Origin of the sequence: Pseudomonas peli, from assembly GCF_900099645.1 — a bacterium.
Taxonomy (GTDB): Bacteria; Pseudomonadota; Gammaproteobacteria; order Pseudomonadales; family Pseudomonadaceae; genus Aquipseudomonas; species Aquipseudomonas peli.
Map to the genome: position 1 here is coordinate 805202 of NZ_FMTL01000002.1, position 57226 is coordinate 862427.

Sequence of the window (57226 nt, forward strand, 5' to 3'; positions counted from 1 at the left end):
GCGCCGCGAATGCGTAATTGAAGTCAGCGATAACGGCGATGGCATGAGCGAGGAGGTGCTGGGCAAGATCTTCGACCCGTTCTTTACCACCCGGCGCGGACGCGGAGGCGCCGGGCTTGGCTTGCATATCACCCACCAGCTGGCTGTGGATATTCTCGGCGCTGATCTACAGGTACGCAGCGCGCCAGGGCAGGGCACGCAGTTTCGTCTGCGTTTACCACTCGCCTGAATCTATGGATGAACGGCTGCCAAGCCGTCTGCACCCACGTAGAATCGCCGGCCTATGCCCTGTGCTGTGATGTTGAGGTCTTCCTGTCATGAATTGCCGTGCCGGCTGCGGCGCCTGCTGCATCGCTCCATCGATCAGTTCCCCTATCCCAGGTATGCCTGATGGCAAGCCGGCTGGTGTGCGCTGCGTGCAGCTGGATGCGAACAACTACTGCCTGATATTTGGCCGGCCTGAGCGACCTGCGGTGTGTTCTGCATTTCATGCTGCCGAGTATGTATGCGGCAGCACCACGGCAGAGGCGCTGCAGTTGATTGGCTGGCTGGAGCAAAGCACGGCCGTTGCAGTCTGATACTGTGGCACAACGTTATTGGCTGCTGGAGGCGTGATGGTGCGGTTTAAAGGGCTGCTCTTGGGTATTGCCGCGTTGCTGGCGGTGAGCGGGGCGCAGGCGGCGCAATGGCGTCTGGTTAAGGATGAAGCGGGTATTCAGGTCTATTTGCAGCAGATCCCAGGCTCAAGTTTTCAGGCGTTTCGCGGTGTCACTCGTATACGAGTGGATATGCCACGCTTGTTGGCCCTGCAGGATGATGTCAGCGCGGCCTGCGCCTGGATTCATGCGTGCAGCGAGCAGAAACTGCTCAAGCATGAGGGTGATCTGAGCTGGGCCTACAGCCGCTTCCACACGCCTTGGCCAGTGCAACCGCGTGATTCCATCCTGCAGGTGACTACCACGCGTGATGCTGATGGTCGGGTAACCCGCACCTTGCATGGCGTTGCCGACTTTTTACCGCCGCAGCAAGGCTTTGTGCGGGTGAGCAAGGTGGAGGGCTTCTGGAGCCTTACGCCGCGCGAGGGCGAAATCGAGGTGATCTACGAGGTTCATTCCGAACCGGGTGGAAGCGTGCCGGCCTGGTTGGCCAACAGCTTTGTCGTGGATGCGCCGTTCAATACTTTGCAGGGGCTGCGTCAGTTGGCTGAACAGCCATAAAGCTGGCTTATTCAGCGCAATAAAAAAGGCTGCCCGAGGGCAGCCTTTTGTGCGCCGAGAACTGAATTACTTCTTCAGATCGCGCTGCGGGTAGCCGGTGTACAGCTGGCGCGGACGGCCAATCTTGTAAGGGCTGGAGAGCATTTCTTTCCAGTGCGAGATCCAGCCGACGGTCCGCGCCAGGGCGAAGATCACGGTGAACATGCTGGTCGGAATACCGATAGCTTTGAGGATGATGCCCGAGTAGAAGTCGACGTTCGGGTACAGGTTGCGCTCTCTGAAGTACGGGTCGGTCAGGGCGATTTCTTCCAGACGCATCGCCAGTTCCAGCTGTGGATCGTTCTTGATACCCAGCTCTTTCAGTACTTCGTCGCAAGTCTGCTTCATCACGGTGGCGCGCGGATCGCGGTTTTTGTAAACGCGATGACCGAAGCCCATGAGTTTGAACGGATCGTTCTTGTCCTTGGCCTTGGCGATGAACTTGTCGATGTTCGAAACATCGCCAATCTCATCAAGCATGCTCAGCACTGCCTCGTTGGCACCGCCGTGCGCCGGGCCCCAGAGGGCGGCGATACCGGCTGCGATACAGGCGAACGGGTTGGCACCCGAGGAGCCGGCCAGACGTACAGTGGAGGTGGAGGCGTTCTGCTCATGGTCGGCGTGCAGGATAAAGATCTTATCCATGGCCTTGGCCAGCACCGGGCTGATCGGTTTGATCTCGCACGGGGTGTTGAACATCATGTGCAGGAAGTTTTCCGCGTAGTTCAGGTCATTACGCGGGTACATCATCGGCTGACCCATGGAGTACTTGTAGGTCATGGCGGCGATGGTTGGCATCTTGGCGATCAGGCGCATGGCCGATACTTCGCGGTGATGCGGGTTATTGATGTCCAGTGAGTCATGGTAGAAGGCCGAGAGTGCACCGACTACACCGCACATGATGGCCATCGGGTGAGCGTCACGGCGGAAGCCGTTGAAGAAGGTCTTCAGTTGCTCGTGAACCATGGTGTGGTTCTTGATGGTGCTGACGAACTTGGCTTTTTCTTCTGCGCTCGGCAGTTCGCCGTTCAGCAGCAGGTAGCAGGTTTCCAGGTAATCGGATTGCTCTGCAAGCTGTTCGATGGGGTAGCCGCGATGCAGCAGAATGCCCTGGTCGCCGTCGATGTAGGTGATCTTCGACTCGCACGAGGCGGTGGACATAAAGCCAGGATCAAATGTGAAACGGCCCGTGGCGGTTAAGCCCCGCACGTCAATTACATCGGGACCAACGGTGCCGGTTAAAATGGGCAGCTCGACGGGGGCTGCGCCCTCGATGATCAACTGCGCTTTTTTGTCAGCCATGTGTGGCCTCCTAGTTATGCTTGAAATCATCTGACTGCCCCCCACGCAGGGCCCGCACCACTATAGTGAGATAAATTCGAATGTCAATTTGCGAAAACCCAGGCGGCAGAAGGGTTTGCGGGTGGTTTTCGGGCTTTTAAAGTGGTTCTTTACGCCATTTATAAAAGGTACGCAATGCGCTTTTAGGTAGGGGGCTTTGCGTTGTCATTAGTAACCTAACTGTCTATACTCTGCGCCCAGCTACCAAGGGCTTTAGCCTGTCTTTTGGTAGTTGTCACTCCTTGGGTGATGGGTACCTGACCAGTGCACCTCCCGACAACTTTGCCCTGATAGTTAGGGGCTCTCAGTGTGATAAAAAGCCGTGAATAGCCAAAGACCTGTAAACCTAGACCTTAGGACTATCAAACTCCCGATCACTGCTTACACGTCCATTCTTCACCGTATCTCCGGTGTCATCCTCTTTGTCGGTATCGCCATTCTGCTTTATGGCCTCGACAAGTCGCTGGCGTCCGAAGAGGGCTTTGCCCAGGTGCAGGAATGCCTGACCAGCCCGCTGGCCAAGTTCGTGATTTGGGGTCTGCTGTCCGCTCTGCTGTACCACCTGGTGGCCGGTGTTCGCCACTTGATCATGGACATGGGCATCGGTGAGACGCTGGAAGGCGGCAAGCTGGGTTCGAAAATCGTTCTCGTCGTCTCGACGATCGTGATCGTGCTGCTGGGGGTGTGGATATGGTAACCAACGTCACGAATTTCTCGCGTTCGGGTCTTTATGACTGGATGGCACAGCGTGTATCTGCTGTCGTCCTCGCGGCTTATGTGCTGTTTTTGCTTGGCTTTGTCGTGTGTAACCCGGGTCTGGGTTATGCCGAATGGCAGGCGCTGTTCTCCAATAACGCAATGCGTATCTTCAGCCTGTTGACCCTGGTGGCGCTCAGCGTTCACGCCTGGGTTGGCATGTGGACAATTTCCACCGACTACCTGACGCCGATGGCCCTGGGTAAGTGGGCTACTGTCGTGCGTTTTCTGTTCCAGGCCGCGTGTGGCGTTGCCATGTTCGCGTTATTCGTCTGGGGCGTGCAGATTTTTTGGGGTAACTGATCCATGACAAGCATTCGCACTCTTTCTTATGACGCCATCATTATTGGTGGCGGCGGCGCGGGTATGCGCGCTGCACTGCAGTTGGCTCAGGGTGGTCACAAAACCGCAGTCGTGACCAAGGTCTTCCCGACGCGCTCGCACACTGTTTCCGCTCAGGGCGGTATCACCTGCGCCATCGCTTCGGCCGACCCGAACGACGACTGGCGCTGGCACATGTACGACACCGTCAAGGGCTCCGACTATATCGGTGACCAGGACGCTATCGAATACATGTGTTCCGTGGGTCCGGAGGCCGTATTTGAACTGGAACACATGGGGCTGCCGTTCTCCCGTACCGAGCAGGGCCGCATCTATCAGCGTCCGTTCGGCGGTCAATCCAAAGGCCCGAATAACCCGACTCAGGCTGCGCGCACCTGTGCTGCTGCTGACCGTACCGGTCACGCCCTGCTGCACACCCTGTACCAGGCCAACCTGAAAGCTGGTACCTCGTTCCTCAACGAGTGGTACGCGGTCGATCTGGTGAAGAACCAGGACGGCGCCGTAGTTGGCACCATCGCCATCTGCATCGAAACCGGCGAAACCGTTTATATCCGTTCCAAAGCCACAGTATTGGCTACCGGTGGTGCTGGTCGCATTTATGCTTCCACCACCAATGCCCTGATCAATACGGGTGACGGTGTTGGTATGGCTCTGCGTGCTGGCGTTCCGGTGCAGGACATCGAAATGTGGCAGTTCCACCCAACCGGTATCGCAGGTGCCGGTACGCTGGTAACCGAAGGCTGCCGTGGTGAAGGTGGTTACCTGATCAACAAGCACGGCGAGCGTTTCATGGAGCGTTATGCTCCGAACGCCAAAGACCTGGCAGGTCGCGACGTTGTTGCACGCTCGATGGTTAAGGAAATCATTGCTGGCAACGGTTGTGGTCCAGAAGGCGATCACGTGATGCTCAAACTCGATCACCTCGGTGAAGAGGTGCTTCACAGCCGTCTTCCGGGTATCTGCGAGCTGTCGAAGACCTTCGCACACGTTGATCCGGTTGTTGCACCTATCCCGGTTGTGCCGACTTGCCACTATATGATGGGCGGCGTACCGACCAACATCCATGGTCAGGCCATCACCCAGGATGCCAACGGTAACGACAAGATCATCGACGGTCTGTTCGCTGTGGGCGAAGTGGCTTGCGTATCGGTTCATGGTGCAAACCGCCTTGGCGGCAACTCGTTGCTTGACCTCGTGGTGTTCGGCCGTGCCGCCGGTATCCACCTGGAAAAAGCGCTTAAAGAAGGCGTAGATGCGCGTGGCGCGTCCGAGACGGACATTGAGCTGTCGCTCAAGCGTTTGGCTGGCGTCAACGAGCGCACCACAGGTGAAGACGTAGCGCCGCTGCGTAAAGAACTGCAGAACTGCATGCAAAACTACTTCGGTGTGTTCCGCACCGGCGAATACATGCAAAAAGGCATCAAACAACTGACCGACCTGCGTGAGCGCATCGCGAACGTCAAGATCGCGGATAAGAGTCAGGCATTTAATACTGCGCGTATCGAGGCGCTGGAACTGCAAAACCTTCTCGAAGTTGCTGAGGCCACTGCGATCGCTGCGGAGGCTCGTAAAGAGTCCCGTGGTGCTCATGCTCGCGAAGACTTTGAAGAGCGTGATGACGAAAACTGGTTGTGCCACTCCCTCTATCTTCCAGAGGATAAGCGCGTCAGTAAGCGTGCCGTCAATTTCGCGCCGAAGACAGTACCGGCGTTTGAACCCAAGGTCCGGACTTATTAAGGGTGACTGATATGTTGCAAGTCAGTGTTTATCGCTACAACCCGGAAAAAGATGCAGCGCCGTTTATGCAGGACTTCCAGGTCGATACCGGTGGCAAGGATGTAATGGTTCTCGACGTGCTGGCTTTGATCAAAGAGCAGGATCAAGGCTTTTCTTACCGTCGTTCCTGCCGTGAGGGTGTATGTGGCTCCGACGGCATGAACATCAACGGCAAGAATGGTCTGGCGTGCATCACGCCGCTTTCGGTTGCCGGCCTTAAAGGCGGCAAGCTTGTGATCCGGCCGCTGCCTGGCTTACCAGTCATTCGTGACCTCGTTGTTGATATGAGCATCTTCTACAAGCAGTACGAGAAGGTGCAGCCATATTTGCAGAACGACACGCCTGCTCCGGCCATCGAGCGTCTGCAGTCGCCGGAAGAGCGTGAGAAGTTGGATGGTCTGTACGAGTGCATTCTGTGCGCGTGCTGCTCCACCAGCTGCCCGTCGTTCTGGTGGAACCCTGACAAGTTCCTCGGCCCAGCTGCACTGCTGCAGGCTTATCGTTTCCTGGCGGACAGCCGTGATACTCAGACCGAACAGCGTCTGGCGTCGTTGGATGATCCGTTCAGCGTGTTTCGTTGCCGCGGCATCATGAACTGCGTGAACGTCTGCCCTAAGGGTCTTAACCCGACCAAGGCAATCGGCCACGTACGTAACATGTTGCTGCAAAGCGGTACCTGATTCACGGTTGTTTGCTAGACCTGTAACACCTGCGGCGCTGCTTTCAACCCAGCGCCGTAGTTTTAGCCAGGGCTGCTGCTCACAAAGCGGTGGCCCTAATTTGAAAAATATGACGACCAGCAGGGGCATCCGGGCTGGTGCCCGGACTATCTGCGGGATCCGTAGTGGCTTACCAGTCGCTGCTTCAGGACTGACAGCCATGCGGTTTCTTCGCCGGTGGTGTCCCCTTACCGAGGGTGACCAAGCATGCAAGAAAGCGTGATGCAGCGCATGTGGGACAGTGCCCACCTATCCGGTGGTAACGCTGCCTATGTGGAAGAGCTCTATGAGCTTTACCTGCACGATCCCAACGCTGTGCCAGAAGAGTGGCGCACTTACTTCCAGAAGTTGCCGACTGACGGCAGCGCCGCCACAGACGTATCGCATTCAACGATTCGCGATCATTTCGTCCTGCTCGCCAAAAACCAGCGCCGCGCCCAACCGGTGTCTGCTGGTAGCGTCAGCAGTGAGCACGAAAAGAAGCAAGTCGAGGTGCTGCGCCTGATTCAGGCTTATCGCATGCGCGGCCATCAGGCTGCCCAGCTCGATCCGCTTGGCCTCTGGAAGCGTCCTGTCCCGGCTGATCTGGCAATCAATCACTACGGTCTGACCGATGCTGACCTGGACACCACCTTCCGTACCGGTGGTCTGTTCATTGGCAAGGAAGAGGCTACTCTGCGCGAAATTCGCGATGCGTTGCAGCAGACATATTGCCGCACCATTGGCGCCGAGTTCACTCACATCGTTGATTCCGAGCAGCGCAGCTGGTTCCAGCAGCGCCTGGAAAGCGTGCGCGGTCGTCCACAATTCTCGGTTGACGTGCAGAGCCACTTGCTCGAACGTCTGACTGCGGCTGAAGGTCTGGAAAAATACCTGGGTACCAAATACCCCGGCACCAAGCGTTTCGGTCTTGAAGGCGGCGAGAGCCTGATTCCGCTGCTCGATGAAGTGATCCAGCGTTCCGGCTCCTACGGCACCAAGGAAATCGTTATCGGCATGGCCCACCGTGGCCGTCTTAACGTGCTGGTCAACACCTTCGGCAAGAACCCACGCGACTTGTTCGACGAGTTCGAAGGCAAGAAAACCGAAGGCTTGTCCTCCGGTGACGTGAAATACCACCAGGGTTTCTCCTCCAACGTGATGACCGCTGGCGGCGAAGTGCACCTGGCGATGGCGTTCAACCCGTCTCACCTGGAGATCGTTTCGCCGGTGGTCGAAGGTTCGGTACGTGCCCGTCAGGACCGTCGTAACGACGCGATTGGCGAGAAAGTGCTGCCGGTTTCCCTACACGGTGACGCAGCATTTGCCGGTCAGGGTGTGGTCATGGAAACCTTCCAGATGTCGCAGACTCGCGGCTTCAAGACGGGCGGCACCATCCACATCGTGATCAACAACCAGGTCGGCTTTACCATCAGCAACCCGCTGGACTCGCGTTCCACTGAGTACTGCACGGACGTTGCCAAGATGATTCAGGCGCCGATCCTGCACGTTAACGGCGATGATCCGGAAGCGGTGCTGTTCGTGACCCAGCTGGCTGTCGATTACCGCATGCAGTACAAGCGTGACGTGGTCATCGACTTGGTCTGCTACCGCCGTCGCGGCCACAACGAGGCCGACGAGCCGAGCGGCACCCAGCCGATCATGTATCAGCAAATCACCAAGCAGCGCACCACCCGTGAGCTGTATGCCGAAGTGCTGACCGCTGCGGCGCGTCAGTCGGTAGATGAGGTGCAGGCCAAGATCGACGAGTACCGTACCGCGCTGGATAATGGTCAGCATGTGGTCAAAAGCCTGGTCAAAGAGCCGAACAAGGAACTCTTCGTCGATTGGCGTCCGTACCTGGGCCATGCCTGGACCGCGCGTCACGACACGCGTTTCGAGCTGAAAACCCTGCAGGAGCTGTCCAACAAGCTGCTGGAAATTCCGGAAGGCTTCGTTGTGCAGCGCCAGGTCGCGAAAATTCTCGAAGACCGCCAGAAGATGAGCGCAGGTGCACTGCCGATCAACTGGGGCTACGCCGAAACCATGGCCTACGCCACCTTGTTGTTCGAAGGCCACCCAATCCGTATGACCGGCCAGGACATCGGCCGCGGTACCTTCTCGCACCGTCACGCGGTGCTGCACAACCAGAAGGATGCCGGCACTCATCTGCCGCTGCAGAACCTCTACCAGGGTCAGCCGCGTTTCGACCTGTACGACTCTTTCCTCTCGGAAGAAGCCGTGCTTGCCTTCGAATACGGCTATGCCACCACCCAGCCGCAGTCGCTGGTGATCTGGGAAGCGCAGTTCGGCGACTTCGCCAACGGTGCTCAGGTAGTGTTCGACCAGTTCATTTCCAGTGGCGAGCACAAGTGGGGCCGTCTGTGCGGTCTGACCATGCTGCTGCCGCACGGTTATGAAGGGCAGGGGCCTGAGCACAGCTCGGCGCGTCTAGAGCGTTATCTGCAACTGTGTGCCGAGCACAACATGCAGGTTGCCGTACCGACCACCCCGGCGCAGATCTACCACTTGCTGCGTCGTCAGGTGATTCGCCCGCTGCGCAAGCCATTGGTCGTATTGACGCCGAAGTCGCTGCTGCGCCACAAATTGGCCATCTCGACTTTGGAAGATCTGGCCGAAGGCTCGTTCCAGACCGTGATTCCGGAGATCGATGCAATCGATCCGAAGAAAGTCGAGCGTCTGATTCTGTGCAGCGGCAAGGTTTACTACGACTTGCTGGAGAAGCGCCGCAACGAAGGCCGCGAAGACATCGCCATCGTGCGTATCGAGCAGCTCTATCCGTTCCCGGAAGATGATCTGGCCGAGGCAATTGCTCCGTACAAGAACCTCAAGCACATCGTCTGGTGTCAGGAAGAGCCGATGAACCAGGGCGCCTGGTACTGCAGCCAGCATCACATGCGTCGCGTGGCGACAGCGCACAAGAAAGCGCTGTTCCTCGAGTACGCCGGTCGTGATGCGTCTGCTGCACCTGCCTGTGGTTATGCATCGATGCACGCCGAACAGCAGGAAAAACTCCTGCAAGACGCCTTTACTGTTTAACGCCTTCGCGCAACAGGCGGCCAACTGGGTCGCCTGCTAGAAGAAACCGAATTTAAGGAACCACACACAATGGCTATCGAGATCAAAGCCCCTACTTTCCCGGAATCGGTTGCCGACGGCACCGTGGCCACTTGGCACAAGAAGCCGGGCGATGCGGTCAAGCGCGACGAGCTGATCGTTGACATCGAAACCGACAAGGTAGTGATTGAAGTGCTGGCCGAGGCCGATGGTGTCCTCGCGCAAATCATCAAGAATGAAGGCGACACCGTTCTGTCCAACGAACTGCTAGGTACCCTGGGCGAGGGCGGCGCGGCTGCTCCTGCACCGGCTGTTGCAGCTCAATCTGCTGCACCTGCTGCCGCTGCTCCTGCCGCTGCTGCGGGCGACGATCAGATCCTGTCCCCAGCTGCGCGCAAGATTGCTGAAGAAAACGGTATCGATCCGAACAGCATTGCCGGCACCGGTAAAGGCGGTCGTGTCACCAAGGAAGACGTGGTGGCTGCCGTTGAAGCGAAGAAGAACGCGCCTGCTGCTGCACCTGCCGCCAAGCCTGCCGCGCCAGCCGCTGCCGCCCCGGTATTCGCCACCGGCGACCGCACCGAGAAGCGTGTACCGATGACTCGCCTGCGCGCCAAGATCGCCGAGCGTCTGGTTGAGGCTCAGTCCTCCATGGCCATGCTGACCACCTTCAACGAAGTCGACATGACCGAAGTCATGGCCCTGCGTTCGAAGTACAAAGACCTATTCGAGAAGAGCCACAACGGCGTGCGCCTGGGCTTTATGTCGTTCTTCGTCAAGGCTGCCACTGAAGCGCTGAAGCGTTTCCCAGCAGTCAACGCCTCGATCGATGGGACCGACATCGTTTACCACGGCTACGCCGACATCGGCGTTGCCGTGTCCAGCGACCGTGGTCTGGTTGTTCCGGTGCTGCGTAACGCCGAGCTGATGAGCCTGGCTGAAATCGAGAACGGCATTGTCACCTTTGGCAAGAAAGCCAAAGACGGCAAGCTGTCGATCGAAGAAATGACTGGCGGCACCTTCACCATCACTAACGGCGGCACCTTCGGTTCGATGATGTCGACGCCGATCGTCAACCCGCCGCAAGCCGCGATTCTGGGTATGCACAACATTATCCAGCGTCCGATGGCCGTGAATGGCCAGGTGGTAATCCGTCCAATGATGTACCTGGCGTTGTCCTACGATCACCGCCTGATTGATGGTAAGGAAGCCGTGACCTTCCTGGTGACCATCAAGAACTTGCTGGAAGACCCGGCGCGTCTGCTGCTGGACATCTAAAAGCCAGTTTCTCCCTCGGCGGCTCTCTAACCAGGGCCGTCCGGTTTATTCGAGAAGGAATACGTTATGACCCAGAAATTCGACGTGGTAGTCATCGGTGCCGGCCCTGGTGGCTATGTAGCGGCCATCAAAGCAGCGCAGCTCGGTTTGAAGACTGCCTGCATCGAGAAGTACCAGGATAAAGAGGGCAAGGTTGCACTCGGTGGTACGTGCCTGAACGTCGGTTGCATCCCGTCCAAAGCGCTGCTGGACAGCTCCTGGAAATACTATGAGGCGAAGGATCACTTCGCAATTCACGGTATTGAAGCCAAGGGCGTGACCATCGATGTGCCTGCGATGATCGGTCGTAAGGCCAATATCGTGAAAAACCTAACTGGCGGCGTTGCCACGCTGTTCAAAGCCAATGGTGTGACCCTGCTCGAAGGTCACGGCAAGCTGCTGGCGAACAAGCAGGTTGAAGTCACTGGCTCCGACGGCAAGACGCAGATCGTCGAAGCAGAGAACGTTATTCTTGCCTCCGGCTCCAAGCCGATCGACATTCCGCCTGCCCCGGTTGACCAGGACGTGATCGTTGATTCCACTGGCGCCCTTGAATTCCAGAGCGTGCCGAAGAAGCTGGGCGTGATCGGCGCTGGCGTAATCGGTCTGGAACTGGGTTCGGTGTGGGCGCGTCTGGGCGCTGAAGTGACTGTGCTGGAAGCGCTGGACAAGTTCCTCCCGGCTGCCGATGAGCAGATCGCCAAGGAAGCGCTGAAAACCTTCACCAAGCAAGGCCTTAGCATCCGTCTGGGTGCTCGCGTTACTGGGTCGGAAGTGAAGAAGAAGCAGGTCACTGTCAACTTCACCGACGCCGAAGGCGAGCAGAAGATCGTATTCGACAAGCTGATTGTTGCAGTTGGTCGTCGTCCGGTGACCACCGACCTGTTGGCGGCCGACAGCGGCGTCGACATGGACGAGCGTGGTTTCATCTTCGTTGACGACCAGTGCGCCACCAGCGTACCGGGCGTTTACGCCATTGGTGACGTGGTGCGCGGCGCGATGCTGGCCCACAAAGCCTCGGAAGAGGGCATCATGGTTGCCGAGCGCATCGCCGGCCACAAAGCCCAGATGAACTACGACCTGATCCCGTCGGTTATCTACACCCACCCGGAAATCGCATGGGTTGGTAAAACCGAGCAGCAGCTGAAGACCGAAGGCGTTGCCGTTAACGTCGGCACCTTCCCGTTCGCTGCCAGCGGTCGCGCCATGGCGGCCAACGACACCGGCGGTATGGTTAAGGTGATCGCCGATGCCAGCACCGACCGCGTTCTGGGTGTACACGTGATTGGCCCAAGCGCTGCCGAACTGGTTCAGCAGGGTGCAATTGGTATGGAATTCGGCACCAGCGCCGAGGATCTGGGGATGATGGTGTTCTCCCACCCGACGCTGTCCGAGGCGCTGCATGAAGCTGCTCTGGCAGTGAATGGCCACGCCATCCACATCGCCAACCGCAAGAAGCGTTAAGTCGTTGTTTGTTTGAGCGGATGCCTTCACCGGCGTTGTGTACCGGTGAAGGTGCAGCTCAACAGGAAGAACCACGGCCGACTGCCCGCGTACACCTCAGGTTCTGCGCGGAACGTTAGCCGGATTGCTCCAGAAGCAGTCACAGGTGGTGCGGCATCACAAGTGCAGCACCGTATGCGCAATACCTAAACGAAGACGGTAGACAAGCATGAATCTCCACGAGTATCAGGGTAAGCAGCTGTTCGCTGAATACGGCCTGCCCGTATCCAAGGGCTTCGCGGTAGACACCCCGGAAGAAGCCGCAGCAGCCTGCGAAAAAATCGGTGGCACCGAGTGGGTCGTCAAAGCTCAAGTCCACGCTGGTGGCCGCGGTAAAGCGGGCGGCGTGAAGCTGGTTAAGAACAAAGAAGACGCCAAAGCCTTCGCCGCCAACTGGCTGGGCAAGCGTCTGGTGACTTACCAGACAGATGCCAACGGTCAGCCAGTGACCAAGATCCTGGTCGAGTCCTGCACCGACATCGCCAAGGAACTCTACCTGGGCGCAGTCGTTGACCGCTCCAGCCGTCGCATCGTGTTCATGGCTTCCACCGAAGGTGGCGTGGACATCGAGAAAGTAGCCCACGATACCCCTGAGAAGATCCTCAAGGCGACCATCGACCCGCTGGTCGGCGCTCAGCCGTTCCAGGGCCGCGAGCTGGCATTCCAGCTGGGCCTGGAAGGTGATCAGATCAAGCAGTTCACTCAGATCTTCGTTGGCCTGGCCAAGCTGTTCCAGGACTATGACCTGGCTCTGCTGGAAGTGAACCCGCTGGTGATCAAGGCTGACGGCAATCTGCATTGCCTCGACGCCAAGATCAACATCGACAGCAACGCCATGTACCGTCAGCCGAAGCTGCGCGCCATGCACGATCCGTCCCAGGACGATCCGCGTGAAGCCCACGCTGCCAAGTTCGAACTGAACTACGTAGCGCTGGAAGGCAACATCGGTTGCATGGTCAACGGTGCTGGCCTGGCCATGGGCACCATGGACATCGTCAACCTGCACGGCGGCAAGCCAGCCAACTTCCTCGACGTAGGTGGCGGCGCAACCAAAGAGCGCGTGACCGAAGCCTTCAAGATCATCCTGTCCGACAGCAACGTTGCTGCCGTACTGGTAAACATCTTCGGCGGTATCGTTCGTTGCGACATGATTGCCGAAGGCATCATCGGCGCAGTGAAAGAAGTCGGCGTGAAAATCCCGGTTGTTGTCCGTCTGGAAGGCAACAACGCTGAACTGGGCGCTAAAGTCCTGGCAGAAAGCGGCCTGAACATCATCGCGGCAACCAGCCTGACCGACGCTGCTCAGCAAGTCGTCAAAGCTGCGGAGGGCAAGTAATGAGCGTCCTGATCAATAAAGACACCAAAGTTATCTGCCAGGGCTTCACCGGCTCGCAGGGTACTTTCCACTCCGAACAAGCCATCGCCTACGGCACCAAGATGGTTGGCGGCGTGACTCCGGGCAAAGGCGGCACCACTCACCTGAATCTGCCGGTGTTCAACACCGTGCGTGAAGCAGTTGAACAAACTGGCGCCACCGCCAGCGTGATCTACGTTCCGGCTCCGTTCTGCAAGGACTCGATCCTTGAAGCGGCCATGGGCGGCATCAAGCTGATCGTCTGCATCACCGAAGGCATCGCGACCATCGACATGCTCGAAGCCAAGGTCAAGTGTGACGAGCTGGGCGTGGTCCTGATCGGCCCGAACTGCCCAGGCGTGATCACTCCGGGCGAGTGCAAAATCGGCATCATGCCCGGCCACATCCACTTGCCAGGCAAAGTCGGCATCGTGTCGCGTTCCGGCACCCTGACTTACGAAGCTGTTAAGCAGACCACTGACGCCGGTTTCGGTCAGTCCACCTGCGTCGGCATCGGTGGTGACCCGATCCCAGGTTCCAACTTCATCGACATCCTGAAGCTGTTCCAGGAAGACCCGAAGACCGAAGCGATCGTGATGATCGGTGAGATCGGCGGTTCGGCTGAAGAAGAAGCTGCTGCTTACATCAAGGCCAACGTGACCAAGCCAGTAGTGTCCTACATCGCTGGTGTAACCGCTCCTGCGGGCAAGCGTATGGGCCATGCCGGCGCAATCATCTCCGGCGGCAAGGGTACTGCAGACGAGAAGTTCGCAGCCCTGCAAGACGCTGGCGTGAAAACCGTGCGTTCCCTGGCTGACATCGGCAAGGCCCTGGCCGAGCTGACCGGTTGGGAAGTGAAAAAAGCCTAAGGCTTTTTGACCTGAGAAAAGGCCACCTTCGGGTGGCCTTTTTTATTGCGGCCAGGGACGAACTGTTGTCGATGCGACAGCTTTTTTCACCAGTCCGACAGCCTGACCTGTGCCAGTGCCGCTGGCGTGCCAATTTCGTTAGGCTTGCAACTATTAGCGCCTGCTCCGCCACAAGCGGCTCAGGGTGCTGCAGTGGCCCCGCTTAACCGGCTGGGTGACGTTTCCCCCGATCCATCGGGAAACCCTCGGAACTTTCGGTTTTCAACTTCCAACTTTCTGCCTGTGGTATTCCCTTCTATGACTCGTTTGAAAGGCTCGGATCTCCTGGCCCTCGGCTTTATGACGTTTGCGCTGTTCCTGGGCGCCGGCAACATCATCTTTCCGCCCAGCGCCGGTATGGCGGCGGGCGAGAACATCGGCCTGGCAGCGCTGGGCTTTCTGCTCACTGGCGTTGGTTTGCCGCTGTTGACCATTGTCGCCCTGGCGCGCGTCGGTGGCGGCATGGCACTGCTTACCGCGCCGTTAGGTAAGCGTGCAGGCGTAATGTTTGCGGTCGCGGTGTACCTGGCCATTGGCCCGTTATTCGCTACGCCGCGCACCGCTGTGGTGTCGTTCGAGATGGGCGTCGCCCCGTTCAGCGGCAATAGCAGTACTGCGCTATTGCTCTATACCTTGGCCTACTTTGCTGCGGTGCTGTTCCTGTCCCTCAATCCAGGGCAGCTGGTGGATCGCATCGGCAAGTACATCACCCCGGTGCTGCTGGCGGCGCTGCTGGTGTTGGGCGGCGCTGCGCTGCTGATTCCGGCGGGGGAGATCGGCCAGGTCTCGCCTGATTACCAGAGCACGCCCTTTGTGCAGGGTTTTCTGCAGGGCTACCTGACCATGGATACCCTCGGTGCGCTGGTATTCGGCATCGTGATCGCCACCGCGATTCGCGACCATGGCGTGACTGACAGCAAGCTGATTACCCGCTACTCGGTGATTGCCGGCCTGATCGCTGCAGTCGGCCTGTCGCTGGTATATCTGGCGCTGTTCTACCTCGGTGCGACTAGCCAGGGCATTGCCGGTGAAGCGCAGAATGGCGTGCAGATTCTTACCGCCTATGTGCAGCACACCTTCGGTACTGCAGGCAGCTTGCTGCTGGCCGTAGTGATTACCCTGGCCTGCCTGACCACAGCTGTGGGTTTATTGACGGCGTGTGGCGAGTTCTTCAGCGGCCTGTTGCCGGTTTCCTATCGCACGGTGGTGATCGCGTTTGGCGTGTTCAGCCTGCTGGTGGCTAATCAGGGCTTGACCCAGCTGATCAGCTTCTCGATTCCGGTATTGGTCGGCTTGTATCCACTGGCCATCGTGTTGGTGGCGCTGAGCCTGCTGGATGACCTGTGGTGTTCACCGGCGCGTGTGTTCCGTCCGGTGATGGCGGTCACCTTGGTGTTTGGCCTGGTTGACGGGATTGCCGCAGCCGGCGGCAAGGCGCTGATCCCGAACTTCTTCAGCCAACTGCCTTTGGCGGACCAGAGCCTCGGCTGGCTGTTGCCGGTGCTGCTGACCCTGGTCCTGGCTGTTGTGGTGGATCGCGCGCTAGGTGCGCCGAAGACCGCTGTAGCCTAAGTTCTGTTGGTTACAAAAGGCCGCTCACTGAGCGGCCTTTTTGTTGGCCAGCTGAAAGCTAGGCCTGTCTATAATCGGCGCAGGTTAACAAGGAGTTTGCATGCCAATCAGTGACTACTACCTACCGCACCTGCTTGCCGTTCTTTGGTTCGTCGTCTGCTGGGCCGGTTATACCCGCTATGCCCAGGCCAAGGGCCGCACCACGCCATGCCTGGCCAGCGTGCTGCACCTGTACCGCGAAGACTGGATGCGCCGCATGCTGCTACGCGACAACCGCATCGCCGATGCCAACGTGATCGGCAACCTGGAGCGTAACGCTTCGTTCTTTGCTTCCAGTACGTTGATCATTCTCGCCGGTATTCTGACCGTGCTCGGCGCCTCTGATCGCGCAGTATCGCTGCTGGCCGATCTGCCGTTTGTCCAGGCCGCTAGCCGCGAGCTGTCCGAAGTCAAACTGCTGTGTCTGGGAGTGGTGTTCGTCTACGCCTTCTTTACCTTCAGCTGGTGCATGCGCCAGTACAACTTCGCCGCCGTACTGGTGGGTTCTGCGCCGATGGTGGGGGAGCGACATGTCACTGAGCAGGAGCGCAAAGCCTTCGCCGAACGCACCGCGCGGGTGATCTCGATGGCCGCCAACCAGTTCAACCAGGGGTTGCGTGCCTATTACTTCGGTATGGCAACCCTGGCCTGGTTTATCAACCCATGGTTTTTCATGCTGGTCAGCGCAGGTGTGGTATTGGTGTTGTACCGCCGCGAGTTTCACTCCGATGTGCTGGAAGTGATGGTCTACACCCAGACCCCGGCATTCGAATCGCCCAAGGAGAAAAGCGAATGAGCATTCCATTCTGGTGCATTTTTATCAGCGCATTACTGATCTTTATTGCCAAGGCCCCGGTGGCCAAGGCCATGGCGAAGGAGGGTGACGGTCATTACGACAACCACCATCCGCGCGCCCAGCAAGCGCGTCTGACCGGTTTTGGCGCGCGTGCTTTGGCGGCGCACTTGAATAACTTCGAGGCGTTTCCGCTGTTTGCCGTCGGCGTGCTGATGGCCCATGTGACCAATAACCACGGCGTTCTGGTGGATGTCTTGGCGGTGACCTTCGTTGTGGCGCGAGTGCTTTATCTGCTTTTCTACTGGGCCGACCTGCACTGGCAGCGCAGTCTGGTCTGGGTGGTTGGGCTGCTGTGCAGCCTGCTGCTCATGCTTACCCCGGCGCTTTGATTGCGCCATAAACAAACAGGCCCGCATTAAGCGGGCCTGTTTGTTTCAGCTGGAAGGCTTATTGGCCGTCAACAGTATCTTTGACTTCATCGCCAGCATCTTCGATAGCGTCAGCTGCATCATTGGCAGCGTCTTCGATTTTCTCGCCAGTGGTTGGCTCGGTGCCCATCACTTCATCAGCTTTCTGCTCAATGGCTTCGCCGGTTTCTTCAACGGCATCACCCATGGATTCAATGGCTTCAGCAGCGGACTCCTTGGCTGACTCTACTTTGTCTTCCGGGGTTTTCTCGCAAGCTGCCAGGCCGAGCATGGCGGCGAGAAGCAGGGCATAGGTGAATGGCTTTTGCACGGTTAGTACTCCTTGTAGTGTAGAAATCAATGCCGGGTCGCCCGGGCATAGCCATTAAACAACGCAGTTTCGCCGAAGTTCCCTATTAATTTACTGGCAGTTCTCGTCAGCAGGTCGGCTCCGTGGTGCCGGGCCTGGTGTCTGCGAGTATCATGCTCACCCTTTGTACAGTTGTCCTGAGTCTGAAGTCATGAGCGATTCTCCTATTGTTGCGCGGGCGCAGCGTTTTCTATCGGTCCTGCGTCATTGCCAGGTGCTCGGCATCAGTGTGCACAGCGCTGATGCACAGGGGCTGATCCTGCGTTTGCCCTACAGCCCACAGATCGTTGGTAACCCGGAAACCGGTGTGATCCACGGTGGTGCCATCACCACGCTGATGGACACCACCTGCGGTATTTCCACTGTGTGTGTGCTGCCAGAGTTCGAAATCTGCCCAACCCTCGACCTGCGCATTGATTACATGCGCCCGGCTGAGCCGAACAAGGATGTATTTGGTTTCGCTGAATGCTACCGGGTAACCGAGAACATCATCTTCACCCGCGGCTATGCCTATCAGGACAATCCCGATGAGCCGATTGCCCATGTGGTCGGCGCCTTCATGCGCATGGGTAAACCTGCTGATCTGCAACGCACTGCCAAGGGAGCTGGCCAATGAGCACGCTGAACCTCAACCAGCTGGTGCGCGAAGCCCACGAGCAGAATAACTATGACTCGTTGATCAGTCTGATTCCCTACGCCAAATTGCTTGGCATCGAGTGTCTGCGCCTGGGTGATGACATGGTGTTTCGCCTACCGGCCAACCAGGACAATATCGGTAATCCGACCTTGCCCGCATTGCATGGCGGGGTGATCGCCGGTTTTATGGAGCATTCGGCAATGCTTCATCTGCTGATGTTTATGGGTATTCCACATTTGCCGAAAATCATCGACTTCTCGATAGATTACCTTCGTGCCGGCCATTATCGTGACACCTTCGTGCAATGCCAGGTTTGGCGCCAGGGTCGCCGGGTCGCCAACGTGGCCATCACCGCCTGGCAAACCAACCAGACCGAGCCGATTGCTACGGCGCGGGCGCACTTTAAGGTCGATGAACCTTGAGGGATGCCGGCCAGGCGGATAACCCCTCGTTTAACCATCGCTAAGGATTACTGAATGGATGCGCTGCTGATTCTGGGTGGCTTGCTGCTGATACTCGCCGGGTTGGTCTGGCTGGTCATGCGCGCCTTTGCTACCGGCCTGCTGTGGGGCTGGGCCAGTTTCCTGCCGCCGTTCACCTTGCTGTATGTGTTGCGCCATTGGCGTTCGGCGCGGCCAGCGCTGGCCTTGGCCAGTTTGGGGATTATTCCGCTGGTGGTCGGCCTGACCATGCTGGCCAGCCATGATGCGCAACGTCTGGAAGCCATCTTCAGCCTCAAGTGGCTTGAGCCTGAAGTGCAAGCACCCGCCGAATTAGCGATTGTGCTAAGTGGCCAGTTGAATGGCCGCCCCTTTTCGCCGCAACAGGCTGAGCTGATTGATGGCGTGTTGAGTTTGCGTGAGGGGCAGGATTTCTTTGCCCAAAGCGAACTGGTAATTCGTCTACCCAGCGTCGCTTCGGGCCCAGTGCGGTTCGATGTGTTGCCGGCCGATGAAGGCATACTGCCGGAAGTGGAAATCAGCTGGTTATTGCCTGAGCAGGAGTTGCCCGAAGCGCGGCGCTTGAGCCGAGGCTACACCTTGCACCTGGATTTGCAGCCGGTGCCGCCGAACAAGCTGGCCGGTGATTTCCATCTGGTACTACCGCCGCAGTTCAAAACGACCCTGAGCGGCAAGCTTGAGCTGTTCCGCAATGGCCTGCGTTATCAGGGCGATAAAGTCGATCGCCAGTTCGACTCGGTGGATACCGTCAGCCATGTGATTCAGGACTACTTGGAGCGCCGCTTTGCCACTCGCCGGGTGGAATTGCTGCCAATCGGTAACCTGAACTTTCCACTGCAGAGGGTTGATCTGAACGTCCAGGCGCGGATCAACGGTGAGCTGCAGCAGTTGCCGATCCTGCTGCAGAAGCAGGATAAGCGTGGCTGGCAAGTCGCTGCCGATAGTTTTCCGCCGTTACCTAGCGCCGTTGCACCGCCGGTTGCCGAGGCCAAACCGGTTGCAGTGGCGGCAGTCGTCCCAGAGCGCGTCAGTCGGCCTCTGGATCGGCGTGTACGTTTCAGCCTTGATGGCTTGCTGCGCAACCCCAACCGCTATGAAAACCTCAGCATGCGAGCCACCACTGAGCGCGGTAACAGTGCTGAAGGTCGCTTTCAGGGTATCGATCAGGACGGTCGGATCACTTTGCGCCAGCGCATGAGCGGGCAGGGTGAAGTCAGTTTCAGCCTGCAGCCGGAAGAGATTACCCGTATCGAGTTGCTTGAGCCCTGAGAACCTATTTACGACCTGCTGCGCGTCGGCCCTGCGGCGTTAAAAACAGCCTCAGAAGCCGCTTGCGGCTAACGCGCTTTAGCGCGACCCGAAGGGCGAGTGACGCGAGTAATGCTCATGTACAACAGTACACTCGTGTGCGAGCCCAGTCCGCTTCCTTGCCGCTTTGACCAGCCGGAGGCTGTTACTAACGTAGCGCCTTGCAGGTCTCTAGCTCGCTTGATCCTAAACAGGTTCTGCAGCAAACACTTGAAATCCCACAACATGCCCCCACCTGTATGACATCCGCCGCATTACGGCTTCGTCAACAACGTGGAGTAAGAGAGCATGAGTGTGGAAACTCAAAAAGAAACCCTGGGCTTCCAGACCGAGGTGAAGCAACTGCTTCACCTGATGATCCATTCGCTGTATTCGAACAAGGAAATCTTTCTTCGTGAGCTGATTTCCAACGCATCGGATGCCACCGACAAGCTGCGTTTCGAAGCGCTGGCCAAGCCTGAGCTGCTCGAAGGCGGCGCTGAGCTGAAAATTCGCGTCAGCTTCGACAAAGACGCCAAGACCGTCACCCTCGAAGACAACGGTATCGGCATGAGCCGTGAAGATGCGATCACCCACTTGGGTACCATCGCCAAGTCGGGCACCGCCGACTTTATGAAGAACCTCTCCGGCGACCAAAAGAAGGACTCGCACCTGATCGGTCAGTTCGGTGTGGGCTTCTACTCGGCCTTTATCGTTGCCGACAAGGTTGAAGTGTTCAGCCGTCGCGCCGGCAGCCCGGCCAGCGAAGGTGTGCATTGGTCGAGCAAGGGCGAGGGCGAGTTCGAAGTTGCCACCGTTGAAAAAGCCGAGCGCGGTACCCGCATCGTGCTGCACCTGAAAGCGGCTGAAGACGAGTTCGCCGATGGCTGGCGTCTGCGCAACATCATCAAGAAGTACTCCGACCATATCGCCTTGCCGATCGAGCTGCCGAAGGAGTTCCACGGCGAAGAGAAGGACAAGCCTGCCGAAGTTGAGTGGGAAACCGTCAACCGCGCCAGTGCCCTGTGGACCCGTCCGCGTACCGAGATCAAGGACGAGGAATACCAGGAGTTCTACAAGCACATTGGTCACGATTTCGAGAACCCGCTGAGCTGGAGCCACAACAAGGTCGAAGGCAAGCTGGAATACACCTCGCTGCTGTACACCCCGGCGCGTGCACCATTCGATCTGTATCAGCGTGAAGCACCGCGTGGTCTGAAACTCTACGTGCAGCGCGTATTCGTTATGGACCAGGCTGAGTCCTTCCTGCCGCTGTACCTGCGCTTTATCAAGGGTGTGGTCGACTCCAACGACCTGTCGCTGAACGTCTCCCGCGAGATCCTGCAGAAAGACCCGATCATCGACTCGATGAAATCGGCGCTGACCAAGCGCGTGCTGGACATGCTGGAAAAACTGGCGAAGAACGAGCCTGAGCAATACAAGAGCTTCTGGAAGAACTTCGGTCAGGTGCTCAAGGAAGGCCCGGCAGAAGACTTCGCTAACAAGGAGAAGATCGCCGGTCTGCTGCGTTTTGCCTCCACCCGCACCGAAGATGGCGAGCAGAGCGTTGGCCTGGGCGAGTACATCGCGCGCATGGCCGAAGGCCAGGACAAGGTCTACTACTTGACTGGCGAATCCTACGCTCAGGTGAAGAACAGCCCGCACCTGGAAGTGTTCCGCAAGAAAGGCATCGAAGTGCTGCTACTCACCGACCGTATCGACGAGTGGCTGATGAGCTACCTGACCGAGTTCGACGGCAAGCAGTTCGTCGACGTGGCGCGTGGTGATCTGGACCTCGGCAAGCTGGATTCGGAAGAAGACAAGAAGGCCCAGGAAGAAGTCGCCAAGGCCAAAGAAGGCCTGGTCGAGCGTCTGAAAACGGCTCTGGGTGAGCAGGTTGCCGAAGTGCGCGTATCGCATCGCCTGACCGACTCGCCCGCCATCCTGGCTATTGGCGAGCAGGACCTGGGCTTGCAGATGCGCCAGATCCTTGAAGCCAGCGGGCAGAAGGTGCCGGACTCCAAGCCGATCTTCGAATTCAACCCAAGCCACCCGCTAATCGAGAAGCTCGATGGTGAGGCCGATGAAGATCGCTTTGCCGACCTTAGCCACATCCTCTTCGACCAAGCGGCATTGGCTGCAGGCGACAACCTGAAAGATCCAGCCGCTTATGTGCAGCGGTTGAACAAGCTACTGGTTGAACTCTCCGCCTAATCCAAGCGGATATAAAAAAGCCCGCCATTGGCGGGCTTTTTTGTCGGTGCTTGATTGACAGGCTGGGCAGGCTCGTTTGTGATGCTGTCATTGCGCCAGTGGTGTGTGCGCATCCAATGCGGTCTGGGGTGATATGTCGTTTTTTGATCAGTTGTTTATCGTCAACGCCGACCCCAGTGTCCTGGTCCTCAGCAATCATGATCCGCTCTTAGTACTCATGTCGTTGTGCATTGCTGTGTTCACGTCGGGCATGGCTCTGCAACTGGCCGGCGTAGCCCGTGACAGTGATTCAGCCTGGTGGCGACAGGTCACGATCGCCACTGGTTCGCTGGCATTGGGAGCCGGTATTTGGGCAATGCATTTTATTGGCATGCTGGCGTTCCAGCTGTGTGCCGAAGTACGTTTTGACCTGGGCGTAACCCTGTTGTCGATGCTGCCAAGCCTGGGCGCATCCTGGGTTGCGCTGACCGTTCTGGCGCGGCGAAATCTGAGCGTGTTGCAGCTCTGCGTGGGTGGGTTATTAGTAGGGGCGGGCATCGGTGCGATGCATTACAGCGGCATGGCCGCGATGCAGATGGCGCCATTGCTGCGTTATGACCCCTGGATGTTTGCCCTGTCGATTCTGGTGGCGGTTGCCCTGGCGATTCTTGCCTTGTGGGTGCGTTTTGGTTTGGAGAATCGTCTGCCATCGCTCATGGCGTTGCTGTTGAGTGCCGTGGTCATGGGGCTGGCCATCAGCGGCATGCATTACACCGGTATGGCGGCTGCCCGCTTTGTTGGAGTGGCAGAGTCAGCGCAGCCGTTTGCCATGGTCGATAGCCTGTACCTGGGCAGTGCGATTTCACTGATCACGGTCGCCCTGACCGTGTTCGTGGTAGCTGCCAATGCACTGCTGCGCTATCGCTACCTGAGCCAGCAACTGCGTGCCAACGAGCATCACCTGCGGTCGATCTTCGATACCGCGCTGGACTCCATTCTTACCATTGACCACACCGGCACGATCCGTTCGGTTAACCGCGCCGCCGCTCGTCTGTTTGGCTGGTCAGTGGATGAGCTGGTCGGCATGCCGATGGCCAGACTGCTTAACCCTTCCGAGGCCCGCATTTTTGAGCAGCACATACACACGTATGTGAAAACCGGTCAGGTCAGCCTTCCGAATGCTGAGCAGCAGTTGCTGTGCGTTATTCGAAGCGGCCAGGAAAAACCGGTGCGCATCAGTATTGGGGTGACCCGTTCCGGCCAGCATCCCTTGTTCGTGGTGTTCGTCACGGACATCAGTGAGCGGATTGAAATGGAGCAGGCGTTGCGTGAGCGCGAGCAGCAGTATCGCTCGTTGATCAGCAATATCCCGGGTGTGTCATTTCGTTGCCTGCTCGATGCCGACTGGACCATGATTTTCATCAGCGATGCAGTGCAAGCTCTTACGGGCTGGAGCGCAGATGACTTCATCAGCAAGCGCAAGGCCATCGCTAGTCTGTACCACCCGGATGACCTGCAGCCGGTGGCCGAGCAGATCATGACCGCAATCGAGGAGCGGCGTAACTACACCGTTGAGTACCGTCTGTTTGATCGCAATGGTGAAGAGCACTGGATCTGGGAGAGTGGCAGCGCCGTGTTCGACGAACAGGGTATCCCGCGTTGGATTGACGGCGTATTGCTTGATCAAACTGAAACCAAGTTGCGTAACGCCGAGTACGAAGGCAAGGTCAACGCCATCAGCAAAGCCATGGCGCTGATTGAATTTGATCTGCAAGGCCATGTGCTGGCGATCAATGACAACGCCCTGGACCTGTTTGGCTACCAGCGTGAAGACGTGCTGGGCCAGCACCACAGCCTGTTCTGTGACCCTTTGTATGTCGACAGCGAGGATTACCGGCAATTCTGGGTCGACTTAGCCAAAGGTCTGTTCTCCGCCGGAGAGTACCGGCGCATTGGTAACGGCGGCCGTGAAGTCTGGATTCAGGCTACGTACAACCCCATTTTCAACACGGATGGCAAACCCTTCAAAGTGGTGAAACTGGCCACCGATTTGACGCCGCGCCGGCTCATGGAGCAGGAAACCCGCGCCGCTCGCGACCGTGCTGAAGCCGCTGCCGCTGCGCGCAGTAGCTTCCTGGCGAATATGAGCCATGAAATCCGCACGCCGATGAATGCCATTATTGGCTTCACTGAGCTGCTGATCGGCACGCCATTGGCCGACGATCAACGCCGTCATCTACAGACTGTGCAGCAGGCCTCGCGCTCGTTACTCAGCCTGCTCAATGACATCCTTGATACCGCTAAGTTGGACCGGGGTGCGATTGAACTGGAAGACCTGGATTTTTCCTTGCGCGAACTGTGCGAACAGGTGTGCGCCACGCAACGTCTGAGCGCAGAGAACAAAGGCCTTACCTTGCAGCTCGATTACCCGGCGCAGTTACTGGAGTTCTACCGGGGCGATGCTTTACGCCTGCAGCAGGTGCTGACCAACCTGCTGGGCAATGCGGTGAAGTTCACCAGTGAAGGCCGAGTGTGCCTGCACGTGCAGGGTGAACCCGGCGCGATCCGCTTGATCGTCGAAGACAGCGGCATCGGCATTGCGGCTGACCGCCTTGAGAAGATTTTCGAGCCGTTTGCCCAAGCCGATGCGTCGATGAGTCGGCGGTTCGGCGGTACAGGCTTGGGCACCACCATCTCGCGCCAGCTGGTCGAGCTGATGGGCGGCCGTTTGCGGGTGGAAAGCACACTGGGTGAGGGCAGTCGTTTTATTGTCGAGTTGCCCCTGCGTGCGGGGCAACGGCTGGCGCCACAGGTGCGTCAGTCGCTGCCACAACTGGCGGCATTGCACATTCTCGCCGCTGACGATGTGCCGCAAAACCTGGAATTGCTGCAGCTCAACTTGCAGCGGCTAGGGCATCAGGTGACCTGTGTGGCGGATGGTCAGGCCGCTGTTGAAGCGTTTACCCACGGCACCTTTGACCTGATTCTGATGGATGTGCAAATGCCGCTGGTCGATGGCCTGGAAGCATCCCGCCGTATTCGCGCGCTGGAAGCAGCCGGGCAGCGCGTGCCCCTGCCGATCATTGCCTTGACCGCCAGCGTGCTGGATCAGGATCGTCAGGCGGCGCTGGATGCCGGGATGAATGGTTTCGCCTCCAAACCACTCGACTTGCCCGGCCTGCTGGCCGAAATGGCCAGGCTGCTGGGCACTGCTCAGCAGGGCGGCGCACCACAACAGCCTGTTACGGCAAGTGGCGGCATGTTCGACTGGCAGCGCGGCGCCAGCCTGTGGGGCGGGCCGGTGCAAATGAGCCAAGCTATTCAGCGTTTCCTCAGTGAGCAGGATGCACTGGTTGAACACCTCACCTGCATGCTGGAAAAGAATGACTGGGATACGGGGCGCAGCCTGGCGCATCGTTTCCGAGGGGCAGCCGGCAATCTGGCACTGACCCACCTGGCGGGGCTTGGCCAAGCGATTGAGCTGGCGTTCAATCAGCGCGAAGGCTTGCACCTGCGCAGCTTGCTGCAGGAGCTATCCCGCGCCTTAGCGGCGGTGGCTGAGGCGCTGCCACAGGTGCCGAAGCCGCTTGAAAAGACCCAGACGGTTGGTCGTGAGCAATTGCGTGATGCACAGCTGCGTTTGCAGCAGGCGGTCAGTCGTGGCGGCCTGGATGATCAGGCGCTGAGCTGCCTAACTGAAGGGCTGCAAGGCGCGCAGCAGGAAAAGGCCCTGGACCATATCCGCCAGGCGCTGGATGATTTTGACTTTGAGCTGGCGCAGCAATCGCTGACCGAACTGCTGCATCAGCTGCACGATGAGGACAGCCAGACACCATGATCACGCCAGCCGATGCTCGTCCGCTGCTCCTGTTGGTCGACGATGAAGCCACGAACCTACAAGTGCTGCGGCACATCCTGCAGGACGATTACCGCCTGCTGTTTGCCAAAGAGGGTGCCAAGGCCCTGGAAATGGCTGAGCGTGAACGGCCGAATCTGATCCTGTTGGATGTGATGATGCCGGGCATGACGGGCTATGAGGTGTGCCAGGCACTCAAAGCACAACCTGAGCTGGAGGCCATTCCGGTGATATTTGTCACCGCGCTGGCTGATGTTGAGGATGAAGCCCGCGGTTTTGCTGTAGGTGCCGTGGACTACATCACCAAGCCCGTCAGCCCGCCGATCGTGCGCGCACGCGTGCGCACGCATTTGTCGCTGGTGCGTATGGATGAGCTGCGCCAGACCCGCTTGCAGATTGTTCAGCGCCTCGGCATGGCCGCGGAGTACAAAGACAATGAGACCGGCCTGCATGTCATCCGCATGAGCCATTTCTCTAAGGTCCTGGCCTTGGCAGCGGGCTTTAGCGAGGCGGCTGCCGAGGAGCTGCTCAATGCGGCGCCCATGCACGATATCGGCAAGATCGGCATTCCTGATGCGGTGCTGCGCAAACCCGGTAAGCTCGATGAGCAGGAGTGGGCGGTGATGCGCCAGCATGTCGAAATTGGCGCGCGGATTATTGGTGAGCATGCCTCGGGCCTGCTGCGCACCGCACAGCGCATTGCCCTGACCCACCACGAAAAATGGGACGGCAGCGGTTACCCCAATGGCCTCAGCGGCGAGGAGATTCCGCTGGAAGGGCGCATCGTGGCGATAGCCGATGTGTTCGACGCCTTGACCAGCGTGCGGCCCTACAAGGCGGCCTGGACGGTTGAGGCCGCGGTCGGTTTGCTGCGTGAAGAGAGTGGCCGGCATTTTGACCCGCAACTGGTCGAGCTGTTTATCCAGCAGCTGCCGGCGATTCTGGAAATCAAGGAACGCTGGGCAGAGCAGGGCTGAGGCGGAAACAGACTGAAACCTTTGGGCATGCTGCCGGGGATTCCGGTGCTTGGTCATCCCGTGGCAGCGGTCTATGGTGAGCGCTGCGTTTAATTCGCCTGAGGAGCCTCGCCATGTCCACCAAGTCTCTGTTGCCCCTGCTGTGCGCCGGCATGATCGGTTTTGCTGAAGCTGCAGTGGTCGTCAAGCCCGTGCCCTATGAGATCGATGGCGAAGCCTTCGAAGGGTTGTTGATCTACGACGATACGGTCACCACGCCGCGTCCAGGCCTGCTGATGGTACCTAACTGGTTAGGCGTCACCGATGACTCGGCAAAGAAGGCCGCGCGTGCTGCCAGTAACAAATACGTGGTGTTTATGGCCGATATGTACGGTAAGGCGGTGCGTCCGACCAATGCCGACGAGGCCAAGGCTGCCGCGACGCGGGTACGCGGCGACCGACCACTGATGCGCAAACGGGCGCAAGCAGCCGTGGAAGTGCTCAAGGCACAAACCGCACAGGTGGCGCTGGATGTCAGCAAACTGGGGGCGATCGGTTTCTGCTTCGGCGGCGGTACGGTGTTGGAGCTGGCGCGTTCCGGTGCTGATTTGAAAGGCTTTGTCTCGTTCCACGGCAACCTGGATACGCCCAACCCAAGTGATGCGCAGAACATCAAGGCACCGGTCCTGGTGCTGCATGGCGCAGATGACCCGGCAGTGCCGCAGGCGCAGGTCGATGGCTTTATTGCTGAAATGAAAGCGGCGAAAGCCGACTGGCAGTTAGTCAGCTACGGTGGCGCTGTGCATTCCTTTACCAACCCGGTGGCCAATGTGCCGGGGCGCAATGAGTACCACCCGGTAGTGGCCGCGCGAGCGTTCAAGGCCATGGATGATCTGTTTGCGGAAACTTTCGCCGAGTAAGGCGTGAGCGGGAAGGCCGTGTGGCCTTCCCGCATGCGGATTACATGCCTGGCAGTACAGCGATATCAATGATATTGCCCGGCAGGCCGGCGATGTCGCCCAGCGTGGTCGGCTTGCCCGTGGCCAGGTCGAGAGTGTGCAGCGTGGTGCCTGTCAGCAGGTACGCGGTGTTGCCGCCTTTGCCGTCGCTGGCGATGTCCAGCGCCGCATTCTGCAAGCCATCAACGATTTTGCCCACGGCTTGCTGGATGCCATTGTTTGGCGGGTTTTGCAGCATCAGATTGCTGCTGGCCAGATCCACGGTGTACAGCGCGGTGGCCTGAGTGCCGGCGTAGGCGTTGCTATACGCACCGGCGACTACTTTGGCGCTTTTACCGGCATAAGGGCCTTCGGCGGCGTAAGCCACCGAGCCGTCTACCACCACTTCACCGGTTTCAACGTTGACGCGAAAGCTGGTGCCGTCGGCGGCGAGCATGCGCAGTTTGTCGGCGACCGGGTTGAAGTCGATGACCGCCTGGCCGCTGCCAGGCAGTTGCTTGTTCAGGCTGGCGACCTTGCTGGCTGCGCCAGTGGCCAGGTCCAGGGTGTGGAGCTGATGGTCATTGCTCAGGGCATAGAGCATCCCATTTGCCGGGCGCACATCAATGCCGCGCAACGGGCTTGGGCTGTTGGTTGCCATCGTGGCGGTGACTTTCTGGCTGCTGCTGTCGATCTTGAACAGCTGACCGTCGGCGCCCAGGGCCAGTAGGGTCGCTGCGCTGGCAGTGCCGGCGGCGAGGCTGAGGGTGGCAGTGGTAACGGCAGCGGTCAGCAGGGTATTGAAGCTGTTCATATGCGTTCTCTCATCTGTGGTTATCCAGCATCGATGCAAGGCCGGCTTAGGCCTACCTTGCAGGTGCCTCGATGAAACACCTGATAGCTATACCCACGAGAACGCATCTGGATGTCGCGGCCTGAAAATAAATTCAGTTTTTTTGCAGATGGCTTCAGTTGATCGAAGCCATCACCGCGCGACCGATATACAGCACCTTGCCGGTAGGCCGATCCTTCGGCGAGCCGCCGGCCGGTTCCAGGGTCAGTTCGAACAGCTGGCCGGGTTGCACTGCGCCAATCTGTTCGGCAGACAGTTGCAGCGGCTTACCCGGTTCGACCAGGCCTAGGGAGCGTGGGCCAATGGCTGGGTCGATCAACGTCCAGAACTGTACCGAGCGGTCGGCTGGGATCTGATCGTTCAGCAACGGCTGCAAACGCAGGCCGCCTGTGCCGTCCACATGTACTACCCAGCCGGGTTTGGCGGCTTCACCAGGGGCTTGCAGCACCACGGTGTAGCTGTTGCCAGGCATGTCTGTGCGCCACAGGTTAGGCATCAGCGCGACGATCAAGGCAAGCGCCAGTGCAGCACTGGTGAGGCGCCAGGTGGCCAGGCTCTGCCACCACGTCAGCCAGACATTCACCCGGCCGACGGTTGGGGCCAGGCCGAGGCTGTCCTGCAGGCGTTGCCACAATTGTGTAGACGGTGTTTGCGGCGGCAGCTGATCGCTCAGTTCGAGAAAGTGCTGTTGCCACTGCAGAGCCATTTGCGCGGCTTCGCTGTCGCGCTCGATCAACTCGCGCACTTCAGCGGCTTCGGCCTCATCAAGTAAGCCCAGGACATATTCGCCGATCAAGGCGCGGCGTTCGGCAGGTTGCTGCGGAATCATGCTTGCAAACACTCCTGCAGGGCGCGCAAACCTGCGCGAATACGGCCTTTGATGGTGCCCAGCGGGGTGGTCAGGCGGTTGGCGATTTGTTCATGGGTCAGGCCGCGGTAAAAGGCCAGCAGGATCGGGTGGCGGCGATTGCGTTCGATGCCTTGCAGGCAGCGACGCAGCTGTTGGTGTTCACCTTGCTGCTCCAACAACTCTGCCGCCTGTGGGGTGTCGTCGGCCGCGCGCTCGATAAAGTCGTCATCCATCTCCACCGTACGACCACGGCTGCGCAGCTGATTCAGCGCGCGGTAGCGCAGGATGCTGTAGATCCAGGCGCGGCCGCTGCCCAGTGCCCGCTGAAAGCGCTGGGCGTTGCGCCAGACTTGCACAAAGGCATCGTGCACACAGTCTTCAGCCTGATCACGACGGCCGAGCAGGGTAATGGCCAACCCGAGCATCTGCGCGGCCTCCTGTTGGTAGAGCGCCTGGAATGCGCGTTTATCCTGCTGAGCACAGGCTTCCAGATGGCTTTCGTAATCAAACAGCGGCTGCACCATGCACAGGGTTCCTGAATGTGTGAGCGTGCCAAGGGTTATACCCGAGCACCTGCGCTTTGGATGTCTCGGGAGTGCAACAAATTTTCTCCGTCAGCGGGGCAGCTCGATGCGATCGGTTTCCCCTGGCACGGTTGGCCAGTCCTGCGCGGCCCAGCGTTGGCGCGCCTGATCGATCAGTGCCGGATCGCTGGCAACGAAGTTCCAGTTAATCCGGCGGGGGCCAATCGGCTCGCCGCCAATCAGCACCAGGTGGCTCTCGCTGCAGGCGCTGAGGGTGTAAGTCTCGCCTTCAGGCAGTACCAGCAGGCCACGCAGCGGCAGTTGCTGGTCGTCCAGTGTCGCCTCGCCGTCAATCAGGTACAGCGCGCGTTCGGTATGCTCATTGGGGATTTGCAGTGCGCTGCCTGTGGCCAGCTTGATCTCGGCATAAATAGTGGGCGACAGCACCGGTACCGTTGATTGCAGGCAGAAGCCTGCCCCGGCAATCAGGCAGATGTCCACGCCCATGCTGGTGCTGCGCGGCAGGCTGTCGGCGGGGTGATGGCTGTAGTGGGGTTCGCTTTGCTCATCGGCGGCGGGCATGGCCAGCCAGACCTGCAGGCCATGCATGTGCGAGCCGCTTTCCCACAGCGTCTGTGGGGTGCGCTCGACATGGGCGACGGCACGGCCTGCGGTCATCCAGCTGACTTCGCCGGGGCTGACCAGTTGATTCGAGCCGAGGCTGTCCTTGTGCTGCAATTGCCCCTTGAACAGGTAGGTGAGGGTGGACAGGCCGATATGCGGGTGCTGGTTGATATTCATACCGCTGCCAGCCGGGTAGGTGTTTTCCAGAATATGGTCGAAGAACACGAACGGCCCGACGCTGCGGCACTTGGCTGACGGTAGGGGGCGCAGGATAGGTTGCCCACCGAGGTTTTCCGGGCGCGGCTGGATCAGCAGAAGGTCGCTCATTCCATGCCCTCGTTTAGCTGAGTGCTGACCTGAACCTCGCTGCTGGTCATCAGCTTGTGAATCGGGCATTTATCGGCGACGCGCAGCAGCTGCTGGCGTTGCGCATCATCCAGTGCACCATGCAGGGTCAGCTCTACGTTCAGGTGGTAGATGCCTTGGCGTTCCTGGCTGTCGTCACGGTTGAGCTTCACGTCGAGCCCTTCCAGCGGTAACCCTCGTTGCTTGGCATACAGCGCCAGGGTCAGCGCCTTACACGCGCCCAGCGCAGCGTCGAACAGGTCATGGGGCTCAGGCGCTGAGCCTTCGCCGCCCAGTTCCACCGACACGTCGCTGTGCAGGGTGTGCGGGCCGATGCTGATGCGCTGCAACAGGCCTTTCTCGTTACTGATGCTGATCATGTGAACTCCAACGCCATGGGCTGAGTGAGTGATCAGCCTAGCCCATGGTGTCAGCCTCAGACCAGTGCAGACAGCCGCACATCGGCCCCTAGTACGCGCAGCAATTGGCCACGGGTATCGAGGATCGGTACCGAAACGGTGAAACAGAAGTCGTCGGTTGCCGATGAGCGATAGACCTGGGTGATATGACTGCACAGGCTATCGGCAACGGCGCGAAACCACGGACGTTGCTGCCAATTGCGGCCTATACAGCTGCTTTCGCTGTGGTTCACATCGGCGGCAAAGATGTTTTCGGAGAGCTGCACGCCGCGGTTGTCGACCAGGTAGAACAGCTCAAACCGCGCATCACGCTTGAGGGTGTCGCTGAGCAAGCGTTCGGCGGTGGCCATATCCGCGCTCATGCCGGGTTGGCTAGCCAGCTGCTCGACACTGGCCTGCACGGCGTGGTGAATCTCCAGACGGAAATCACCCAGCCCCGCCAGCAGGCGGTCGCCATCTTCGCGCACCGCCTGGCTGTGGTGCAGCACCTGGCTGGCCTTGCCGAGCAATTCGCCGGCGACCCGGGCGATGTTCTGCACGTCACCGTTGATTGAACGCACGGCTTGGCCGATCTGCTCGGTGCCTGCGGCGATCTGGCCCACGCGACTGTCCAGGCGATCCATAGCCTGGCGGGTACTGTCCAGACCACCGCCCACGGCGAGCATGCCATCGCGGCCATCGGCTACGGCCTGGTGCATGTGGCTGCCTGCTTCGGTCAGTTGCTGCATGCCGCTGCGAAAACGCTCGATGATGTCACTGACCTGCGTGGTGGCGTCGGTGGTATGCCCGGCCAGGCGCCGCACTTCCTCGGCCACCACGGCAAAGCCACGACCATGCTCGCCTGCGCGGGCAGCTTCGATGGCTGCATTCAGCGCGAGCAGGTTGGTCTGCTGGGAAATGCTGGCGATCACCCCGATCACTTTGCTGACCTCTTCAAGCTGGCTAGTCAGTTGTTGAATCACCAGCTCCAGTTGCTGTTCGCTCTTGCCGATCACCTCTACCTGTTGCAGTACCGCCTGGCCGCTCTGTTGGCAACCATGCAGGGTGGCGGTGACTTCAGCGGACAGCTGCGCGACTTCGGCGGCGCCGGGTACCAACTCGGCGTCGAGGGTAGTGGTGACCTGTTCACTGGCGCTGGCGATCAGCTCCGAGGACTGCGCCAACGTTTGCCCACTCTGCTGGTTGGCGGCGGCGATACGTGCCAGTTGTGGAGCATGCGAAGCAATGCCGACTGCTGCGCCCAGGCTGGTGCGGATGCGTTGGTGCAGACCTGCGCTGAAGTCATTCAGGCGCGACATCCAGCGATAGTTATCGCTCAGGCGGGCGGTGAGGTCTTGCTGATTGAACAGCGCATCGAGCGCAATGTCGTCCGTGTTCTTGCGTGGGGTCGAGCGCAATAGCTGAAGCATGGCGAATTCCTTCTAGGGGCTGGCGGTTCTACTGCAAGCCAAGTGCCATCACTGACGTGCCGCGTCATGCTGCTGACGCTGGAAAACAGTCGCTGTGGCCGCCCTGTTCTGGTGCTGCAGGTTGTGGTTTGGGCCTCTGTGGTGCTGTTTGCTCGCTACTCGCCGCTCTGTGCCTGAACTTGCGTCTGACGCCTGGGGTCTATGCTGCTCTGACTGTCTGGAGGATATGCCCTTGCCTGTATCGCGTTTGAGTGTTGCCCTGTTGCTCGGCCTGCTGAGTGCAATGGCCCAGGCCCGCGACTATCGCTACAGCGATGCCCATTTGCATTACGTGGATTTCTTTCAAGAAAGCGCGGGCATGACTGAGTTGTTCGAGCAGATGGCGGCCGGCAATATCGAGCATGTGATGCTCTCAGGCATTCCGGTGGCGAAGAAATGGCATGAGGATGAGCCCAAGCGTCCTCGTTATTACGCGGGTGATGATGCCAATGCCTATTGGTACAGTGCCACCGATGTGTTGGTGGCACATGCCTACAAACAGGTGCCCGCTGAACAGCGCAAACGTCTACACCCGTTTCTCTCGGGCTTTAATCCGAACGACAAGAATGCCGATGCACATATCCGCCGAATGCTCGAACTCGACCCAGGGCTGTGGCAGGGCATTGGGGAGGTTTTCACTCGACATGACGACCTCACCGCGCTGATCCATGGTGATGCGCCACGGGCCAACAACGAAGCCCTGGCGCGGGTCTTTCACCTGGCTGCCGAGTACGACCTGCCAGTGATGCTGCATTCCAATATCACCTCCAAGCGCGAACGCAATCCGCTGTACCTGCAGGAAATCGAGGACCCACTGCGTAACCATCCACATGTGCGGTTTATCTGGGCGCATGCCGGTACCAGCATGGAAATTCACCGGCATCAGGAAAAGCTGGAGTTCCTCCTGCCCACCCTGGAGCGGATGCTTAAACAGTACCCCAATCTGTATATCGATCTGTCCTGGACCATGCTTCGCCCCTACCTGCTTGATGCCGAGGGGCAACCTGATCCGGCCTGGGTAAAGTTGGTCAGCAGCTATCCCGCGCGCTTTATGCTGGGCTCCGATGTGGTAGGGCGTTTCTCAAGTTTGCCGGACTACATGACAGGCTTTAAGCCGTTTCTCGATGCCTTGCCGGAGAAGGTTGCCCATCAGGTGGCGCTCGACAATTTCCTCGCGGTATTGCCACGTAAGGTGCAAGCCGAGATGACTGAGTAGAGCTGTCATAGCCCTGTCACACGGGTGTCATAGGCTCGCGCCATCTAAATAAGGAGCGCGACATGCAATACACCCGTTTCAGTGGCTTGGCCGCACTTGTGTTGATCAGCAGCCTGGCGCACGCCGAAGTGCGTGTTGAAGGTCCGATCGAATACGGCGTTTTCGCCAGTGACTATCAGGACTTTCAGGAAGGTGAGCGGGTGTTGACCCGCAGTAACCAGCAGATTGAGCAAGGCGACGTGATCCCCGCCAAGCTCGGTACCAAGTTCGGTATGCGTTACACCCTGGTGGGCAAGGTGGCCGATGATGCGCCGCTGACCTTGCTCTACCTTACTCCTGGAGTGGTGACCCCGACCGGTACCCGGCACGACAAGTTTGTCGTGATGCAGAAGCAGGCACCCGGTGCCGTGCAGGACGTGATGGCCTTCGAGTTCACCGAAGCGCATGAAGTGGTCCCGGGTGAGTGGCACTTTATGGTGTTTCAGGACGACCGCAAATTGCTGGAGCAGCGCTTTATCGTGCGTTGAAGTTAGCTGAAGTCGTAATGCTAAACCCGAGCCTTGGCTCGGGTTTTTTATGTGCGAGGGGTCAAGAATCTAGTGCTAGAGTCGATACGGAATCTGTAGATATTGGCTGAAGGTCTTAAGGTCCCCATAAGGACAATGGCCATATGCTATCGAGCAAGCTGCTTCAGAACCGTAAAGGACGGCCGTGATGACCCTAAGAAATATAAACATCGCTCCCAGAGCGTCACTTGGCTTTGGCTTAGTCGCACTTCTTGTGCTGCTGCTGGGCAGCTTCTCCCTGTTGCAAATGTCAGAGATGAACAAGCAATCAGCTGATGTAAATGAAAACTGGCTGCCCAGCGTGCTGAGCCTGGGTGAGATGAGCCAAGACATTCTAAGGCTGCGAGCTCTGACACTGCGCTTGATGCTTAATAGCGATGAAAGTGCGACGCAGCAGAATCTCGCCCGTGTTGAGGAGTTTAAAAACCAGTTGCACACGGCTCAGAACAGCTATGAAAAATTAATTGCGAGCCCTGAAGAACGTACGATTTACGAGCGTTTCAAACAGGCTGAAAGCAGCTATCTGCAGGAGCAGTCGAAGATCGTGGCCGCCGTCCGTCAAAATGATCTTGATGCTGCACTGGCGGTTGCCAATGGTCAGCTGAATGGGCATGCGGACAGTATGGCCAAAGCCCTCGCTGATTTGTCCGAGCTGAATCGGGTGGGGGCCTCCGCAGCGGCTGAAAAGGCTGATCAAGTATTTTCCAGCGCCCGTACATGGGTCATTGTGATGATGCTGGCTGCACTTGGTCTGACGGTGATTCTGGCGTTGCTGCTGACCCGTAGCATCGTCGCGCCGCTGACCGAGGCGGTACGGGTGGCTGAAGTGGTGGCAGGCGGCAACCTGACTCAATCAATTGAAGTGCAGGGCAGTGATGAGCCGGCACGTTTGCTGAGTGCGCTGAAGACCATGCAGCAAAGCCTGCGTAACACTATCCAAAATATCTCGGACTCCTCTACGCAGCTGGCCTCGGCCTCGGAAGAGCTCAGTGCGGTCACTGAAGACTCCACCCGTGGTTTGCATCAGCAGAACAATGAAATCGAGCAGGCGGCTACCGCGGTCAATGAAATGACCAGTGCCGTGGAAGAGGTTGCGCGTAATGCCGTTAGCACCTCTGAAGCGTCCAGCGAGTCCAATCGTACGGCGCAACATGGCCGCGAGCAGGTGCGCCAGACTGTTGAGTCGATCAGTCATCTGGCGGACGACGTGACCCATACCGCTTCCGAAGTGGAGCAGCTGGCCGGGCAAGTACGCGATATCAGCAAGGTACTGGATGTGATCCGTTCGATTGCCGAGCAGACCAACCTGCTGGCACTGAACGCTGCGATTGAAGCTGCGCGTGCCGGTGAAGCCGGACGCGGTTTTGCCGTGGTGGCCGATGAAGTGCGGGCCCTGGCGCACCGTACTCAGCAGTCGACCCGTGAAATCGAGCAAATGGTCAGCGGCATCCAGCAGGGCACCGATAAAGCGGTTAACGCCATGCAGAACAGCAACAGCCGTGCCCGTTCAACCCTGGATGTGGCCAAGGCGGCCGGCCAAGCGCTGGATGAGATTGCGGCCGCGATTTCGCAGATCAATGAGCGCAATCTGGTGATCGCCAGCGCTTCGGAAGAACAGGCTCAGGTGGCCCGCGAAGTGGATCGCAACCTGGTGAATATCCGAGATCTGTCGATGCAGTCTTCAGCCGGTGCCAACCAGACCAGTGCGGCCAGCCAAGAGTTGTCACGCCTGGCGGTGGACCTCAATGCACTGGTAGCGCGCTTTTCTATCTGAGTAAGCCTGGCGCAAGCCACAATAAAAAAGGCCATCCCGAGGGATGGCCTTTTTTATGCTGCAAACACTGGGTGAGGCTTATTTGCCTGCCCAGCGTTTGAGTACCAGAGTGGCGTTGGTGCCACCGAAGCCGAAGCTGTTGCTCATCACGGTGTCGAGCTTGGCGTTCTCAACGGTGCTGCGCTGGATCGGCAGGTCGGCGATTTCCGGGTCGACTTCGTCGATGTTGACCGAGCCGGCGATAAAGTTGCCTTCCATCATCAGCATGCAGTAGATCGCTTCCTGTACGCCGGCGGCGCCCAGGGAGTGACCGGACAGGCTCTTGGTCGAGCTGATGGCGGGCGCCTTGACACCGAACACTTCGCGTACTGCGCGGCTTTCCGCAACGTCGCCGACCGGAGTCGAGGTGCCGTGGGTGTTCAGATAGTCGATTGGGCTGTCGACGGTAGCCAGAGCCTGCTGCATGCAGCGCACTGCGCCTTCGCCGCTCGGGGCGACCATGTCATAGCCGTCGCTGGTGGCGCCGTAGCCGACGATTTCGGCGTAGATCTTGGCGCCGCGCTTGAGTGCGTGTTCCAGTTCTTCGACCACCACCATGCCGCCACCGCCGGCGATAACGAAACCGTCACGCTTGGCGTCGTAAGCACGCGAGGCTTTTTCTGGAGTTTCGTTGTACTGAGTGGAGAGGGCGCCCATGGCGTCGAACAGGAAGCTCTGGCTCCAATGTTCTTCTTCACCACCGCCGGCGAACACTACGTCCTGCTTGCCCAGCTGGATCTGCTCCATGGCATTACCGATGCAATGCGCACTGGTGGCGCAGGCCGAGGAGATCGAGTAGTTAACGCCCTTGATCTTGAACGGCGTGGCCAGGCAGGCGGACACGGTGCTGCCCATGGTGCGCGGTACGCGGTAGGGGCCAACACGCTTGACGCCTTTCTCGCGCAGGATGTCCATGGCCTCCATCTGGTTGAAGGTCGACGCGCCGCCGGAACCTGCAATCAACCCCACGCGTGGGTTGGAGATATCTTCTGCGCTGAGGCCCGAGTCCTTGATCGCTTGCTCCATCGAGAGGTAAGCGAAGGCAGCAGCATCCCCCATGAAGCGATAGACCTTGCGGTCGATCAGCTCTTCCAGGTTGAGGTCAACCGAGCCAGACACCTGGCTGCGCAAGCCCATTTCGGCATAGGCAGGGTTGAAGCGGATGCCTGACTTGCCAGCACGCAGGTTGGCAGAGACGGTGGCTTTGTCATTGCCCAGGCAGGAAACGATGCCCAGGCCGGTAATCACGACGCGACGCATGCAGAGAGTCCTTTAAAAATTGTCGGTAGAGGTAAACAGACCAACGCGCAGGCCTTCGGCGCTGTAAATCTCGCGACCATCAACGCTGACGCTACCATCGGCAATAGCCAGAACCAGGGAGCGGGCGATGGTGCGTTTGATATGGATGTTGTAAGTGACTTTCTTGGCGGTCGGCAGCACCTGACCGAAGAACTTCACTTCGCCCGAACCCAGGGCACGGCCACGGCCTGGATTGCCCTGCCAGCCAAGGTGAAAGCCTACCAACTGCCACATGGCATCGAGGCCCAGGCAGCCTGGCATCACCGGGTCGCCTTCGAAATGGCAGGCGAAAAACCACAAGTCAGGAGTGATATCGAGCTCGGCGACTATTTCGCCCTTGCCGTACTTGCCGCCGGTGTCGCTGATATGAGTGATGCGATCGATCATCAGCATGTTCGGCGCGGGCAGTTGCGCATTACCTGGGCCGAATAGTTCGCCGCGACCGCAAGCGAGCAGTTCTTCCCGGGTGAAGGCGTTTTGTTTGGTCATGCGAGCTCCTCAATATGTCCCATGCGCCAAGGCTGGGCGAATCGTCCTGGCTGGCGGCACAGTCTGCTGCGCCTGCCAACAGCCTAGTCATAGACTGTTGCGTTGTGGTGAAAGTCACAGCCTTGTGAGTACAGTTGTACTCCGCTCCTGTTGGCCTGTCATAGCGCCCATGCTCATTAGCCTGCAGCAGTTGAGCCTTCTTGACTACCCGTCGATGGTCGAGGGGGCAGCCAGCGCTGCAGGATTCGCTGCAAATCGGCCCGTTTGAAGGGTTTTGCCAGGTAGTCATTCATGCCCGATTGTAAGCAGGCCTCGCGGTCGCCCTGCAAGGCGTTGGCGGTCAGCGCGATGATAGGCAGTTCGCTACAGCCGGGCAGGCGACGGATCTGACGCGTGGCCTCGTATCCGTCCATGATTGGCAGACGGCAATCCATCAGAATCGCTGAATAACGCTGCTGGCTGACCTGATGCACGGCCTGTGCGCCATCTCCAACCAGGCTGACCCGATAGCCCAGGCTGCGCAGCATGGCTTCAATCACGGTCTGGTTGACCGGGTTATCTTCGACCAGCAGCACCGGTTGGCCGTTCCCCTGGTCCGCTGGCAGTGGTGTGTCGCTGATAGCGGGTGTGACGTGCTGGGAAAACGGCAGTGGCACTTCCAGGGTAAATACCGAGCCCTGACCTTCCTGACTGACTGCGCGCAGGGTGCCGCCCATGCGTTCTGCAAGGGTGCGGGCAATCGGCAAACCCAGCCCGGTGCCGCCGTAACGTCTTGAAATAGAAGTGTCGGCCTGCTGGAAGGCATCGAACATATGTTCAAGCCGCTCAGGGGATATTCCGATGCCGCTGTCATGCACCGCACAGCTGAACCACAGCACCTGGTTATCCAGCGCCTGCCAGCTGCTGTGCACACGGATATTGCCGGTTTCGGTAAATTTCAATGCGTTGCCGATGAGATTGACCAGAATTTGCCGAATCCGCGTGGGGTCGCCTTGTACCTGTAAGTTCTCCAGGCCACTTTCGGTTTCCAGCAGTAATTGCAGGCCACGCTGTTGGGCGCTGTGTTGGAACACCTGAATCGAACTTTGCAGCAGGTCGAGCAGGCAGAAGGGGATGCGTTCGAGCTCCAGTGCGCCGCGTTCGATGCGCGAGAAATCGAGGATGTCATTGATGACTTTTAACAGGTGTTCAGTGGACTCGGTGGCCAGGGCGGCATATTCGGCCTGCTCCTGAGTCATTTCAGTGGTTTCCAGTAACTGCAGCATGCCCAGCACGCCATTCATCGGGGTGCGCAACTCGTGGCTCATCATCGCCAGGAAGTCGGATTTGGCGCGGTTGGCCAGCTCGGACTGCTCGCGTGCTTGAATCAGCAGGGCCATGGCACGTTGTTGTTCGTCACTGGCGCTGGCCAGACCGTGGGCGAGGTTGTTGATATGCCGCGCCAGAGCCTGCAACTCACCTTCACCGACTTCGGGCAGGGTGGTCTGGTAGTTGCCAGCCTGAATCGCGCTGACGGCTTCACCCATGGCGCTCAGCGGCTGCGACAGGTGGCGAGCCAGGCGGCGGGCAAGAATAAAGGTCAGGGCCAGGGCGAACAGGGCGAGCAGGGTGGCCTTAAAGAGGATTTCCTGCTGGCGTGTATTGAAGGCGTCGTTAGACATGCCGACGACGACATAGCCCAGGTAGTCATCGGCCAATGCCTGTTGATCAGGGTTGTTCAGCGCTGCACGTTGCAGGTGTATGGGCGCCTGAAACACATCGACCTGGCTGCTTGCGTGGCCGCTGCCTGGGGCTTGCTCAACGTAAACGAGAATTTTACCGGTGTGATCGCGTACTTCCAGAAAGCGCACATGCGGAGTTTTCAGCGTGGCTTGCAGCAGTGCCTCGAGCACCTCAAGGTTGCCGGAAATGACCCCATAAGTACTGGCCGGGGCTAACTGGCTGGCGATCAACTGACCGTAGTGGTTGACCTCCTGGCGCAGGTCCTGCAGACGGGCAAAGGTGAAGAACCCGGTGAGCAGCAGGGTCAGCAGCAGGGCAGGGCCGACACTGATCAATTGGGTGCGGGTATGGATATTCCAGCCACGACGCAGGATCATCGCGACACTCCGCAGCTGCAAAAAATGTTCGGTCGTTGGAGAACTGGCCGGTTTTGCGCGGTCTCAGGATGAAGCTGGGCTTGGGTGCTGTCGATCACGCCACAACCTTGTTTGCGTTTTAAAGGCTGCATGTTAACTGAGCTGCTTGGCTTTGCCAGTGCCAGGCAACCTGCTAAAAGCTGGTTGCATAGAGGCGCCGCCGTATAATGCGAGCGATTCGCCACTTTCAATGGTTTACCACGGATACGTTATGACTGATCAGCACCCCATCGCCGTGCTTGGCGGCGGTAGCTTCGGCACTGCGATTGCTAATTTGCTGGCCGAAAACGGCCAGCATGTCCTGCACTGGATGCGCGACCCCGAACAGGCCCAGGCGATTCGGCTGACCCGTGAAAACCCGCGTTACCTCAAAGGCATCAAAATTCATTTGGGCGTTGAGCCTGTCACCGACCTGGCGGCGACGTTGAACGCCTGTCAGTTGATCTTCGTCGCCTTGCCCTCCAGTGCATTGCGTCAGGCACTGCAACCGGTGGCTGAGCTACTCAGCGGCAAGCAGCTGGTCAGCACCACCAAGGGCATCGAGGCGCAGAGCTTTCTGCTGATGAGCCAGATTCTCGAAGACATTGCTCCGCAAGCGCGTATCGGCGTGCTGTCGGGGCCAAACCTGGCGCGTGAGGTGGCCGAGCATGCGCTGACCGCGTCGGTCGTCGCCAGCGAGGACGAAGAACTCTGCCAGCACGTGCAAGCTGCGTTGCACGGGCGCACGTTCCGTGTGTATGCCAGTGCCGACCGTTTTGGCGTCGAGCTGGGCGGTGCGTTGAAGAACGTTTACGCGATCATCGCCGGCATGGCTGCAGCGATGGGCATGGGCGAAAACACCAAGAGCATGCTGATTACCCGCGCTCTGGCGGAAATGACCCGTTTTGCGGTCAAGCTGGGCGCCAATCCCATGACTTTCCTGGGGCTCGCCGGTGTGGGCGATCTGATCGTCACCTGCTCCTCGGCAAAAAGCCGCAACTACCAGGTCGGCTTTGCCCTCGGTGAGGGTTTAAGCCTGGAAGATGCAGTGGCGCGCCTGGGCGAAGTGGCGGAAGGGGTCAACACCATCAAGGTGCTCAAGGCCAAAGCTGAGGAGTTGCAGGTCTATATGCCCCTGGTCGCGGGCTTGCATGCCATTCTGTTCGAGGGGCGCACGCTGAATCAGGTAATCGGTGCGCTGATGAATGCAGAGCCCAAGACCGACGTTGATTTTATCCCCACCACCGGTTTTTGAGATTCACCTTACTAGACCCTGCAAGGAGATGAGCATGAGTGATGGCAATCAGGAACTGCAGCGCGAATCGATTCTGCTGCGCATCCTCTGGATGGTGATTTTCACCATCGTTTGGCAACTGGCGGAAATCCTCTTGGGCGCCGTGGTGTTGCTGCAACTGGGTTACCGCCTGTTTTACGGTGCGCCGAATGCCGGCCTGCTGGGCTTTGGGGACAGCCTGAGCCAGTACCTGGCGCAGATCGGTCGCTTTGGCACCTTCAACACTGATGAAAAGCCTTGGCCGTTTGCTGACTGGCCAACCCCGCAAGCACCACAAGGTGAGACCCCGCACAGCATTCCTCCGGCGGCCCACCCGGTGCGCGACGAAGAGCCGAAGCTTTGAGTCGTCGGCTTATTGGGGCAAGCCTGTGAGGCTCTGGCTACTGCGCCACGGTGAAGCCGAACCGACTGCGCGCACTGATGCCGAGCGCAACCTGACTGCCTATGGTCGTCAACAGGTGCGTGAGGTGGCTGCGCAGTTGCTGGATCGGCCGCTGCAGGCTGTACTGGTCAGCCCCTATGTGCGGGCTCAGCAGACGGCAGATCTAGTCTGCGAAGTCTTGGCCTTTAGCGGTATCCGGCAGACCGTGCCCTGGCTAACGCCGGAGAGTGATCTGCGCCAAGCGCTGCGGGAACTTGACGGTTATGCGTTCGATGAGCTGTTGCTGGTCACCCATCAGCCGCTGGTTGGCGCCTTGGCGGGCCTGCTGATTCACGGCCATCGCCAGCAACCGCTGCCGATGAACACCGCCAGTCTGGCGTTGCTGGAAGGTGATGAGCTGGCCGCTGGGTTGATGGAATTGTCTGCCCACAAGCATCCAAGTCATTCCTGACGCCTCACTACACACCGAAACATTTCTCCTCTTGCGGGCCGCCTTTGTGCGTGGAATAGTCCAACCAAGCAATTGCTTGGTTGGCTCCACAAAAACAACAAAGGAGGAAGCCCTGTGGCTGATGCAATCCGTTTGCCGCTTGAGGTGTTTTATGAGCGCGAGGCTCGTCACCCGAATAAACGCTACATGGTGCAGCCGCTGCCGGGCGGTCAGCTGCAGGAACTGAGCTGGGCCGACGTCGGCGAGCAGGCGCGCCGTGCGGCCAACTGGCTGCGTAGCCGCGAACTGCCGCATGGCAGCCGCATTGCGATCATTTCCAAGAACTGTGCGCACTGGATCGTCACCGATCTGGCGATCTGGATGGCCGGACACGTCTCGGTGCCGCTCTATCCCAATCTCACCGCCGAGTCGGTAGGCCAGGTGCTGTGCCACTCAGAGGCGGCACTGGTGTTCGTCGGCAAGCTGGATGATTGGCCAGCAATGGTTCCCGGTGTGCCGCAGGATGTGCCAACCATCGGCCTGCCACTGCGTCCGCAGGGCGAGTTCAGCTTTACCTGGGATGACCTGCAGGCCTGCACGCCGATTCAGGACAACCCCAAGGCGGCTGCCGATCAGCTCGCCACCATCATCTACACCTCCGGTACCACCGGCACGCCGAAAGGGGTGATGCATCACTTCAGCAATTTCGGCTTTGCCGCCAGCCACGCCACTGAGCTGTTTGGCGTTGGCGAGAATGACCGAGTGCTTTCTTACTTGCCGCTGTGCCATGTGGCCGAGCGCATGTTTGTCGAGCTGGCATCCATTTACGCTGGGCAGACAATCTTCTTTGCCGAGAGCCTGGAAACCTTCCTTGAAGACCTCAAGCGCGCGCGGCCGACGGTGATGTTTGGTGTGCCGCGTATCTGGACTAAATTCCAGATGGGCGTCTACAGCAAGATGCCAGCCGAGAAGCTGGATTTCCTGCTCAAGCTGCCAATCATCGGCCGCATCGTCGGCAAAAAGGTGCTGGTTGGCCTGGGGCTGGATGCCGTGCGCTACGCCCTGTCTGGCGCCGCGCCGGTGCCTGAAGCGCTGCTCAACTGGTACAAGCGCCTGGGCTTGGATGTGCTGGAGGTGTACGGCATGACCGAGAACTGCGGTTACTCCCATGTGTGCCGGCCGGGCAAGTTCAAACAAGGCTGGATCGGTCAGAACAGCCCTGGCGTCGAAGTGCGCATCGCCGAGGATGGCGAGGTGCAGGTGCGCAGCGGCGCGACCATGCAGGGCTACTACAAAGATCCTGAGAAAACCGCAGAAACCATCACGTCCGACGGCTTTCTGCGCACCGGTGACAAAGGCGAGCAGGACAGCGAAGGCAATCTTCGCCTGACCGGTCGGATCAAGGAAATCTTCAAAACCAGCAAAGGCAAGTACGTTGCCCCAGCGCCGATTGAGAATCTGCTCGGCGAGCACTCACGCATTGAACAGGTGTGCGTGGTGGGCGATGGCATGCCACAACCCATGGCACTTTGTGTGCTGTCCGATGTGGGGCGCAGTGAGGCTTCCAGCGGGCGTGGCGAGTTGGAAAGCAGTTTGAAGAAGTTGTTGGAGGACGTTAACCAAAGCCTCGACAAGCATGAGCGCCTGCAACGTCTGGTGTTGGTCAAGGAGGTCTGGGCGGTTGAGAACGGCTTCCTTACGCCAACTCTGAAAATCAAGCGCGCTGTGGTCGAAGGCACGTATGGAGAGCGCTTCAGTGAATGGACCGAACGCAGTGAAGCGGTGCTCTGGCACGAGTGATCAGCCTGTGGCCGGCAAGGCTAAGCCCGCCGGCCCTGTTCTGACTGAACTGATCCAAAAGGACACATCATGACCCTCTGGCAACAAAACCCTGACCTGGCTCAGCTCAATGGCTTTCTGAAGAACACCATTGGCGAGCAGCTGGATATTCGCTTTGAATCGTTTGATGACGAGTCGATCACCGCCAGCATGGTGGTCGATGCACGTACCCACCAACCCTATGGCCTGCTGCATGGCGGCGCCTCCGTTGTGCTGGCGGAAACCCTCGGTTCCACCGCCAGCCACCTGTGCATCGACAGCAGCAAGTTTTACTGCGTAGGCCTGGAAGTGAACGCCAACCACCTGCGTGGCGTGCGCAGCGGCCGGGTCACCGCGGTAGCTCGGCCGGTTCACCTAGGGCGTACCACCCATGTCTGGGACATCCGTTTGACGGGGGAGGATGGCAAGGCCAGCTGCATTTCCCGGCTGACTATGGCCATTGTGCCGCTGGGGGAGAATGGCCCTGCGCTGCGTTAATCCGTAAAGCCCGCCACTGCCGCTCCGGCTGGCGGGCCTCCCATCAGCTTTGGCTATAGTGCCGTCATTCACTGGCCGTTTTGTCATTGCTGCATCTCAAACACTGCCGGACAATCATCCGTAACTTCCCAGATAAGCCCGCTGCCATGACCCAGTCCGTGTTCTTCGCCCATGCCAACGGCTTTCCCTCGGCCACCTACGGCAAGCTATTTGCCGCACTGGCGCCGGACTATTCGGTGCAGCACCTGGAGCAACATGGGCATGACCCGCGTTTTCCGGTGAACGACAACTGGAGCAATCTGGTTGATGAGCTGATCCATCACCTTGAGGCTAACCAGCAGCTTGTCTGGGGTGTGGGGCATTCGCTGGGCGGCGTGCTGCATTATCACGCTGCGTTACTACGCCCCGAGCTTTACCGTGGGGTGGTAATGCTTGATTCGCCAGTCCTGACCCTGGCGGACAAGATGGTGATTCGCGCGGCCAAACGCTTTGGCTTTATCGACCGCATCACCCCGGCCGGACGTACCCTGGGGCGGCGTGAAGAGTTTATTGACCTGGCCGAGGCTCGCGGATATTTCGCAGGCAAAGGGCTATTCCGTCGCTTCGATCCTGAGTGCCTGGACGCCTATGTGCAGCACGGCCTGCAGGCCTCGGGTAATAGCCTGCGCCTGCGGTTTGATCCCGCCACGGAAATCAGTATCTACCGCAGCGTGCCGCACACCAGCCCAGGACGGCCGCAGCAGCTGAAAGTGCCGCTGGCCATGGTGCGCGGTCGGCATAGCCGGGTGGTGATGCCGCATCATGCCCACTTGGTACGTCGTGTTCCCAATGGTGAGTACCTGACGCTGCCCGGTGGGCATATGTTTCCACTGGAACGTCCGCAAGACACTGCCGAATTGCTAAAAAAGCTGTTCCAGCGTTGGGACGGTCAACCTGTCAGTGAGCAACACGCATGAGCCTGCATTTCGAAGAAGTCCGCCTACGGTTGCCGCATATCGAACTGGCCGCCCATCTGTATGGCCCGGAAGACGGTATACCGGTGATTGCCCTGCATGGGTGGTTGGACAATGCCGCCAGTTTTTCCCGCCTGGCTCCGCTGTTGCCAGGGTTGCGTATTGTGGCCCTGGATTTTGCCGGCCACGGTCATTCCGATCACCGTCCGCCAGGCGGCAGTTACGCCATCTGGGACTATGCCCACGATGTGCTGCAGGTCGCCGAGCAGTTCGGCTGGCAGCGCTTTTCCCTGCTCGGGCATTCCATGGGCGCAATTGTCTCGGTGCTTTTGGCCGGAGCGATGCCGGAGCGAATCGAGCGCTTGGCACTGATTGACGGGCTGATTCCCTACACCGGCGAGTCGGACACGGCGCCGCAGAAACTCGGCGAAGCGCTCAAGGCGCAGCTGGCCCTGGCCGGTAAGAGCAAGCCGGTATACGCCGAGTTTGACCGGGCTGTGGAAGCGCGTATGCGCGGGGTAGGGGCGGTCAGTCGTGAGGCTGCAGAATTGCTCGCCCAGCGCGGCCTGATGCCTGTGCCTGGCGGTTACACCTGGCGCACTGACAGCCGGCTGACACTGCCGTCGCCACTGCGTCTGACCCACGCCCATGCCCTAGCGTTTGCACGTAGCCTGCAGTGTCCGGCCAAACTGGTGATGGCGCAGCAAGGCATGTTGCTCGCGCAGCCGAGTATTACTCAGCTGGTCGAGGGCCTGGCCATCGAGGTGGCGCATCTGCCTGGCGGCCATCACCTGCACCTGGATGACGACGTGGGCGCGGGTTTGGTAGCAGACTGTTTCAAAGCTTTCCTGGGCGCGCCTTGACTTGCTAAAGGCAACTGGGGAAAGGTGTGGGTGTTACCCACGGAGATTCGCATGATCGACCTGTATACCGCCGCCACCCCCAACGGCCATAAAGCGTCCATCGCACTGGAAGAGTTACAGCTGCCCTACACCGTGCAGGCTTTGAGTTTCGATAAGCAGGAACAGAAGACTGCGGCCTTTCTCAAGATCAATCCCAATGGCCGTATTCCGGCGATTGTTGACCGCGCTAATGATGATTTCGCGGTATTCGAATCCGGCGCCATTCTGCTGTATCTCGCCGAGAAAACCGGCCAGCTGCTGCCCAGCGACGCCAAGGGCCGCTCGCGGGTGATCCAGTGGCTGATGTTCCAGATGGGCGGGGTTGGCCCTATGCAAGGTCAGGCCAACGTGTTTTTCCGTTATTTCCCGGAGAAGCTGCAGGGGCCGATTGACCGATACCAGCGCGAAACCCGTCGTCTGTATGAAGTGCTCGACACGCGCTTGAGCGAATCGCAGTACCTGGCCGATGACTACAGTATTGCCGACATTGCCACCTACCCATGGGTGCGTATTCATGACTGGGCAGGCGTCTCTGTTGACGGCCTTGAGCATCTGCAGCGCTGGATGGCTGAGCTGGCTGAGCGTCCTGCCGTACAGCGTGGTTTGCTGGTGCCGCAGCGCGAAGAGGACGGCGCGAAAATCGTCAAAGCGGCCCAGTCGATGTTGATCAAATGAGCCGTCTCAGTATTTATGGCCTCGGCATCAGCCTGTTGCTGGCCACAGCCGTTGTCCGGGCCGATGTTGCAGGTAGTCAGGATCTCGACGTGTTACCGCGCTTTGCCGGGAGCAAGATTGTCAGCTTCAAGGATGTTGCCGAACAGGAGCGCATCTACCCGCAAGGGGCAATTCGGCGGATCAGTGGCACTTTACGGTATGAGCGCGAAGTAGCTGCTCAGGGCCAGTTGACCGCCGTGACCTATGAGTTACCGCGCACTCACACAGCGAATGAGGCATTCGCCAAGGCCCGCAGTGATTTACAAGCCCAGGACGCCGAGTTGCTGTACTGGTGCGTGGGTCGTGAATGCGGTTCCAGCAGTCTATGGGCTAACGCGGTATTCAATAACGCTACCCTGACCGGTTCGGATGACCAGCAAACGTACGCATTGCTGCGTCTCGCTGAGCCACGTCAGGACAGCTTGTTGGCGCTGTACAGCATCACCCGTGGCAACAAGCGCGCCTACCTGCATGCCGAGTTGCTCACGGCCAATGCGCCGTTGGGTGAAGTGTTGCCGACCCCAGCCACCCTGCAGCGCCAGCTGAAAAGTACCGGTGAACTGCGCCTTGCCAAGCAGGTTGAACCCAGCGCTGCCTGGATTGAACTGCTGGCACGTAGCCTTAAGCTCGACAGCACCTTGCGTGTCACCATCAGCGGCGCCCAGGCCGAAGCCTGGCGCGATGCCCTGGTTGAGCAACGGGTGCGCGCCAGCCGTCTGGAGCTGGGTGACGCAGATGCGAGCGGCGTACAACTCAACGTGCTGCGCTAAGACGCTCCGCCCGGTACTCTTGTCGTTATGAATTGATCCGGCTCTGCCCTTCGAGGCAGAGCATTTTGCGTTGTGCAGGGAGCTGTTTGGATGGCCAATAACGATCGTTTGCTGGTGCAGATACTGCTGTTGGTCTTGCTGGGCGCCAGCCTGTTGGTGTTGGCACCGTTCTGGTCGGCGCTGTTCTGGGCTGCGGTGTTGTCGTTTGCCAGCTGGCCGGTGATGCGTGTGCTGACGCACCTGCTCAATGGTCGTCAGGCATTGGCGGCGGGGTTGCTGACCCTGGCTTGGACCGTCGTGGTGGCCGTGCCTCTAGTGATGCTGGGCTTCAACCTGGCGGATCACATCAAGGATGTCACCGCGCTGCTCAAGGATTTCCAGGTCGAAGGGCTGCCGCCAGCTCCCGCCTGGTTGGCTGGCGTGCCGCTGGTGGGGGAGCGCCTGGTGGGCTTCTGGATGACCATCGACCAGCAGGGCGCGGCGTTTTTCGCCACCGTGCGGCCGTATTTGGGGCAGGTCGGCAACTGGCTGCTGGCGCGCAGTGCGCAGATCGGTGGCGGCATGCTGGAACTGGCTTTGAGCTTGATTCTGGTGTTCTTTTTCTATCGAGACGGGCCGCGTCTAGCGGCGTTTGCCGAAAGCCTGTTACAGCGTTTGATCGGTGATCGCGCTGAGCATTATCTGGAACTGGTGGCTGGTACCGTGCAGCGGGTGGTCAACGGGGTGATCGGTACTGCCGCGGCGCAGGCCATCCTGGCCTTTATCGGTTTCACCATCGCTGGCGTGCCTGGGGCGTTGGTGCTTGGCATCATGACCTTCGGCTTCAGCCTGATCATGATTCCTCCGTTGATCTGGGGGCCGGCGGTGGCCTGGCTGTTCTGGCAGGGTGAAGTCGGCATGGGCATCTTCCTGCTGGTTTGGGGCTTCTTTGTGATCAGTGGCGTCGACAACATCCTTAAGCCGTACCTGATCAGCCGTGGCGGTAACCTGCCCTTGATCGTGGTGTTGCTCGGGGTGTTCGGCGGCATTCTGGCGTTCGGTTTTATGGGCCTGTTCCTTGGCCCAACATTGCTGGCCGTGGCTTACAGCCTGCTTAGTGATTGGGTCGGTAGCCCTGTCGTCAACACCACGGTCAGCAGCGTTGAATCGCCCGAGAAGCCAGACAGCTGACTGTTCATTAGGGCTGCACAGCTGTTCGAGCCGGTTGGCATTTTCGGTAAATTTCCGCGGCGGCGCCTTGGTCGCCTGTAGCCGGGGTGGTAGCCTTGCGGCGCTTCGCGACCACGCCTTGGCTTGCGCAGCCAGGCGTTGTGCGCATGCCCGGCGTCGCGCCTCAAACCGCCACATTGCCGTGCAGTGATTGACGCGGTAGCAGGGAAGCCCCACCCCATAACGGACACGCAGGATATCCCCCATGAAGAAAATTGTTGGCAGCGCCCTGGGCGCAGTTGTCGTTCTAGGCGTACTGAGCACCGCCGGAGCCTGGTACACCGGTCAGCAGCTCCCCGCCGTGTTGGAAACCTCGATCAAACAGGCCAACGAGGACATGGGTAAAACCCTGCCGGCCCTGGGCCTTAGCGCCACCATTGAGCTGGTTTCTCTCGAACGCCAGCTGTTCAGCAGTAACGCGCGCTACCGCATTCAGTTTGCTGGCAGCCTGGATGGCGAGTCGCCGAGCAACTTCGAGTGGTTCGTCACTGACCACATTGAACACGGGCCTTTCCCGCTGTCACGGCTGCAAGCTCTCAAATTGCTACCCGTTATGGCCACCAGCAACTACGCCCTGGAGCGCGGCCCGGAGCTGGAAAAATGGTTTGCCAGTAGCCAAGGTGGGGCGCCGCTGCAGGGCCAGGTCAGTCTCGGTTATGACCGTTCGATGAGCGGCAACCTGCGCGTACAACCCCTGCAGATGGCGCTGGATGAGCAGACCCAGATTGATTTCAGTGGCTTGCAAATCGACTTCGACAGCAGCGCGAATGTCGAAGCAATCAGTGCCAATGGCGTGATGGACAGCTTCAAGGTCACTTCAACCCTGTCCACCGATGAGAGCATGCGTCTTGAGTTCAAGGGCCTGGACCTCACCAGTAATTCCCGTAAGGGCGTCAGCGACTTCTACCTGGGGCAGAACGAGGTGCGCTTGCAGCAGATCGAGCTGCAGGTTGGCGAAAACGCCCCCATCCTGTTCAAGGATTTCGTCCAGCGCGATGAAACCAGCGAAGCCGACCAGCAGCTGTCCGCGCGTTACAGCTATGACATTGGCATGGTCAGCTACCAAGGTACCGACATCGGCTCTTCGCAGATGCTCTGGACCGTGAAAAACCTTGATGCAGCCGCCCTGAAATCGATGATCGAGCTGTACGGCACACTGCTGCAGAGCGGCAAGGTCGACACTGAAAGCGGTATGCCGGAGCTGACCGACGCGCAGACTGCGCAATTCAAGACTGATCTGGAAAAACTGCTGGCCGGCAAACCGGGCCTGGCTCTGGAAAAACTGGCGTTCAAGACTGCCAATGGCGAGAGCAGCTTCAGCTTTGGCTTGGACCTGGACAAGCCGGTGTCCTTCGACTTGCCGGCGCCTGAACTGGCCAAGCAGTTGATTGCCCAACTGGATGCCAAGTTGCTGGTGTCCAAGGCGATGATTGCCGATGTGATTGGTGTACAGGCCACTCTGGCCGGGGAAACCGACAAGGAAGCAATTGCCCAGCAGGCGGCGATGGTCGGTGAAATGGCCAGCGGCATGGCGGTGGCCAGCGAACTGGCAGTGGTGCAGGGGCAGGACATCAGCTCCAGCCTGCATTACGCCAACGATCAGGTGACCTTCAATGGCAAGCAGATGACCGTGGAGCAGTTCGTCGCGCTGGCCATGAGCAGTGGCGGTGGTTTGGCGGGCATGGCCCCTGAAACCCCGGCCGAGGAAATGCTGCTGGAAGAAAGCGAGGCTCAAAGCCCCATTCAGTAACGCCTTCAGCGCTACACCCTAGGCGTAGCGAGCGCCACATACGGCCAGACGACCTGTAAAGCAGGGCGCCTGGCCGTTTTTGTTTGTCCACAGCCTGCGATCTTTACGCTTTCTTTATGCCGGGCAGCATCGCCCGCACTCGTTCCTTTACGCCCTGGTTGCCGACAATTTGCCCCAAGCGGTAGCCACCGCAATAAGGAGCAAACACATGAGCATTCTCGACGGGGTGTCCCTGGGCCTGGCCTTGGGACTATTCATTTATTTGCTGGTTGCGCTGTTGCGCGCTGATCAGGCGTAGGAGCGCATATGCACAGTTACGATTTCACCTTGATCCTGGCGTTCTTCGTCCTGGTTCTGCTGCCGGCGCCCTTTATCGGGCGTTACCTGTACCGGGTGATGGAAGGCGAAAAAACCTGGCTCAGCCCCGTGCTGCAGCCGGTCGAGCGGCTGTGCTACCGGATTGCCGGTGTCGATAGCAACCGCGAGCAGGACTGGAAAACCTACAGCCTGGCGTTGCTGGCCTTCACCCTGATCAGCCTGCTGACGCTGTTCGCCATCTTGATGCTGCAAGGCAGTTTGCCGCTCAACCCGCAGCAATTGCCGGGGTTGGAGTGGACGCTGGCGTTCAACACCGCCGTGAGTTTCGTCACCAATACCAACTGGCAGGCGTATAGCGGCGAAGCGCAGATGAGCTATTTCAGCCAGATGGTTGGCCTGGGCGTGCAGAACTTCGTCAGCCCGGCAGTCGGTCTGGCCGTGCTGGTGGTGTTCTGCCGCGGCATCGCGCGGCGGTCGAGCAATAGCGTCGGCAACTTCTGGGTCGATCTGACCCGTGCCACGCTTTATGGCCTGCTGCCGTTCTGCCTGGTTCTGGCGCTATTGCTGGTGTGGCAGGGCGTGCCGCAGACCTTCCTCGAATACGTCACTGCGCACACCATCGGCGGCACCGATCAGGTTGTGCCACTTGGGCCTGCAGCCAGCCAGATTGCCATCAAGCAGCTGGGCACCAACGGCGGCGGTTTCTTCGGCGTCAACTCGGCGCATCCGTTCGAGAACCCAACAGCCTGGAGCAACCTGTTCGAGGTGGCCTCGATCATTCTGATCCCCGCTGCGCTGCTGTTCACCTTTGGCCATTACGTCAAAGACCTGCGCCAGAGCCGTGCGTTGCTGGCCTGCATGCTGATTTTGTTCAGCGTCGGTCTGGGCGGCACGCTGTATGCCGAGCATCAGCCGAACCCTGCGTTGGCCGCATTGCCGATTGAGCAAAGCGGTTCGCTGGAAGGCAAGGAAAGCCGCTTCGGCACCACGGCCTCGGCGTTGTGGGCGGTGACCACCACGGCCGCTTCCAACGGTTCGGTCAACGCCATGCACGACAGCTTCAGCGCGCTGGGCGGGATGATCCCGATGTTCAACATGATGCTCGGCGAAGTGATCTTCGGCGGTGTCGGTGCTGGCCTCTACGGCATGCTGCTGTTTGTGCTGATCGCGGTATTTCTCGCCGGCCTGATGATCGGCCGCACCCCGGAATACCTCGGCAAGAAGCTTGAAGCCCGCGAAGTGCGCTTGCTGGTGGCCACCTTGCTGGTAATGCCGGTTGGCGTACTGGTACTCGGCGCCCTGGCGGCCAGCCTGCCGGGCCCAGCGTCCTCTGTAAGTAACCCAGGCGCACACGGCTTCAGTCAGATTCTTTACAACTACACCTCCGGTGCGGCCAACAACGGCTCGGCCTTTGGCGGCTTTGGTGCCAACACGCCGTATCACAACTTGATGATTGGCCTGGCCATGTTGCTTGGCCGTTTCGGCTACATCCTGCCGATTCTGGCGATTGCCGGCAGCCTGGCTGCGAAGAAGCGCGCGCCGGTGGGCAGCAACAGCTTCCCGACCCACGGCCCGCTGTTCGTCACCCTGCTAACCCTGACCATTCTGTTGGTCGGCGGCCTGACCTTCCTGCCGGCATTGGCCCTGGGCCCGATTGCCGAGCACATGACCATGTTCCAGGGCTTCTAAGGGAGAACCATGATGAATGCCCGTATTGAACCGGCGCTGAACAGCGCCCAGCAACACCCGAAAACCTCGATCGCCGCGCTGTGGAAACCTGCGCTGCGCCAGGCCTTCGTCAAGCTTGATCCACGCCAGCTGCTGCGCTCACCAGTGATGCTGGTGGTTGAGCTGACGGCTGTGGTCACCACCGTGCTGTGCTTTATCCCCAACCCTCAGGTCTCCACCGGCCTGGCCGTGCAGATTGCTTTGTGGCTGTGGTTTACCGTGCTGTTTGCCAACTTTGCAGAGGCCCTCGCCGAGGGTCGTGGCAAGGCCCGTGCCGACAGCCTCAAGGCTGGCAGCCAGGGGCTGAATGCGCGGCGCAAGAATGGTCAGCAGTTCGAGACCGTAGCAGCCAGCAGCCTGCGCCGGGGCGATATCGTGCGGGTCGAGGCCGGCGAACTGATCCCTGGTGACGGCGAAGTCGTCGAAGGCATCGCCACAGTCAACGAAGCGGCGATTACCGGCGAATCCGCGCCTGTGATTCGTGAGTCTGGCGGCGACCGTTCGGCCGTTACCGGCAACACCCGGGTGGTGTCCGACTGGCTGCTGGTGCAGATCACTGCCAACCCGGGCGAATCGACCCTGGACCGAATGATCGCCCTGGTTGAAGGCGCCAAGCGGCAGAAGACGCCTAACGAAGTGGCGCTGGATATCCTGCTGATCGGCCTGACTCTGATCTTCCTGCTGGTGGTGGCGACCCTGCAGCCGTTCGCTCGTTTTGCCGACGGCGACCTGCCGCTGGTGTACCTGGTGGCGCTGCTGGTGACGCTGATTCCGACCACCATCGGCGGGCTGCTCTCAGCCATCGGCATCGCCGGCATGGACCGCCTGGTGCGTCTGAATGTGATCGCCAAGTCCGGCCGCGCTGTGGAAGCGGCGGGGGACGTGCACGTACTGTTGCTCGACAAGACTGGCACCATCACCTTCGGTAACCGCCGTTGCAGCGCGCTTTACAAAGCGCCGGGGGTATCCGGCAAGCAGCTTAGCGATGCAACGTTGCTGGCTTCGCTAGCGGACGACACTGCCGAAGGCAAGTCGATTGTCGAATACCTGCGTGCGCTGAATACCATGGTTGAGCCTGAGCGCAGTGCGATCAAATCAATTGCCTTCAGTGCCGAGACGCGCCTGTCCGGCGCCGACTACAACGGCCACAGCTACCGCAAGGGAGCAGTGGATGCAGTGCTGCTTTATCTAGGCATCGAGCGCAGCGACGTGCCGCCGGTATTGGCCCGTGAAATCGAGAAAATCGCCCAGAGCGGCGGTACTCCCTTGCTGGTAGCCGGTGACGGTCAGTTGCTCGGCGCCATTCATCTTAAGGACGTGGTCAAGCCGGGTATTCGCGAACGTTTTGCCGAGCTGCGAGCCATGGGCATCCGCACCGTGATGGTGACCGGTGACAACCCGCTGACCGCCGCCGCCATCGCTGCCGAAGCGGGCGTCGATGATGTGATCGCTGAAGCCACCCCGGAGAAGAAGCTGCAACGCATCCGCAGTGAGCAGGCGGAAGGCAAGATGGTCGCCATGTGCGGCGACGGTGCCAACGACGCCCCGGCCCTGGCCCAGGCCGATGTGGGCCTGGCGATGAACGACGGCACCCAGGCGGCGCGCGAGGCGGCGAATCTGGTCGACTTGGACAGTGATCCGACCAAGCTGCTCGACGTGGTGCAGGTGGGCAAGGAGTTGCTGGTGACCCGCGGCGCGCTGACCACCTTCTCGGTGGCCAACGATGTGGCCAAGTACTTCGCCATCCTCCCGGCGCTGTTTACCGGCATCTACCCGCAGCTTGGCGCGCTCAACCTGATGCAGCTGCACAGCCCGCAGAGCGCGATTCTCTCGGCCATCGTGTTCAACGCGCTGATCATCGTAGCGCTGATTCCGCTGGCCCTGCGCGGGGTGCGTGTACAGGCCGCCGATGCTGCCAGCCTGCTGCGCCGCAACCTGTTGATCTACGGCCTGGGCGGCCTGGTGGCGCCCTTTGTCGGGATCAAGCTGATTGATCTGCTGTTGGTGGCCGTCGGCCTCGTTTAAGCAAGCGCAATCCTTAGCCCGGATGAACTCCGGGCTCGGATTGCATCCGGCTACACAGAATCTGGAGATTTATCATGCTCAAACAAATCCGCCCAGCCATTAGCGTGCTGGCCTTTATGACCCTGGTCACCGGTGTGGTTTATCCCTTGACCGTTACCGGTGTGGCGCAGCTGGCGTTCCCGGCGCAGGCCAATGGCAGCCTGTTGCACAATCAACAAGGCGATGTGCTCGGTAGCGCGTTATTGGCGCAACCCTTCGAGGGCGCGCAGTGGTTTCAGCCGCGTCTATCGGCCGGTGGTTACGCCACCGTGGCCAGCGGTGCCAGCAACCTGGCACCGAGCAACCCGGCGTTGGCCGAGCGTATCGCCGCAGATGCCCAGCGCTTGCAGGCAGAAGGTCAGGGCGCAGTACCCATGCAGCTGGTGACCACCTCGGCCAGTGGCCTCGATCCGCATCTGTCGCCGGCAGCGGCGCAGTTTCAGATCGCCCGAATCGCCGCAGCACGTGGCATCCCGGCGGCCAGCCTGGAACGACTGATCGAACAGCACGTGGAAAAGCCACTGGTAGGGCCGGCAGTGGTCAATGTGCTGGCGCTGAACCTGGCGCTGGCCGACAATTCGCCTCCCGCAAAAGCTGAGTAACTTGCATGAGTGATGCCGTACGCGCCGATGCCCTGCTCGATGAGATGCCGCGAGAGGGGCGTGGCCGGCTAAAGGTCTTTCTCGGCGCGGCGCCTGGCGTAGGTAAGACCTACGCCATGTTGCAGGCGGCGCAGGCGCAATTGCGCCAGGGCGTCGACCTGCGCGTTGGTGTGGTGGAAACCCATGGCCGCGCGGAAACCGAGGCCATGCTCACCGGCTTGCCGCAACAACCGCAGCAGCGTCTGGAATACCGTGGCGTGGCGCTGAGCGAGATGGACCTCGACGGCATTCTGGCCAAACCGCCGAAGCTGCTGCTGGTCGATGAGCTGGCGCACAGCAATGCCCCCGGCAGCCGCCACAGCAAACGTTGGCAGGATGTGCAGGAGCTGCTGGATGCCGGCATCGACGTGTACACCACGGTCAACGTGCAGCACCTCGAAGCGCTGAATGATCAGGTGCGCGATATCACCGGCGTGCAAGTGCGTGAAACCCTGCCGGATTGGGTGTTGCAGGAAGCCGACGAAATTCTGCTGATCGACCTGCCGCCGCGCGAGCTGCTGGAGCGCCTGCGCGAAGGCAAGGTGTATGTGCCGGAACAGGCGCGCGCCGCCATCGATGCATTTTTCAGCCAGACCAACCTCACCGCGTTGCGCGAACTGGCGATGCAGACGGCTGCTGCGCGGGTCGATGCGGACCTCAGCCGACGCTACCGCCAGCAAGGTCAGCAAGCGCCTGCGCTGCGTGGCCGCTTGCTGGTCGGCATCGACGGCGATGCTCAGGCCGAGCGCCTAGTGCGGCACGCCTGCCGGGTGGCCGAGCGCCGTCATCTGCCCTGGTCGGTGGTTTATGTGGACACCGGCGGTGAGCGCGATGAAACCCGTTTGAGTTACCTGCAGGGCGCGCAGCAACTGGCCGAGCGCCTGGGCGGGGAGGTGGTCAGCCTGCGCGGCAGCGAGGTGGCGAAAACCCTGATCGAGCATGCCCGCGAACGCCGCGCCAGCCTGATTCTGGTGGGCCGCAGCCGGCAACGTCTGCGGCGTATCTGGCACCTTGGCCGGGGGCTGGCGGAGCGCTTGTTGCAGCACGGCCAGGGCCTGGAAATCAGCGTGCTGGATACCGAGGCAAGCCATACCCCGGCCCTGTCGCGGCGCCGCCAGCCTGTAGTCTGGCGTGACTACCTGCTGGCCTTGCTGGCGACGCTGCTGGCCTCTGCCGTGGCGCTGGGTTTATCCCGTGTACTGGAGTTGCCGAATATCTCGCTGATTCTGCTGGCGGCGGTATTGGTGGTGGCGGTGCGCAGCAGCCTGGGCCCGGCCATGGCATGCGCGGGGCTGTCGTTTCTGGCGTACAACTTTCTGTTTATTCCGCCTACCCTGACCCTGACCATCGA

At 59.5% G+C, this 57226-nt stretch carries 52 protein-coding genes (2 of these 52 cut by a window edge); 41 read left to right on the top strand and 11 right to left on the bottom strand.

What is annotated here, in order from left to right; all coding sequences use genetic code 11:
• The 3 genes from BLO50_RS12635 to BLO50_RS12645 form a co-directional block, all read left to right on the top strand.
• Positions 1-229, top strand: partial view of a sensor histidine kinase gene (locus tag BLO50_RS12635; RefSeq protein ID WP_090253259.1) — the 3' portion only. 1667 nt of this gene lie to the left of the window's left edge; only the last 229 of its 1896 coding nucleotides appear in the window; its start codon lies beyond the left edge, outside the window; it ends in the stop codon at positions 227-229.
• Between the two features lie 88 nt (positions 230-317).
• Positions 318-578, top strand: coding sequence for a YkgJ family cysteine cluster protein (locus tag BLO50_RS12640; protein ID WP_090253261.1), 261 nt, complete (start codon positions 318-320; stop codon positions 576-578).
• 36 nt (positions 579-614) lie between these two features.
• A complete protein-coding gene (locus tag BLO50_RS12645; protein ID WP_090253264.1) occupies positions 615-1217 on the top strand; it encodes an START domain-containing protein in 603 nt (200 codons plus the stop codon).
• 66 nt (positions 1218-1283) lie between these two features.
• Here the strand turns inward: BLO50_RS12645 and gltA are convergent, their stop codons facing one another.
• Complete coding sequence (gene gltA / locus BLO50_RS12650; protein WP_090253266.1) at positions 1284-2558, bottom strand: citrate synthase; 1275 nt, start codon at positions 2556-2558, stop codon at positions 1284-1286.
• Between the two features lie 361 nt (positions 2559-2919).
• Between gltA and sdhC the strand changes: the two genes are divergently transcribed.
• The 12 genes from sdhC to BLO50_RS12710 all read left to right on the top strand — a co-directional run bounded on the left by sdhC (position 2920) and on the right by BLO50_RS12710 (position 17125).
• A complete protein-coding gene (gene sdhC, locus BLO50_RS12655; protein WP_090253269.1) occupies positions 2920-3294 on the top strand; it encodes a succinate dehydrogenase, cytochrome b556 subunit in 375 nt (124 codons plus the stop codon).
• Positions 3288-3656: a succinate dehydrogenase, hydrophobic membrane anchor protein gene (gene sdhD, locus BLO50_RS12660; protein WP_090253272.1), complete on the top strand. Its 369-nt coding sequence runs from the start codon at positions 3288-3290 to the stop codon at positions 3654-3656. Before sdhC ends, sdhD begins: the two co-directional genes overlap by 7 nt.
• 3 nt (positions 3657-3659) lie before the next feature.
• The gene (gene sdhA / locus BLO50_RS12665) at positions 3660-5432 is read left to right on the top strand and encodes a succinate dehydrogenase flavoprotein subunit (RefSeq protein WP_090253275.1); all 1773 of its coding nucleotides are present in this window, start codon (positions 3660-3662) and stop codon (positions 5430-5432) included.
• An 11-nt stretch (positions 5433-5443) separates the two neighbouring features.
• Entirely contained in the window at positions 5444-6151 is a 708-nt protein-coding gene (locus tag BLO50_RS12670) for a succinate dehydrogenase iron-sulfur subunit (RefSeq protein WP_090253279.1), read from the top strand.
• 246 nt (positions 6152-6397) lie between these two features.
• Positions 6398-9229, top strand: coding sequence for a 2-oxoglutarate dehydrogenase E1 component (locus BLO50_RS12675; protein ID WP_090253281.1), 2832 nt, complete (start codon positions 6398-6400; stop codon positions 9227-9229).
• 69 nt (positions 9230-9298) lie between these two features.
• On the top strand, positions 9299-10525 hold the full coding sequence (gene odhB, locus BLO50_RS12680; RefSeq protein WP_090253283.1) for a 2-oxoglutarate dehydrogenase complex dihydrolipoyllysine-residue succinyltransferase: 1227 nt from the start codon (positions 9299-9301) through the stop codon (positions 10523-10525).
• Between the two features lie 66 nt (positions 10526-10591).
• The gene (lpdA, locus tag BLO50_RS12685) at positions 10592-12028 is read left to right on the top strand and encodes a dihydrolipoyl dehydrogenase (protein ID WP_090253286.1); all 1437 of its coding nucleotides are present in this window, start codon (positions 10592-10594) and stop codon (positions 12026-12028) included.
• A 208-nt stretch (positions 12029-12236) separates the two neighbouring features.
• Entirely contained in the window at positions 12237-13403 is a 1167-nt protein-coding gene (sucC, locus tag BLO50_RS12690) for an ADP-forming succinate--CoA ligase subunit beta (RefSeq protein ID WP_090253289.1), read from the top strand.
• A complete protein-coding gene (gene sucD, locus BLO50_RS12695) occupies positions 13403-14290 on the top strand; it encodes a succinate--CoA ligase subunit alpha (RefSeq protein ID WP_090242057.1) in 888 nt (295 codons plus the stop codon). The genes sucC and sucD overlap by 1 nt, the downstream gene beginning before the upstream one ends.
• 297 nt (positions 14291-14587) lie before the next feature.
• A complete protein-coding gene (gene brnQ, locus BLO50_RS12700) occupies positions 14588-15901 on the top strand; it encodes a branched-chain amino acid transport system II carrier protein (RefSeq protein WP_090253292.1) in 1314 nt (437 codons plus the stop codon).
• 100 nt (positions 15902-16001) lie between these two features.
• Positions 16002-16736 (top strand): DUF599 domain-containing protein, encoded by a 735-nt coding sequence (locus tag BLO50_RS12705; protein ID WP_090253295.1) that lies wholly within the window; start codon positions 16002-16004, stop codon positions 16734-16736.
• On the top strand, positions 16733-17125 hold the full coding sequence (locus BLO50_RS12710; RefSeq protein ID WP_090253297.1) for an MAPEG family protein: 393 nt from the start codon (positions 16733-16735) through the stop codon (positions 17123-17125). Before BLO50_RS12705 ends, BLO50_RS12710 begins: the two co-directional genes overlap by 4 nt.
• A gap of 58 nt (positions 17126-17183) precedes the next feature.
• On the opposite strand, the gene BLO50_RS12715 is transcribed toward BLO50_RS12710, so the two are convergent.
• Positions 17184-17474 carry a hypothetical protein gene (locus BLO50_RS12715; RefSeq protein ID WP_090253300.1) on the bottom strand — a complete coding sequence of 97 codons (291 nt, stop codon included), beginning with the start codon at positions 17472-17474 and terminating at the stop codon, positions 17184-17186.
• A gap of 190 nt (positions 17475-17664) precedes the next feature.
• Between BLO50_RS12715 and BLO50_RS12720 the strand changes: the two genes are divergently transcribed.
• The 7 genes from BLO50_RS12720 to BLO50_RS12750 all read left to right on the top strand — a co-directional run bounded on the left by BLO50_RS12720 (position 17665) and on the right by BLO50_RS12750 (position 27823).
• Positions 17665-18129, top strand: coding sequence for a PaaI family thioesterase (locus tag BLO50_RS12720; RefSeq protein ID WP_090253302.1), 465 nt, complete (start codon positions 17665-17667; stop codon positions 18127-18129).
• Positions 18126-18572 carry a PaaI family thioesterase gene (locus BLO50_RS12725; RefSeq protein WP_090253305.1) on the top strand — a complete coding sequence of 149 codons (447 nt, stop codon included), beginning with the start codon at positions 18126-18128 and terminating at the stop codon, positions 18570-18572. The genes BLO50_RS12720 and BLO50_RS12725 overlap by 4 nt, the downstream gene beginning before the upstream one ends.
• 54 nt (positions 18573-18626) lie before the next feature.
• Positions 18627-19880: an MFS transporter gene (locus tag BLO50_RS12730; RefSeq protein WP_090253307.1), complete on the top strand. Its 1254-nt coding sequence runs from the start codon at positions 18627-18629 to the stop codon at positions 19878-19880.
• Positions 19881-20207: 327 nt separating this feature from the next.
• Complete coding sequence (gene htpG / locus BLO50_RS12735; protein WP_090253310.1) at positions 20208-22112, top strand: molecular chaperone HtpG; 1905 nt, start codon at positions 20208-20210, stop codon at positions 22110-22112.
• A 133-nt stretch (positions 22113-22245) separates the two neighbouring features.
• A complete protein-coding gene (locus BLO50_RS12740) occupies positions 22246-25929 on the top strand; it encodes a PAS domain S-box protein (RefSeq protein WP_090253313.1) in 3684 nt (1227 codons plus the stop codon).
• Positions 25926-26924, top strand: coding sequence for a response regulator (locus BLO50_RS12745; protein WP_090253317.1), 999 nt, complete (start codon positions 25926-25928; stop codon positions 26922-26924). Before BLO50_RS12740 ends, BLO50_RS12745 begins: the two co-directional genes overlap by 4 nt.
• Positions 26925-27037: 113 nt before the next feature.
• Entirely contained in the window at positions 27038-27823 is a 786-nt protein-coding gene (locus BLO50_RS12750) for a dienelactone hydrolase family protein (RefSeq protein ID WP_090253320.1), read from the top strand.
• Positions 27824-27863: 40 nt separating this feature from the next.
• On the opposite strand, the gene BLO50_RS12755 is transcribed toward BLO50_RS12750, so the two are convergent.
• The 6 genes from BLO50_RS12755 to BLO50_RS12780 form a co-directional block, all read right to left on the bottom strand.
• Positions 27864-28655 (bottom strand): DUF4394 domain-containing protein, encoded by a 792-nt coding sequence (locus BLO50_RS12755; RefSeq protein ID WP_090253323.1) that lies wholly within the window; start codon positions 28653-28655, stop codon positions 27864-27866.
• A gap of 154 nt (positions 28656-28809) precedes the next feature.
• Positions 28810-29523 carry an anti-sigma factor gene (locus BLO50_RS12760; protein ID WP_090253326.1) on the bottom strand — a complete coding sequence of 238 codons (714 nt, stop codon included), beginning with the start codon at positions 29521-29523 and terminating at the stop codon, positions 28810-28812.
• Positions 29520-30068 carry a sigma-70 family RNA polymerase sigma factor gene (locus tag BLO50_RS12765; protein WP_090253329.1) on the bottom strand — a complete coding sequence of 183 codons (549 nt, stop codon included), beginning with the start codon at positions 30066-30068 and terminating at the stop codon, positions 29520-29522. The genes BLO50_RS12760 and BLO50_RS12765 overlap by 4 nt, the downstream gene beginning before the upstream one ends.
• A gap of 90 nt (positions 30069-30158) precedes the next feature.
• Positions 30159-31019, bottom strand: coding sequence for a pirin family protein (locus BLO50_RS12770; protein ID WP_090253331.1), 861 nt, complete (start codon positions 31017-31019; stop codon positions 30159-30161).
• Entirely contained in the window at positions 31016-31417 is a 402-nt protein-coding gene (locus BLO50_RS12775; protein ID WP_090253334.1) for an OsmC family protein, read from the bottom strand. The genes BLO50_RS12770 and BLO50_RS12775 overlap by 4 nt, the downstream gene beginning before the upstream one ends.
• 56 nt (positions 31418-31473) lie before the next feature.
• Positions 31474-32865 carry a methyl-accepting chemotaxis protein gene (locus tag BLO50_RS12780; protein ID WP_090253336.1) on the bottom strand — a complete coding sequence of 464 codons (1392 nt, stop codon included), beginning with the start codon at positions 32863-32865 and terminating at the stop codon, positions 31474-31476.
• Positions 32866-33148: 283 nt separating this feature from the next.
• Here BLO50_RS12780 and BLO50_RS12785 point away from each other — a divergent pair, with 283 nt between their 5' ends.
• From BLO50_RS12785 to BLO50_RS12795, 3 genes are all read left to right on the top strand, one after another.
• A complete protein-coding gene (locus BLO50_RS12785; RefSeq protein WP_420875467.1) occupies positions 33149-34120 on the top strand; it encodes an amidohydrolase family protein in 972 nt (323 codons plus the stop codon).
• A gap of 62 nt (positions 34121-34182) precedes the next feature.
• Positions 34183-34647, top strand: coding sequence for a DUF3859 domain-containing protein (locus tag BLO50_RS12790; protein WP_090253341.1), 465 nt, complete (start codon positions 34183-34185; stop codon positions 34645-34647).
• 187 nt (positions 34648-34834) lie between these two features.
• Entirely contained in the window at positions 34835-36460 is a 1626-nt protein-coding gene (locus BLO50_RS12795; protein ID WP_090253344.1) for a methyl-accepting chemotaxis protein, read from the top strand.
• Between the two features lie 78 nt (positions 36461-36538).
• Here the strand turns inward: BLO50_RS12795 and fabB are convergent, their stop codons facing one another.
• From fabB to BLO50_RS12810, 3 genes are all read right to left on the bottom strand, one after another.
• On the bottom strand, positions 36539-37759 hold the full coding sequence (gene fabB / locus BLO50_RS12800; RefSeq protein WP_090253347.1) for a beta-ketoacyl-ACP synthase I: 1221 nt from the start codon (positions 37757-37759) through the stop codon (positions 36539-36541).
• A 12-nt stretch (positions 37760-37771) separates the two neighbouring features.
• Entirely contained in the window at positions 37772-38287 is a 516-nt protein-coding gene (gene fabA, locus BLO50_RS12805; RefSeq protein WP_090253349.1) for a 3-hydroxyacyl-[acyl-carrier-protein] dehydratase FabA, read from the bottom strand.
• A gap of 176 nt (positions 38288-38463) precedes the next feature.
• Positions 38464-40386 carry a response regulator gene (locus tag BLO50_RS12810; RefSeq protein ID WP_090253352.1) on the bottom strand — a complete coding sequence of 641 codons (1923 nt, stop codon included), beginning with the start codon at positions 40384-40386 and terminating at the stop codon, positions 38464-38466.
• Between the two features lie 250 nt (positions 40387-40636).
• Here BLO50_RS12810 and BLO50_RS12815 point away from each other — a divergent pair, with 250 nt between their 5' ends.
• The 16 genes from BLO50_RS12815 to BLO50_RS12890 form a co-directional block, all read left to right on the top strand.
• On the top strand, positions 40637-41659 hold the full coding sequence (locus BLO50_RS12815; RefSeq protein WP_090253354.1) for an NAD(P)H-dependent glycerol-3-phosphate dehydrogenase: 1023 nt from the start codon (positions 40637-40639) through the stop codon (positions 41657-41659).
• Between the two features lie 34 nt (positions 41660-41693).
• Positions 41694-42041: a DUF4389 domain-containing protein gene (locus BLO50_RS12820; RefSeq protein WP_090253357.1), complete on the top strand. Its 348-nt coding sequence runs from the start codon at positions 41694-41696 to the stop codon at positions 42039-42041.
• Positions 42042-42066: 25 nt separating this feature from the next.
• On the top strand, positions 42067-42531 hold the full coding sequence (gene sixA / locus BLO50_RS12825) for a phosphohistidine phosphatase SixA (RefSeq protein ID WP_090253361.1): 465 nt from the start codon (positions 42067-42069) through the stop codon (positions 42529-42531).
• A 114-nt stretch (positions 42532-42645) separates the two neighbouring features.
• Complete coding sequence (locus BLO50_RS12830) at positions 42646-44310, top strand: AMP-binding protein (RefSeq protein ID WP_090253363.1); 1665 nt, start codon at positions 42646-42648, stop codon at positions 44308-44310.
• Positions 44311-44379: 69 nt separating this feature from the next.
• The gene (locus BLO50_RS12835) at positions 44380-44826 is read left to right on the top strand and encodes a hotdog fold thioesterase (protein WP_090253366.1); all 447 of its coding nucleotides are present in this window, start codon (positions 44380-44382) and stop codon (positions 44824-44826) included.
• Positions 44827-44972: 146 nt separating this feature from the next.
• Positions 44973-45782 (top strand): alpha/beta fold hydrolase, encoded by an 810-nt coding sequence (locus BLO50_RS12840; protein WP_090253370.1) that lies wholly within the window; start codon positions 44973-44975, stop codon positions 45780-45782.
• Positions 45779-46642 carry an alpha/beta fold hydrolase gene (locus BLO50_RS12845; protein WP_090253373.1) on the top strand — a complete coding sequence of 288 codons (864 nt, stop codon included), beginning with the start codon at positions 45779-45781 and terminating at the stop codon, positions 46640-46642. Before BLO50_RS12840 ends, BLO50_RS12845 begins: the two co-directional genes overlap by 4 nt.
• Positions 46643-46693: 51 nt before the next feature.
• Positions 46694-47356, top strand: a complete 663-nt coding sequence (locus tag BLO50_RS12850; protein ID WP_090253376.1) for a glutathione S-transferase family protein — start codon at positions 46694-46696, stop codon at positions 47354-47356.
• A complete protein-coding gene (locus tag BLO50_RS12855; protein WP_090253380.1) occupies positions 47353-48165 on the top strand; it encodes a DUF4892 domain-containing protein in 813 nt (270 codons plus the stop codon). The genes BLO50_RS12850 and BLO50_RS12855 overlap by 4 nt, the downstream gene beginning before the upstream one ends.
• A 90-nt stretch (positions 48166-48255) precedes the next feature.
• Positions 48256-49335 (top strand): AI-2E family transporter, encoded by a 1080-nt coding sequence (locus BLO50_RS12860; protein ID WP_090253385.1) that lies wholly within the window; start codon positions 48256-48258, stop codon positions 49333-49335.
• Positions 49336-49579: 244 nt separating this feature from the next.
• Positions 49580-51124 (top strand): YdgA family protein, encoded by a 1545-nt coding sequence (locus BLO50_RS12865; RefSeq protein ID WP_090253388.1) that lies wholly within the window; start codon positions 49580-49582, stop codon positions 51122-51124.
• Between the two features lie 208 nt (positions 51125-51332).
• Positions 51333-51422: a K(+)-transporting ATPase subunit F gene (gene kdpF / locus BLO50_RS12870; protein WP_090253391.1), complete on the top strand. Its 90-nt coding sequence runs from the start codon at positions 51333-51335 to the stop codon at positions 51420-51422.
• Between the two features lie 8 nt (positions 51423-51430).
• Positions 51431-53131, top strand: coding sequence for a potassium-transporting ATPase subunit KdpA (gene kdpA, locus BLO50_RS12875; protein ID WP_090253394.1), 1701 nt, complete (start codon positions 51431-51433; stop codon positions 53129-53131).
• A 12-nt stretch (positions 53132-53143) separates the two neighbouring features.
• Complete coding sequence (gene kdpB / locus BLO50_RS12880) at positions 53144-55195, top strand: potassium-transporting ATPase subunit KdpB (protein WP_090253397.1); 2052 nt, start codon at positions 53144-53146, stop codon at positions 55193-55195.
• Positions 55196-55269: 74 nt separating this feature from the next.
• Positions 55270-55836 carry a potassium-transporting ATPase subunit KdpC gene (gene kdpC, locus BLO50_RS12885; RefSeq protein WP_090253400.1) on the top strand — a complete coding sequence of 189 codons (567 nt, stop codon included), beginning with the start codon at positions 55270-55272 and terminating at the stop codon, positions 55834-55836.
• Between the two features lie 5 nt (positions 55837-55841).
• Positions 55842-57226, top strand: the 5' portion of a protein-coding gene (locus BLO50_RS12890) for a sensor histidine kinase (RefSeq protein ID WP_090253403.1). The gene runs 1270 nt beyond the window's last position; 1385 of the gene's 2655 nt are visible here — the first part of the coding sequence; the start codon lies at positions 55842-55844; the stop codon falls past the right edge of the window.

Bases quoted from the DNA above. Each gene is read 5' to 3' on its own strand.
- BLO50_RS12840 (WP_090253370.1), top strand. From the start codon at position 44,973: ATGACCCAGTCCGTGTTCTTCGCCCATGCCAACGGCTTTCCCTCGGCC.
- sucD (WP_090242057.1), top strand. From the start codon at position 13,403: ATGAGCGTCCTGATCAATAAAGACACCAAAGTTATCTGCCAGGGCTTC.
- BLO50_RS12750 (WP_090253320.1), top strand. From the start codon at position 27,038: ATGTCCACCAAGTCTCTGTTGCCCCTGCTGTGCGCCGGCATGATCGGT.
- fabB (WP_090253347.1), bottom strand. From the start codon at position 37,759: ATGCGTCGCGTCGTGATTACCGGCCTGGGCATCGTTTCCTGCCTGGGC.
- BLO50_RS12855 (WP_090253380.1), top strand. From the start codon at position 47,353: ATGAGCCGTCTCAGTATTTATGGCCTCGGCATCAGCCTGTTGCTGGCC.
- BLO50_RS12790 (WP_090253341.1), top strand. From the start codon at position 34,183: ATGCAATACACCCGTTTCAGTGGCTTGGCCGCACTTGTGTTGATCAGC.
- BLO50_RS12820 (WP_090253357.1), top strand. From the start codon at position 41,694: ATGAGTGATGGCAATCAGGAACTGCAGCGCGAATCGATTCTGCTGCGC.
- BLO50_RS12670 (WP_090253279.1), top strand. From the start codon at position 5,444: ATGTTGCAAGTCAGTGTTTATCGCTACAACCCGGAAAAAGATGCAGCG.
- BLO50_RS12640 (WP_090253261.1), top strand. From the start codon at position 318: ATGAATTGCCGTGCCGGCTGCGGCGCCTGCTGCATCGCTCCATCGATC.
- BLO50_RS12710 (WP_090253297.1), top strand. From the start codon at position 16,733: ATGAGCATTCCATTCTGGTGCATTTTTATCAGCGCATTACTGATCTTT.
- BLO50_RS12865 (WP_090253388.1), top strand. From the start codon at position 49,580: ATGAAGAAAATTGTTGGCAGCGCCCTGGGCGCAGTTGTCGTTCTAGGC.
- gltA (WP_090253266.1), bottom strand. From the start codon at position 2,558: ATGGCTGACAAAAAAGCGCAGTTGATCATCGAGGGCGCAGCCCCCGTC.
- BLO50_RS12725 (WP_090253305.1), top strand. From the start codon at position 18,126: ATGAGCACGCTGAACCTCAACCAGCTGGTGCGCGAAGCCCACGAGCAG.
- sucC (WP_090253289.1), top strand. From the start codon at position 12,237: ATGAATCTCCACGAGTATCAGGGTAAGCAGCTGTTCGCTGAATACGGC.
- kdpF (WP_090253391.1), top strand. From the start codon at position 51,333: ATGAGCATTCTCGACGGGGTGTCCCTGGGCCTGGCCTTGGGACTATTC.
- BLO50_RS12785 (WP_420875467.1), top strand. From the start codon at position 33,149: ATGGCCCAGGCCCGCGACTATCGCTACAGCGATGCCCATTTGCATTAC.
- BLO50_RS12760 (WP_090253326.1), bottom strand. From the start codon at position 29,523: ATGATTCCGCAGCAACCTGCCGAACGCCGCGCCTTGATCGGCGAATAT.
- BLO50_RS12775 (WP_090253334.1), bottom strand. From the start codon at position 31,417: ATGATCAGCATCAGTAACGAGAAAGGCCTGTTGCAGCGCATCAGCATC.
- htpG (WP_090253310.1), top strand. From the start codon at position 20,208: ATGAGTGTGGAAACTCAAAAAGAAACCCTGGGCTTCCAGACCGAGGTG.
- BLO50_RS12705 (WP_090253295.1), top strand. From the start codon at position 16,002: ATGCCAATCAGTGACTACTACCTACCGCACCTGCTTGCCGTTCTTTGG.
- kdpB (WP_090253397.1), top strand. From the start codon at position 53,144: ATGAATGCCCGTATTGAACCGGCGCTGAACAGCGCCCAGCAACACCCG.
- BLO50_RS12645 (WP_090253264.1), top strand. From the start codon at position 615: ATGGTGCGGTTTAAAGGGCTGCTCTTGGGTATTGCCGCGTTGCTGGCG.
- BLO50_RS12860 (WP_090253385.1), top strand. From the start codon at position 48,256: ATGGCCAATAACGATCGTTTGCTGGTGCAGATACTGCTGTTGGTCTTG.
- BLO50_RS12845 (WP_090253373.1), top strand. From the start codon at position 45,779: ATGAGCCTGCATTTCGAAGAAGTCCGCCTACGGTTGCCGCATATCGAA.
- BLO50_RS12755 (WP_090253323.1), bottom strand. From the start codon at position 28,655: ATGAACAGCTTCAATACCCTGCTGACCGCTGCCGTTACCACTGCCACC.
- kdpC (WP_090253400.1), top strand. From the start codon at position 55,270: ATGCTCAAACAAATCCGCCCAGCCATTAGCGTGCTGGCCTTTATGACC.
- sdhD (WP_090253272.1), top strand. From the start codon at position 3,288: ATGGTAACCAACGTCACGAATTTCTCGCGTTCGGGTCTTTATGACTGG.
- BLO50_RS12810 (WP_090253352.1), bottom strand. From the start codon at position 40,386: ATGATCCTGCGTCGTGGCTGGAATATCCATACCCGCACCCAATTGATC.
- BLO50_RS12740 (WP_090253313.1), top strand. From the start codon at position 22,246: ATGTCGTTTTTTGATCAGTTGTTTATCGTCAACGCCGACCCCAGTGTC.
- BLO50_RS12720 (WP_090253302.1), top strand. From the start codon at position 17,665: ATGAGCGATTCTCCTATTGTTGCGCGGGCGCAGCGTTTTCTATCGGTC.
- sdhA (WP_090253275.1), top strand. From the start codon at position 3,660: ATGACAAGCATTCGCACTCTTTCTTATGACGCCATCATTATTGGTGGC.
- BLO50_RS12850 (WP_090253376.1), top strand. From the start codon at position 46,694: ATGATCGACCTGTATACCGCCGCCACCCCCAACGGCCATAAAGCGTCC.
- BLO50_RS12780 (WP_090253336.1), bottom strand. From the start codon at position 32,865: ATGCTTCAGCTATTGCGCTCGACCCCACGCAAGAACACGGACGACATT.
- odhB (WP_090253283.1), top strand. From the start codon at position 9,299: ATGGCTATCGAGATCAAAGCCCCTACTTTCCCGGAATCGGTTGCCGAC.
- BLO50_RS12795 (WP_090253344.1), top strand. From the start codon at position 34,835: ATGACCCTAAGAAATATAAACATCGCTCCCAGAGCGTCACTTGGCTTT.
- BLO50_RS12730 (WP_090253307.1), top strand. From the start codon at position 18,627: ATGGATGCGCTGCTGATTCTGGGTGGCTTGCTGCTGATACTCGCCGGG.
- BLO50_RS12675 (WP_090253281.1), top strand. From the start codon at position 6,398: ATGCAAGAAAGCGTGATGCAGCGCATGTGGGACAGTGCCCACCTATCC.
- BLO50_RS12770 (WP_090253331.1), bottom strand. From the start codon at position 31,019: ATGAGCGACCTTCTGCTGATCCAGCCGCGCCCGGAAAACCTCGGTGGG.
- brnQ (WP_090253292.1), top strand. From the start codon at position 14,588: ATGACTCGTTTGAAAGGCTCGGATCTCCTGGCCCTCGGCTTTATGACG.
- BLO50_RS12835 (WP_090253366.1), top strand. From the start codon at position 44,380: ATGACCCTCTGGCAACAAAACCCTGACCTGGCTCAGCTCAATGGCTTT.
- fabA (WP_090253349.1), bottom strand. From the start codon at position 38,287: ATGACCAAACAAAACGCCTTCACCCGGGAAGAACTGCTCGCTTGCGGT.
- kdpA (WP_090253394.1), top strand. From the start codon at position 51,431: ATGCACAGTTACGATTTCACCTTGATCCTGGCGTTCTTCGTCCTGGTT.
- BLO50_RS12765 (WP_090253329.1), bottom strand. From the start codon at position 30,068: ATGGTGCAGCCGCTGTTTGATTACGAAAGCCATCTGGAAGCCTGTGCT.
- BLO50_RS12815 (WP_090253354.1), top strand. From the start codon at position 40,637: ATGACTGATCAGCACCCCATCGCCGTGCTTGGCGGCGGTAGCTTCGGC.
- lpdA (WP_090253286.1), top strand. From the start codon at position 10,592: ATGACCCAGAAATTCGACGTGGTAGTCATCGGTGCCGGCCCTGGTGGC.
- BLO50_RS12745 (WP_090253317.1), top strand. From the start codon at position 25,926: ATGATCACGCCAGCCGATGCTCGTCCGCTGCTCCTGTTGGTCGACGAT.